The organism is Brevibacterium sp. CCUG 69071, from assembly GCF_021023135.1.
In the GTDB taxonomy this organism is placed as follows: domain Bacteria; phylum Actinomycetota; class Actinomycetes; order Actinomycetales; family Brevibacteriaceae; genus Brevibacterium.
In genome coordinates, this window is sequence record NZ_PGFV01000001.1 from 1,090,622 (window position 1) to 1,147,382 (window position 56,761).

The window sequence follows — 56,761 nt, forward strand, 5'->3', positions numbered from 1 at the left end:
TGACATCGGACAGCTCGGCCTCATAGGCGGCGAGGGTGTCGATGAGGAGCGCGTGGGCCATCGGCCGCGGCGGAGTCAGTCCGCGCTGAGCGATCGACAGCGCGTTCGCCTCGATCGCCCCCACCCAGATCGGCAGATAGTAGGCAGGTTCCGTGGCTTTGAGCAAAAGGATCGGCTGGTTGGCGGGCATTTCGATGCGGACGCCGACAACCTCGACTTCAACGTTTGACATTATCCCCCGGTCAGGAGCGCGGACGCTGCTGGAAGATCATCCGGAACTTGCCGATCTGCACGTCGGCGCCGTTCTGCAGCTCGATCGAATCGATCAGCTGGCGACCCACATAGGTGCCGTTGAGCGATCCGGTGTCGCGCAGGGTGAAACCGCTGGGCGTGCGAATGAATTCGGCATGCTTGCGCGAAACGGTGACGTCGTCGAGGAAGATGTCCGCGTTCGGGCTGCGTCCCACGGTGACCACATCGGTGTCGAGGAGGATCTGCGAACCCGAATCGGGCCCCGAGACGACGACGAGGAGCGCATCGGCATCCTGCAGTCCCTCGAGATCGGGCACCGGATGGATCTCACCGGTGTGCGGGTCCAAGATGCCCTGGAACTGCTGGCTTCCGGAGTCACTGGAGAGCGGTTCCCCTTGACCCTGCTGCTGATTCACGTCGTTCGGTCCCTGACCCTGCTGGTAGTGCTGCTGTCCGTTGTCGCCGCCGTACGGTCCCGGCTGGCCGTAGCCTCCGCCTTGAGACTGATCGCCCTGCGGATAGTTTCCCTGCGGATCCTGCCCGCCGTTCTGCGGCTGGAGCCGATTGTCATTTTGGTTCTGCTGCGGGGGCTGGAATTGGGCCTGCTGGGTTCCCCCGTAGCTCTGGCCGCCCTGATCCTGGTTGCCGTACTGCTGGCCGCCGTAGTTCTGGCCGCCCTGAGGAGTGCCGCCGTACTGCTGCCCACCCTGAGGCGTTCCGCCGTAGTTCTGGCTGGCTTGAGGGGTTCCGCCGTACTGCTGGCCACCCTGCGGCGTGCCGCCGTACTGCTGGCCGTTGCCGTACTGCGGCGCCTGCGGAGCGCCGTTGGCCGGCTGCTGTCCGTAAGGAGGAGTGTTGCCCTGAGGTGTCTGACCGTTCTGATCGACCTGAGGATTCGTCCGTGTCGCGGATTCGGCGTTCTCATCGCCCGCGTTCGCACCGAACGGGAACTTCTTCGACTGCGGCACTTGACCGTTGTCGTACCAGGTCTGCGAGGGATTCGGACGACCTTGATCGTTGTTCTGCGACATTACGCCTCCTCGCTCTGAATGAGCTCTTTGTACTGCTCGCTGTCCAACAGCGATTCCACCTGTGCGGGCTCACTGAGCTCGACGAGGTACATCCATCCGTCTTCGAACGGGGAGGAGTTCACGGTTTCCGGAGAGTCATCGAGGGACTCGTTGATCTCGGTGATCGAACCGGACACCGGTGCGATGAGGTCGGACACGCTCTTCGTGCTTTCGACTTCGCCACAGGACTCACCAGCAGTGATCGAGTCTCCGACGGCAGGCAGATCGACATAGACGACGTCACCCAGCTGTTCCTGGGCGAAATCGGTGATACCCACACGGACAACCGCGTTGTTCTCCGTGGTCGCAACCCACTCGTGGTCGCGCGAATACCGCAAAGACACTGGGTAATCCAGTTCTGGCATGTCGACTCCTCTTAGCTTGTCGGTGTTCCAAGCATAGCCGCCTCGGGCACTTTCATAACAATCACGAAACAGAAATGTTACCGACTCCCGATTCCGACCGAGAACCAGACCCGCCTCTCACGTGACTACCTGGGATGATACTCGCTTTTCGGAGGTCACGAAACGCAATTTTGGCACTTGGTCGGGGATCGGTATAGGCTAGTTCCCGTTGCCCCACGAGGTTGTTCGGTAACGGGCTATGGCGCAGCTTGGTAGCGCGCTTCACTGGGGGTGAAGAGGTCGTGGGTTCAAATCCCGCTAGCCCGACTTTTTGCCTGAGTCGTCACATCCTTGCCAGAGGATAGTGCGGCTCAGGCTTTTTCGTGCGCTCAGACCTTTACGTCCGCTCAGTCCTTTCTCGCGTATGACTCCTTCATGTCTCGCGACATCGCTCCGGTCAGCGGAGCGCTCAGTCATCACAGCGGAGCGCTGGGTCAACGCGAACTGCGAAAATGTCGCCTCCGCTCGGTGCTCGGCTCTGTCGGTCAACAGTTAGCTCGAAAACATCGTCTCCTGCGACGACTATTTCCAGTTAAGTGTTGACCGACGCCGATATCGTCTCTAAGCGACGCAGATTTCGCTCCGGACGACAGCAGAACCGGCCACGATTGCCTTGGCAACAGTCCGTCATCGCGAGCCAACGATCGGTGCCCCATCAGCACTAGTCAGCGATCAGCGGACCGGGATCCGCCGGAGAGGCCGAGCCTGCCGGCGAAGATCATCGTCACTGCTCCGACGACGATCAGCAGCGACAGCCCCCAGCGCAGGCTGGCCCCGGTGGCGAGGACTCCGACCAAGGGGCTCGTGCCGAGGAACCCGATCCGCATGATCCAGTTGACCAGGGTCACTCCCCCGGCCGGACCTGCACCGGGAATGTGTGCCGCCGCGCCGAGTGCTCCCGGGACGAGTGTGGCCGAGCCGTATCCCACTGCGGCCAGACCGATGAGCAGCTGAATCGGTTCGACCGCGGTGACGATCCCGAGTCCCCCGAGGGCGATGAGTCCCCCGCCGAGGCGCGCGATGCGTGAGGGACCGAACCGCTGCACGAGAATGTCCCCGCTGAACCGTCCCAGGCACTGGCTGCCGATGACGACGCTGAAGGCGACCCCGGCAATCCCGACGGCGACCCCGGCGAACTGCACTGCGGCGAGCGCGGCCCAATTGTTCGCGATGTCCTCGACGATCGTTCCGCACACTGCGACGATCGCCAGGGGCAGTGCGAGACGGAGAATCGCCCGCTTCGACCGCGCCCGCCCCGAGGCGGCTTCCCCGGCATCGTCATCCGAGGCGGATCCCTGGGGCGCCTCAGACTCGTCGCCCGAGTCGCGGATCGGCCGGGATGACGCCGTATCAGCGATGAGCCGTCGTCCGACCGCGACGAGCAGCACCGCGGCGACAGCGACCAGCGCGAGGTGGAGGCGCATATCCATTCCCGCCGAGGCGGCCAGGGTGGCGAGCGCCCCGCTGAGCAGACCGCCGAGGCTCCACAGCGCATGCATCGAGGACAGGACCACTCGCGAGAGCCTCTCCTGCACCGCGATGCCGACCACGTTCTGCGCGACGTCGACGATCGCATCGAAGAACCCGACGAGGAAGAGGCAGGCGGCCATCATCCAGCCGTTGACCGACCAGGCGGTGCTCGCCACAGCCAGGCCGAGCAGGATCGTCCCGGCGACGACGACCGCGTTCGCCCCGAACCGCGCAATCAGCTTCGACGGGATCACCGAGGACGCGATCGCCCCGAAGGCGAAGCAGGCGACGACGAGTCCGAATGCCCAGGAACTCAAGTCGAGGCGTTCGACCATGAGGGGATACCAGGGCAGGAGGGCGGCGAACACCAGCCCGTTGCTGCTGAAGTAGATGCCGACCCCGGCGATCGGACGCAGACCCGCCCCTCTCCGGCCGCTCATCCGCAGGCCCCGATGTGATCGATCATCGGGACGGCTCTCCCGTTCCCGTGCCCTGGTCGTTGACCGAACCGGTACCGGTCCTGGACTCTGTCCCGCCCCCTGGATGCCCCACGACCCGCGCCGAGGCGGCCCTGCGGATATCGAGACCGGCGCGAACGAGGATGAGCGCGACGACGAGGATTCCCAGCACCTTCCACCACGGGCCTTCGGTCATGAAGATGAGCACCATCGCGGCAAGGATCGGCACGAGCCGCGTGAACGACCACCCGACGTAGCCGCCGAAGCTCGGCATCACCACGCCCGCGGAGTCCGCAACGGATTTCACCATGAAGTTCGGCCCATTGCCGATGTACGTCACGGCTCCGCCCATCACCGCACCCAAGGACACGGCGATGAGCAGGGTCTCGGGAACCCCTGCCACCTGCGGTTCCCCCGGAATCTGGGCGGCCATCTCGAAGAAGGTCACATAGGTCGGCGCATTGTCGAGCACAGAGGACAGTCCACCGGTGAAGATGAACAGGGTGATCTCACTCAGCGGCAGCTTGTGGGCGACCTGCCCCAGGTACTGCAGAGCAGGCATCATCGTGAGGAAGATGCCGATGAACAGCGCCCCGACTTCGAGGATGGGCGCCCAGGTAAACTTGTTGAGGTTGAATCGGGCGCCGCGGTCCCCGAGCAGGAAGGAGGTGGCCGCCGCAACGATCATCACCACCTCACGCCAAGGAACGAAACCGGCGAAGCCCGCATGCCCGGACTCGATCGCATGGACGTCCACCGAGGGGATGAAGGCCACGGCCACGATGATCACGGCGAGGAAGACGAGGCCGCTGGCTCCCCGCAGCCCGAGCTTCGTGACATATTCGGCGTCCTTCGCCAGCGCCTCGTCGGGTTCCCGCGAATACATCTTCCGGTCGAGGGCGTAGTAGCTGATGAGCAGGATGGCATTGACGAACAGCCAGTACGGCCACAGCCCGAAGGTCCATTCGAAGGGGACCCCGCGCAGCATTCCGAGGAACAGCGGCGGATCGCCCAGAGGTGTGAGCAGCCCACCGCAGTTGGCGACGATGAAGATCGTGAACACGACCGTGTGCATGCGATGCATACGGTCCTGATTGGTGTTGAGGATCGGACGGATGAGCAGCATCGCCGTACCCGTAGTTCCAATGAACGAAGCGAGGAGGCCGCCGATGGCCAGGAACACCGTGTTATTGCGCGGGGTCGCCTTGATGTCGCCGACGAGGAAGATCCCTCCCGAGGCCACGAACAGGCTGCCGACGAGCACGATGAACTGGAAGTACTCGAGCAGAGCATGAGCCACTGTCGCACCCTCCCCGCCGAGCACGAACCACACGGCGATCGGGATCCCGAGCACGAGGGCGACGATGAGCTTGACGAGGTTGCGATCCCAGATCTTCTCAGTCGCCGGAATCAACGGCAGCACCGCAATGCAGCCGAGCAGCAGAACGAATGGGATGATGCTCCACCAGGCAACGGTCATCCGGGTCTCCCCTATCTCTCGTGCAGGACGATCACCCGCCCCTGCGCAGGAAGGTCACTCGTCACGTCGACGTCGACGGTTCTTCACTCTACTGAATGGCAACGACCGGTAGCACAGCGGCCCGCCGAGCGGACGAGCCACCCGTTCCGGTGAGGCGAATCACCAGGAGACCGGCAGACGCACCGAGGTGGCCCCAGCACAGTGCGTGCCCGCTCGCCTACGCTGGGGGCTGTCCACCGACCCGCACCCCGCGCGAGCGCCGACCCGCGCGAGTACCGACCCGCACCCCGCGCGAGCGCCGACCCGCGCGAGTACCGACCCATCTGGAGGCCGCGATGCCCTCGACACGACCCGATCCCGAGCGACTTCACGGCGCCGAGCGGCTGAATTCCCGCATCATCGGCATCTCCGTGGCCGCGGCGCTCGGCGGATTCCTCTTCGGCTTCGACACTGCGGTCATCAACGGTGCCGTCGATGCCCTGGCCGAGGAGTTCGCCCTCGGGGCCGGGCTCAAGGGCTTCGCGGTCTCCTCGGCGCTCATCGCCTGCGCGCTCGGAGCCTGGTTCGCCGGCAACCTGGCCAACCGCTACGGGCGCCTGCCGGTGATGGTCGTGGCAGCGATCCTGTTCTTCGTCTCCGCAATCGGCTCCGGGCTGGCCTTCGGGGTCACCGACCTCATCATCTGGAGGATGGTCGGCGGGTTGGGTGTCGGCGCCGCCTCGGTGATCGCTCCGGCCTATATCGCCGAGGTGTCCCCGGCGCGCGTCCGCGGTCGCCTCGGGTCGCTGCAGCAGCTGGCGATCGTCACCGGAATCTTCGCCGCCCTGCTCTCCAATGCCCTGCTCGCCTCCGTCTCCGGCGGCGCGGGTGCCCAGTTCTGGTTCGGCATCGAGACCTGGCGCTGGATGTTCATGGTCGAGGCGCTCCCGGCCCTCGTCTACGGACTCATGGCCCTCGGGCTGCCGGAATCTCCCCGCTTCCTCGTCGCCAGAGGACGGGAAGACGACGCGGCCAGGGTGCTGCGCGACTTCACCGGTGTGCTCGAGACCGCTCCGCTGATCGAGCGCATCCGGGACTCGATCCGCCGCGAGGATCGCGAATCCTTCCGCGATCTCGTGGGCAAGCGCTTCGGCCTCAAACCGATCGTGTGGATCGGCATCCTGCTCTCGGTGTTCCAGCAGTTCGTCGGCATCAACGTGATCTTCTACTATTCGACGACGCTGTGGAAGTCAGTCGGCTTCGACGAATCCAGTGCCCTGCTGACCTCGGTGATCACCTCGGTGACGAACATCCTCGTGACGATCGTGGCGATCCTCCTCGTCGATCGCCTCGGGCGTCGGAAGATGCTGCTGGCCGGGTCGTTCCTCATGGGACTCTCCCTGGCGATGATGGCCGTGGCCTTCTCCTTCGCCGAGCTCGTCACCGCCGCCGACGGCACCACCGCAGCCCAGCTCGAAGCACCGTGGTCGATCATCGCGCTCATCTCCGCCAATGTCTTCGTCGTCGGCTTCGGCGCGACCTGGGGGCCGCTGGTGTGGGTGCTGTTGGGCGAGATGTTCCCCAACCGGATCCGGGCCGGAGCCCTGGCGGTCGCCGCGGCCGCGCAGTGGGTCGCGAACTTCGCCATCTCGACGACGTTCCCGATCTTCGCCGATATCAGCTTGAGCTTCGCCTACGGCTTCTACGCGCTCTTCGCGGTGCTGTCTTTCTTCTTCGTGTGGTGGAAGGTGCCGGAGACGAAGGGCATCGAACTCGAGGACATGACCGAAGAGGTCTGAGCCTCAGCAGTTCCGAGCCTCAGCAGGTCTGAACCTCAGGAAGTCCGAGACTCGGCAGGTCTCAGTTTCAGGCGGTCTCCGCCTCGGCGTCCGGTGCCTCCGCCGCCGGCGTCCCGTCCTTCTTCCGCAGGCCGATGAACAGCCCGCCGATGGCCAGCACGAAGCACGCACCCACGCCGATCGTCAGGCCCGGCGCCACCTCGTAGGCTCGGGCCAGCGCCTTAAAGCCGATGAGACCGACGGTCGAGTAGATGAGCGCCCACAGGGAGCCGCCCACGACCAGTGCCGGAAGGTAGCGTCGCAGGCGCATCGCACTCGTGCCGGCGGCGAGGTTGAGCACCGTCTGCACGCCGATCATCAGGAAGCTCAGGGCGATGACCGGGGCACCGAAACGGTCGATCATCTCCTCGGCCCTGCGGTACTTCGATCCCGACATGATCTTGTCGACACGATTGATCTTGCGGATGCCCGTGCGCGCCAACCGGCCCAGCAGGTAGGTGCCCCCGGCACGGGCCAGGATGATGCCGAACAGGATGAGCCAGGTGACGGCGATCGGGAACGACCAATCGAGTGGGTTCATCGGGAATCGGTGCCGGCAGGTTCTCTGGTGCTCACCCCTCGATTGTACGACACTGAGGTTAGTCTGCCCTCACACGGACGCACCGCCGAGGTAGACAGCATGCACCCGATCCTCGATTCCTCGCACGGCATCGGTGCGCAGGTCCCCGTCGATGAGGACGAGGTCGGCGAGGCTGCCTTCACCGATCCGACCCACCCGATCCTCACCGAGCAGCGCCGCCGCCACCGAGGTGCCGGCGGCGAGCGCCTCAGTCGTCGACAGACCGGCCCCGGCCAGCAGGCTTATCTCCTCGAGGTTCTCCCCGTGAGGACCCACTCCGGCATCGGTGCCCATGGCGATCTGCACCCCCGCCTCGTGGGCGCGCACGGTCGACTCCTGGTGGGCTTCGACGACGGTGCGGGCCTTCTCGACCACGGCCTCCGGTAGGGCGACTCCCGCCTCGGCGGCCTTGATCACGGCCTGCGGAGCCTGCAGGGTCGGGACCAGGAAGGTGCCGTGCTCGAGCATGAGGTCGATGGCTTCGTCATCGAGGTAGATGCCGTGCTCGATCGAACGGACCCCGGCTCGGACGGCGTTCTTGATTCCGGGAGCGCCCTGGGCATGGGACATCACGTGCGCTCCCTGGGCGGCCGCCTCGGCGACGATGACCGCGATCTCAGTCTCACTGAACTGGGAGTGGCGGGGATCGTCGCGGGGTGAGAGCACTCCCCCGGTGGAGCAGATCTTGATGTGATCGGCCCCGGCCCGCAGGAGCTCCCGAGCCTTGCGCTGGACCCCTTCGAGCCCGTCGGCGACTCCGGAGGGGCGCCCGGGATGAGGTGCCAGGAACGGCGATTCGGCACCCGAGACGAGGTGGAAGTCACCGTGACCGCCGGTCTGGGACATGATGTTGACCGCGATGGACAGCCGAGGTCCGCGGACCACCCCGGTCTCGACGGCGACCTTCGCCCCCAGATCGGTGCCGCCGGCATCCCTGACCGTGGTGACTCCGCCCTTGAGGGTCGCGTCCATGTGGGCGACCGAGTTGTAGAACTGGAGGGAGAAGGGATCGTGGAAGGACGAGGTGTTGCCCGCCCCTGTGCTCGTCAGGTGCACGTGACAGTCGATGACCCCGGGGATGATCGTCTGGCCCGCACAGTCGACGAAGGTGTCGTCGGCATTGTGGGAGCCCTGTCCGGGCTCAGTGATCGCGGTGACCGCGTCCCCGTCGACGACGACATCGCGTCGCCCGGGCAGGAACCGGGTTCCGTCGAAGACTGCGGCGTTGGTGAAGACTGTGACCATGGGTGTGCTCCTCGTCGTCGAAAAGGTCAGTGATTCACATCTATCACGGACGCGGCCGAAGAGCGAGGCTGTTCACCTTTGAGACACCTGAACTGAGTAAGGTCGACAACGATATCCGTCGGCAAAGCCACTGTCGCAGCCCAGCGAGATCGACCCGGAAGTTCAGTGACCGCATCCACTCCGCAGCACCCAGACGCTCAGCGCTCTCCCGCCGATCCGCAGCTCTCCGCAGCTCCTCCGGAGCCGGCGGCGGACCAGTTCCCCGCGACGGGCCAGTCCCCCGCGACTCCGCAGTTTCCGGCGGGACCGCGTCCCCGTGAGGATCGCACGCTCGTCGACATCCTCCTCGAGACAGCGGGCGCCCACGGCGATCAGCCCGCGATCGACGACGGAACCCGAGTGCTCAGCTACTCCGAGATCATCGTCGCCATCCGCGACCTCGCACTCGAGATGTCCGCCCACGGCATCGGCCCCGGTGACAAGGTCGGTGTGCGTGTGCCCTCGGGTTCGGTCTACCTGTACCTGTCGATCCTGGCCACGATGATGCTCGGCGCCGCCTACGTCCCCGTCGACGTCGACGATCCCGATGAGCGGGCCCGCACGGTCTTCGCCGAGGCGGCCGTGACCGGAGTGATCACCGCCGGTCCCAGCATCGAATCCCGCACCGACCGCGCTCCCCTCGACCGTTCGCAGCTGCGCTCCCCGCAGCCCGACGACGACTGCTGGGTGATCTTCACCTCCGGTTCGACCGGCACCCCGAAGGGCGTGGCCGTGACCCATCGCAGCGCCGCGGCCTTCGTCGACGCCGAGGCGGCCATGTTCTGTCAGGCCGAACCGCTGGGTCCAGGTGACCGCGTGCTCGCCGGGCTGTCCGTGGCCTTCGACGCCAGCTGTGAGGAGATGTGGCTGGCCTGGCGGCACGGCGCCTGCCTGGTGCCCGCCCCGCGCACACTCGTCAAATCCGGCATGGACCTGGGACCGTGGCTGTCCTCGCGGCAGATCACCGTGGTCTCAACGGTGCCGACCCTGGCCGCCCTGTGGCCGGCCGAGAGCCTCGACAACGTCCGACTCCTCATCTTCGGCGGCGAGGCCTGTCCCCCGGAGCTGGGTCGCCGGCTCAGCGACGACGACCGCGAAGTGTGGAACACCTACGGACCCACCGAGGCGACCGTCGTCGCCTGCGGTGCGATGCTCGACGGCACGGAGCCGGTGCGCATCGGCCTGCCCCTCGACGGCTGGGCACTGGCCGTCGTCGACACACAGGGTCTGCCCGTCGCCGAGGGCGAGACCGGTGAGCTCATCATCGGCGGGGTCGGCCTCGCCCGGTACCTCGACCCGGCCAAGGACGCAGAGAAGTTCGCGTCCATGCCCAGCCTCGGCTGGGAACGGGCGTACCGCTCCGGAGACCTCGTGGTCAATGACTCGCAGGGACTGATCTTCGTCGGACGCGCCGATGAGCAGATCAAGCTCGGCGGCCGGAGGATCGAACTCGGTGAGATCGATGCCGCCCTCCAGGCCCTGCCCGGGGTTGAAGGAGCCGCCGCCGCGGTGAAGAAGACACCCGCCGGGACGGACATCCTCATCGGCTACCTCGCCGCAAGCGGTCGGGAGGAAGCGGCGAGCGCCGAGGCCCATCCGCGCATCGCCAAATGGGAGGCGCAGCTGCGCCGCGAACTGCCCGCCGCCCTCGTGCCCCGGCTGGCGCTGATCGAAGAGCTGCCGACGAAGACCTCCGGCAAGGTCGACCGCAACACTCTGCCCTGGCCGGTCGGCGATGCTGAGACCGGCGAGGACTCGGATGAGTTCTACGACTCCGACACCGAATGGATCGCCGAACAATGGGCCTCCGTCCTCGGAACCAGACCGGGCAATGCCACGGACTTCTTCACCGCCGGCGGCGGCTCCCTGACCGCCGCCCAACTGGTCTCGCGGCTGCGCACACGGCATACGAGCGTGACCGTCGGCGACATCTACGCTCATCCGCGCTTCGGGGCACTGGCAACGGTCTGCCTCGGCGGGGAGGGCGCGGCCGCCCCCGCCCGACCGCGCCGCACGATCGGCCGGACCTCGAAGGGGATGCAGGCCTTCCAGACGCTGCTGGCGATTCCGGTCCATATCCTCGGCGGGGTCAGGTGGGTCGTCATCGCCATGCTGCTGGCCAACCTCGGCGCCTCACTGGGTGCGGACCTGCCGGTGACGCCCTGGCCGGTCGTCATCGTCCTCTTCCTCGTCTTCGTCACCGCCTGGGGACGGATGCTCATCTCCGCACTCGCGGCGCGGCTGCTCATGCTCGGCATCACCCCCGGGGACTATCCCCGGTCGGGATGGGTGCACAAACGTCTGTGGCTGGCCGAGCACATCAACGACCTCGCCGCCGCGGTCTCCGTGGCCAGCGCCCCCTGGGTCAGCTGGTACGCGAAGCTGCTGGGCAACCGGATCGGTCCCGATGCGGACCTGCACTCGGCTCCCCCGGTCACCGGCTTCCTCACTCTCGGCGAGGGGGCGGCCATCGAACCCGAGGTCGACCTCAAGGGCTGGTGGGTCGACGGCGATCTGCTGCGCATCGGCGACATCGAGGTCGGAGCCCATGCCACGGTCGGCGCCCGCTCCACCCTCATGCCCGGGACCCGAGTCGGCCCCGGGGCACTCGTCGAGGCCGGCTCCGCCGTGACCGGTCGGGTGCGGAAGAACCAGATCTACTCCGGCTCCCCGGCCGTGCGGGTCGGCAAGGCGAAGAAGACCTGGCCGGCGCCCCCTGAGCGCAGACGTCTGCCCTTCCTCTTCTATGCCATCGGTTCGCAGCTGAATGCGGCCCTGCCCTATCTCGCCGCGGTGCCCGGCCTGGCACTCATGCTCGCCGTCTCCGGGATCGAGGTGCTCGAATCCCCGTGGCTGCTGCTCGCCTGGTCACCGGCCGTGGCCTGCATCTGGTTCGTCTGCACGGCCCTGTTCATCCTCGCCTCCGTGCGGATCCTGGCGATCGGAATGGAAGAGGGCGAATTCCCGGTCCGCTCCGCCCGCGGCTACCGGGTGTGGGCGACCGAGCGTCTGCTCGACCTCGCCCGTGACCTCCTCTTCCCTCTCTACGCCTCCATGCTCACCCCCTGGTGGCTGCGCCTCCTCGGGGCGAAGGTGGGACCCGGCACGGAGATCTCGACCGTGGTGTTCGTGCCGAAGATGACGACCATCGCCGCCGGCGCCTTCCTCGCCGATGACACGATGGTCGCCAGCTACGAACTCGGCCACGGCTGGATGCGCGCGGGCCGGGCGAAGGTCGGCAAACGCGCCTTCCTCGGCAACTCCGGCATCGCCTCACCCGGACGCCGGGTGCCGAAGAACTCCCTGGTCGCCGTGCTCTCGGCGGCACCGGCGAAGGCGAAGAAGGGCTCCTCCTGGCTCGGGTCTCCCCCGGTGCAGCTGCGCCGGGCCTCGGTCGATGCGGACGAGACGCTGACCTATGCGCCGAAGCTCGGGGTCAAGATGGCCCGCGGATTCTTCGAGACCCTGCGGATCACCTCGGTGCTGGCCGGTGGGGCACTCATCGCCGCCGTCATCCTCACGATCTGGTCCCTGCTCGCTCTGCCGGGCGGATGGGGCGGATCGGACGGTTCCGGCGCGGCTGAGACAGCCGGTACGGCAGCCGGGGACGGTTCGTTCTTCGGCACCATCGCCCTCGCCCTGCTCACCTCGGGCGTGGTGATGATGGCTGCCGGCGCGGTTGCCGCGGGACTGGCCGTGGCCGCCAAATGGATCTGCGTCGGCCGCATCAAGGACGGGGAGCACCCCCTGTGGTCCTCGTTCATCTGGCGCAACGAGGTTGCCGACTGCTTCGTCGAACTCGTCGCCGCCCCGTGGTTCACCCGCAACGCCGTGGGCACCCCCGCCATCGTCTGGTACCTGCGGGCGATGGGCGCGAAGATCGGGCACGGGGTCTGGTGCGAGTCCTATTGGCTGCCGGAGACGGACCTCGTCCACCTCGGCGACAATTCGACCATCAACCGCGGCTGCGTGGTCCAGACCCACCTGTTCCACGACCGGGTGATGAGCCTCGACGCCGTCGAACTCGAATCCGGTGCGACCTTGGGCCCCAACAGCGTGATCCTGCCCGCCTCAACGCTGGGCACGAATGCGACCGTCGGCGCGACCTCACTGGTCATGCGCGGCGAATTCGTGCCCGCCCATGCGTACTTCAGCGGCAATCCTGTCATACCCTGGGTTGATGCACCAGAACTTCCCGCCCTCGACGAACACGAAGAATCCGACGCCGCAGAAGCAGGACGAGCACATGCTTGATCCCTACACTCCAGGGGTCGGCAGCACCGAGTTGAGGATCGACCACTACGATCTCGATCTCGACTACCGGATCGGTCCGAATCGCCTCTCCGCGAAGGCCGTCCTGACCGGGCGCGTGCTCACGGACACCTCGAGCATCGTCCTCGACCTCACCGGTCTGCGGGTGACCAAGGCCAGCGTCAACGGTTCCAAAGTGCGGTTCTCGACCCGCGGGAAGAAGCTGCGTCTGTCGACGGGAGCACTGCACAAGAACCAGCCGGTGCGCATCGACATCGCCTACGTCGGCAACCCCCGTCCGGCGATCGGAACCTGGGGCGATATCGGCTGGGAGGAGCTCGAGGACGGTGTGCTCGTAGCTGGTCAGCCGGTCGGCGCCTCGACGTGGTTCCCCTGCAACGACCACCCGTCGGAGAAGTCGAAGTACCGGATCAGGTTGCTCACCGAGTCCGAGTACACAGTTGTCTCCAACGGTCGGCTCACCGACAAGGTGCGCAAGGCCGGGCGGACCGCCTGGACCTACGAATCGACGACGCCGCTGGCCAGCTACCTGGCCACGATCCAGATCGGCCGGTACCGGCACTCGCAGATCGCCGCCGAGGATCGGTACCCCGAGGCCCCCGTCCCGCTGGGTCTCTACGCCGGTGAGCACTGGCTGCGGGCGGCCACCCGGCTGCGGATCCAGCATCGGATGATGAACCTGTTCATCGACCGGTTCGGCCCCTACCCCTTCGAGGTCTACGACGTGGTCGTGACCGATGACGAGCTCGAGATCCCCTTGGAGTCCCAGCCGCTGTCGGTGCTCGGACCCAATCATCTCGGCCCCGAGTGGGAGGCCGAACGCCTCGTCGCCCATGAGATGGCCCACCAGTGGTTCGGCAATTCGCTGACCCCGCGCCGCTGGGCCGACATCTGGCTCAACGAGGGATTCGCCTGCTATGCCGAGTGGCTGTGGTCCGAGGAGTCCGGGCGCGGCAGCGCCGATGATTGTGCGGAGTCCTGGAGAGAGGCCTTGGCGGCTCAGCCGCAGGACATCATGCTCGGCGACCCGGGCGGGCCGGATATGTTCGATGACCGCGTGTACAAGCGCGGTGCCCTGTGTCTGCACGCCCTGCGGCTGACGATCGGCGATGAGGCGTTCTTCACCGCGATCGGCGAGTGGACGACGAAGCACCGGCACGGTTCGGTCGAGACCGCTGACTTCATCGAGTGCGTCACCCAGGTGGCGGGCCGTGACGTCGCCGAGGTGGTCCATCCCTGGCTGAATGAGCTGGAGCTGCCCGAGCTGCCGCGCCGCTGAGGCCGCGCCGCTGAGACCATGGCGCTGACGTCGGTCGCTGGTGAGGCGGCTGACTTCCGCTCGGTGGTGAAGCGCCCGGCGTTCAGTCGGTGGTGAGGCGGCGGACGAGGATGTCCGAGTTGCCGTGGCGTCCCACCGAGACGAATCCCAGGTCGTGGTAGAGATGGGCCGCCCCGTTGCCGTCTTCGACGGAGAGGCTCACGGCCGGGAAGCCGCTGATCCGAGCCAGCGTGCAGACGACGTCGAGGAGGGCTCCCCCGATGCCCTGTGACTGGTGATCGGGCAGGACGGCGATCGAGAGTTCGGGGATGTCTGCTGCGACCCAGCCATAGCCGGTGAAGGGTCCGTTGTCTCCCTCGCCGCTGGCACTGTCGCTGTCGTCGGCGCTCTCTTCCGCCGAACTGACGGTGTTGTCGATGAGGTCGCCGTCGGCTTCCGTGTCGTCGTTGTTTCCGGTGTTGTCGTCGGCGCCCGTGTCGTCGGTTCCCGTGTCATTGCCGGCTGCGGTGCCGTCCTTGACGGTCCTGTCGCGCTTGTCGATGACCGCGTCGATATCGGCCAGCCGCAGCCAGGCCAGTCCGATGATCTCGGACTCGGAGTCCTCATCGGCTCGGGCAGCGACGGCGATATCGCCGCGTCGACCCCATCCCTTGTAGTAGAAGGCGGCATCCTCGCGCTGCGCCAGCTCCTCGAGCTCGATCCGCGGTTTATCCATCGACCAGTTGAAGCACAGGTCGAGGAACGGCAGAAAGGTCTCATCGGCGGTCTCGGACGGCAGCGGCCGGATCCGGTTCCGCAACGTTTCGCGGTCCTTCGCCCCCACCTCGGCGGTCTCATCGCTGCGGTTCTGGCCTTCGTTCATGAAATCCCCTTTTCGACGGCGCGGGTGATCCAATCGCGGTTGCGGACCCGCCATCCCAAGGTCACCGCGCGCAGGCCCACGAATCCGATGCTGAAGGCGGCCCACAGTCCGGCTGCCCCGGGCCAGATGTCGACGGTCGGGATCAGCAGGAGAGCGTATCCGCCCACCGCAATCAATTGTGCCAGAGCAAGGTAGCGTGCATCCTCGGCGCCCATGAGGACTCCGTCCAGGACGAACACATACCCGGCGATCGGCATGCTCAGCGCGAGGATCGGCAGGAGTCCCGCGAGGACCGTGATGACGTCCGGGTCGGAGGAGAATCCGCGCGGGATGATCCCGGACCCGGCGAGCAGGATGACGCCGACGATGACGCCGAACACGATCCCCCACAGGCAGAGGCGGCGATTGATGGCCGCGACGGCATCGGTGTTTCCGGCCCCCAGCTGCAGACCGATCATCGCCTGCCCGGCGATGGCCAGCGAATCGAGGGCGAGGGCAAGGGCGAAGAAGATGCTCTGGGCCACCTGGATCGCGGCGAGCTCCGTGGTGCCCATCGAGGTCGCAATGAACACGAGGATGATCAGCGCCGCACGCAGGGAGGCGTTGCGCACGAGCAGCCACCCCGAGGTCTTCGCCGAGGTGAAGACACCGGACCAATCGGGTCGGACGCTGGCGTGGAGGCGATGAGCCGCGCGGATCGAGATGGTCAGGTAGACCGCACACATGCCGGCCTGGGCGATGACCGTGCCCAGCGCGGAACCCGCGACGCCCATGTCGAAGCCGTAGATGAACAGTGCGTTGAGGCCGATATTGGCAACACAGCCGGCCGCCGCCACGATCAGCGGCGTCTTCGTGTCCTGGAGGCCACGCAGCAGTCCGGTCGCCGCGACGACGGTGAGCATGAAAGGCAGTCCCCACCAAGAGATGGCGAGGTAGGAATGTGCGCCGGCGGCGGTCTCGGCGTCGGGGCCGAAGGCGGCGATCACCGGCGAGAGCAGGGGCAGCCCGATCGCCACGAGCAGTACCGAGGTGCACAGCGCGAGCCAGATGCCGTCGAATCCGGCCGTGATCGCCCCGGGCCGGTCTCCCGCACCCATGCGCTTGGCCACCCGTGGGGTCGTCGCATAGGCGAGGAAGACCATCAGCCCGAGAACCGTCTGCAGGATCGTCGAGGCGATCGCCAGCGATCCCAGGGCCCCGGCGCCGAGGTGGCCCACCATGGCCGTATCCGAGAGCAGGAAAACGGGTTCGGCGATCAGGGCTCCGAGAGCCGGAAGGGCCAAACGGAGAATGTCCTTGTCGATCGCTGCCACGGATCGAGTCTAACGAATACGGAGGTGGTGGGCCTGCGGGTGGGCCTGCGACTCAGCAGACTTCGAAGAGTCCCGCAGCTCCCTGCCCGCCGCCGATGCACATGGTGACGACGACAAACTTCACGCCGCGACGTCGACCTTCGATCAGCGCGTGCCCGACGAGTCGGGCACCGGTCATGCCGTAGGGGTGTCCGACCGAGATGCCTCCGCCATCGACGTTGTACTTCTCCGGGTCGATGCCCAGACGGTCTCGGCAGTACAGCGCCTGGACCGCGAAGGCCTCATTGAGTTCCCACAGACCGATGTCGTCGATCGAGAGTCCGTGGGTCTTGAGCAGCTTCGGGATCGCGAAGACCGGACCGATGCCCATCTCGTCGGGATCACAGCCGGCCACGGCCATGCCCCGATAGATGCCCAGCGGCTCGAGGCCGCGACGGCTGGCCTCATCGCCCGACATGAGCACCGAGGCCGACGATCCGTCGGAGAGCTGTGAGGCGTTGCCGGCCGTGATGCTCGGCACCTTCGAGGCGACCCCGGGTTCGAGCACGGGGTTGAGTCCTGCCAGGCTCTCGAGAGTCGTCGAGGGGCGGTTGCCCTCATCGGCGTCGAGCACGACGTCCTGTCGAGAGGTCTCCTTGGTCGCCTTGTCGACGACGACCTCCGTCGTCGGCAGCGCCACGATCTCCGCATCGAACCGACCGGCCTCCTGCGCGGCGGCGGTGCGCTGCTGCGAGGACAGGGAGTACTCGTCCTGGGCTTCCCGGCTCACGCCGTAGCGCTCGGCGACCACTTCGGCGGTGGCGAGCATCGGGTAGTAGAGGCCGGGCACCTTCTCCTCAAGCCACGGATCCTTGGCCCTGAACGTGTTCATCTTGTCGTTCTGCACGAGCGACACCGACTCCACGCCGCCGCCGACGGCGATCTCCTGGCCGTCGACGAGGATCTGCTTCGCGGCCGTGGCGATCGCCATCAGACCCGAGGAGCACTGACGATCGATCGACATGCCGGGCACGGTCGTCGGCAGACCTGCGCGCAGTGCGCCCTGTCGGCCGATGTTCGTCGACTGGCTTCCCTGCTGCAGTGCGGCACCGAGGATGACGTCCTCGACCTCACCGCCTTCCAGTCCGGCCCGTTCGACGGCGTGCTTGATCGCATGACCGGCCAGCTCCTGCGCCTGGGTGTCGTTGAAGGCACCCCGGTAGGCCTTGCCGATCGGCGTCCTGGCGGTCGAGACGATGACTGCTTCTCTCATGGTTCAAACCTTTCACAGCGGTGGAGCATGGGTGGGAGTGGCCGGACCGGGTCAGGCCTTCGGGCCGCCGGCGACGTAGATGACCTGTCCGGAGACGAATCCTGCTCCTTCGGAGGCCAGGAAGGACGCGGTGTGGGCGATGTCCTCCGGCTTGCCGGAACGGGCGACCGGGATCTCCTTGGTCGCAGCGGTGACGAAGTCATCGAAGCTCACACCCACCCGCTCGGCGGTGGCCTTGGTCATATCGGTCTCGATGAAGCCGGGTGCGATAGCGTTGGCCGTGACGCCGAACTTTCCGAGTTCGATCGCCCAGGTCTTCGTCATCCCCTGAATGCCGGCCTTGGCTGCCGAGTAGTTGGTCTGCCCGCGGTTACCCAGCGCCGAGGTCGACGACATCGACACGATGCGACCGAACTTCTCCTCGACCATGTAGGACTGCACCGCCTTGGCCATGTTGAACGCTCCGCCGAGGTGCACGGAGAGGACCTTGTCGAACTCCTCGTACGTCATCTTGAACAGCAGGTTGTCGCGCAGGATGCCGGCGTTGTTGATGAGCACGGTAGGTGCGCCGAGAGTCTGGGCGACCTGGTCGACGGCGGCCTTGACCGATGACTCGTCGGAGACGTCTGCTTCGAGGCCGAGCGCCTCTCCCCCTGCCGCGGTGATGGCTGAGACGGTGTCCTCGGTCGGGCCCATATCGAGCACAGCGACCTTGAGTCCGTCCGAGCTCAGACGCTTGGCGATGGCCGCACCGATGCCGCGTCCGCCGCCGGTGACGATTGCTGTTCGAGTCATGAAGAATCTCCTTTGAATCGCTGGTTTCGTTTCACTCTAGACCATTTTCCGCGACTGAACGATTGATTGCTCAGAGTTCGGGCAACGACAATCTGCCAAGAATTATCGAACGTTCAAAAATCTTCGCCGATATGATTGACATCACATTTTGCATTTGGAAGGGTTCAAGTCAGCCAATATCGATTTCCCGTCGAGATCGGCTCCGGGACCGGTCACCGATGACACCCCGGAACCAACCGGTCTGGGCAGGCTCGTTTGCGAGTCCGTCCGCACCATTCGTGCTTTTCAAAGGAGAAAAGATGATCTCAGTCTCGCGAAACCGTTCACGCCGTCTTCTGGCGGCCGCCGTCGTCGGCACCTTCGCGCTCTCACTCGCCGCCTGTGGCGGCGGCGGTGATTCCGGCAGCGGCGATTCCGTCGTCATCGGGTACACCGGTCCCCTCAGCGGCGGCGGTGCCGCCTATGGTGAGAACGTCAAGATGGGTCTCGAGATGGCGGTCGACGATCTCAATGCCGACGGCGTCGAGATCGATGGGAACCCGGTCACGATCGAACTCAAGTCACTCGATGACAAATACGCGCCCTCGACGGCGGCCAGCAATGCCCAACGGCTGGCCGATCAGGACGAGGCGCCCGTCGTCGTGTCGCCGAACGCGGGGGCGATCAAGGCGATCCAGCAGATCAACTCCGGTCGGTCGAACTTCTTGGTCTCGGCCTATACCTCCGACCCGGCGATCGTGCAGGCCGACAATCCGCTGACGATGATGATCCCGCCCAACTTCGAGTCCTATGCCAAGCCGTTCACGGAACAGGCGATGGAGCACGGCGGGAAGAAGCTCGCCCTCCTCGGCACCCAGAGCGAATACGGTCAGCAGTGGACCAAAGCCATCACCGACGAGTGGAAGGCCTCCGACGGGGAGGTCGGCGCCGACAACAGCGTCGACTACGCCACCGTGTCCGACTTCGCCGGGCCGGTGTCCAAAGCCTTGGCCGAGAAGCCGGATGCCATGTTCGTCGGCGGACCCTCACAGCCGACCGCACTGATCATGGAAGAAGCGCGCAAGCAGGGATTCGAACGCAGCTTCATCGTCATGGACCAGGCCAAACTCAACGAAATGGCCACGGTCACCGACATCGAGAACCTCACCAAATCCGTCGGTGTGCTGCCCGTCGACGAATACGAGGACCCGGGCACAGAGGACTTCCTCACGAAGTTCGCCGACAAGGCCGGCGAAGACAAGGTCGCGACCAGCGAGACAGCCCTCAACTACCAAGGCGTGGCGATCATCGCCAAGGCCATGGAACTGGCCGGGTCGACGGACGACCCGGAGAAGATCCGCGGCTCGATCGGCGACGCCCTGGCCGAGGTCGACGACAAATACAAGGTCACGGGATTCCCGACGGAGATCACTGATCAGGGTCACCTGCTCAACCAGGAGCTCGAGGTTGCCTACCTAGACGAGGACGAGAAGTACAACAAGGTGCCCGTCGAACAGGTCTCGGACACGAAGTGACCCGACGCTCCTGATCGACCCTCAGTGATGCCCACCGTGTGATCTCGCCCTGAGCGCAGGTCGGGCGGAGCATGCCTGCCATGCTCCGCCCACCTGGCTCCATGTCTTTCGAGGACTTCCGCCAATGACTCTCTTCATCCAACAGCTCTTCAACGGGCTCGCGCTCGGGGGCGTGTACTGTCTGGCCGCCATCGGTCTGACGCTCGTCTTCGGTGTGCTGCGCATCCCGAACCTCGCCCACGGCGCTCTCTACATGCTTGGCGCCTACGTCACGTACTTCTTCCTGGCCACGCTCGGAGTGCCCTATCTGGCCGCCATCGGGATCGCCGCACTCGTCCTCTTCGTCGTCGGCGTCGGGCTCGAACGGCTCGTCTTCCACCCCCTGCGGAACTCCCCGCACACCCACCATATGATCGCCGCGGTCGGGGCGATGTTCTTCTTCCAATCACTTGCCCAGGTGATCTGGGGGGCCGACTTCAGGCGCATGGACACCCCGATCACGGGCAGCCTCCACATCCTCGGCGCGGAGATCTCCGCACAGCGGATCGTCATCATCATCACCGCCGTCGTCGTCCTCGCGCTGCTCACCTGGTTCATCAAGCGCTCCATCCACGGTCAGACGATCGAGGCGATCGAACAGGATCGCACCGGTGCGGCCCTCGTCGGGATCAATCCGAGCATGGTCTCGATGCTCACCCTCGGCCTCTCGGCGCTGCTGGCGACCATCGCCGCCGGACTGGTCTCCCCGATCAATCTGCTCTCGCCGACCATGGGCGACGCCCTCAATCTCAAGGTCTTCGCCATCATCATCCTCGGCGGACTCGGCTCACTGCCGGGAGCGATCATCGGCGGCTTCGCCCTGGCGATCGCAGAGACGATGACCTCGACGTACATCTCCTCGGCAGTCGGCGAGGCAGTGGCCTTCATCGTCCTGGTGGCGGTGCTCGCCATCAGACCCACGGGCCTCTTCACCAAGGCGGTGCAGCGATGAGCGCACTGAAGAACCCCCGGAACATCGGAACCCTGGCGCTGCTCGTCATCATCGCGGCGGCACCGCTGGCATTCGGCGATGAGAACTACATCATGCGCGTGATCACCACCGGCCTGTGCGCCGCGATCGCCGTCTACGGCATGAACATCATCCTCGGCTTCACCGGGCAGCTGTCCCTGGCTCAGGGCGGCTTCTTCGGCATCGGCGCCTACACGGTCGGACTGCTCACCACCGACTACGACTGGTCGTTCTGGTCGGCCTTCGCCCTCGCCGTGATCGGCACCGCGGTCGTCGGCTATCTCTCCGGTCTCATCGCGCTGCGGACGCGGGATGAGTACTTCGCGATCTTCACCATGGCCATCGGGTTCATCATCTATCTCACTATCAGCCGCTGGGAAGCGGTGACCCATGCCCATTCCGGGGTCAACAATGTGAAGTTCCCCGAGGCCGGCGACCTCATCGACTTCAGCGACCCGACCGCGATGTTCTACCTCGTCTTCGTCATCCTCCTCGTCTGCGTCTACATCACCTATGCGATTCGCCGCTCCGGGGTCGGACGGACGCTGCTGACCATCCGAACCAGCGAAGACCTCGCCGATGCGATCGGGGTCAAGGTGGGTCTGAGCAAGCAGCTGGCCTTCGCCGCCTCGGCCGTGTTCGGCGGGATCGGAGGCGGCCTCTACGCCTCCGTGGTCGGGTTCATCGGCCCGGATGCCGCCTCTGTGGACAAGACCTTCGAATTCCTCATGTTCATCCTCGTCGGCGGCATGGGCACGGTGGCCGGTCCGCTGATCGGCAGCATGATCGTGACGTTCCTGTTCGAGTTCTTCCAGGACTTCCAGGCCTACCGGTTCATCGTGCTCGGTCCGATCATCATCGCCCTCGTCATCTTCGCCCCGCGCGGGATCGTCGGGTACCTGGGCGGCTTCGTCGACCGACGCAACCGTCGGCGAAGAATCGCCGAGACCCGCAGCACCGACGAGGCCAGGGGCGCCGCAGAACCGATGGAGACCACCACCAGCGAGGAGACGAAATGACTCTGCTCGAAATCCGCGGACTCGGCAAACGCTTCGGCGGGCTCGACGCCGTCAAGGATGTCAGCCTCGATGTCGAGGAAGGACGCATCACCGCAGTCATCGGCCCCAACGGTGCGGGCAAGTCGACGCTGTTCAACCTCGTGCACGGGTTCTATCGCCCGAGCGCAGGAGCGGTGAGCTTCAACGGGCGCGACATCACCCACTCCTCCCCGCATGCGACCGTGGCCGAGGGCATCGCCCGCACCTTCCAGACCACCCACCTCTTCGACGACAGCACTCTGCTGGAGAACGTCCTGGCGGGCAGGATCGTCCGTTCGCGGTCGAACATCTTCGATGCGATCTTCCACACTCCGCGGCACCGGCGTGAGGCTCGGATCAACGAAGACAAGGCCCTCGAGGCGCTCGAGTACTGCGGTGTCGGGGACTACCGGCACGACCTGGCATCGAATGTGCCGCAGGAAGTGCAGAAGCGCACGGCCGTGGCCATGGCACTCGCCACCGAACCCGTGCTGATGCTCCTCGACGAGCCCGCCGGCGGAATCCCGGAGGAGGAGACTGCGGACTTCGGCAACCTCATCCGCTCGCTGCCGCAGCGGGGAGTCTCCGTCCTCCTCGTCGAACACAAGATGTCGATGATCATGGATCTCGCGGACACGATCCTCGTCCTCGACCACGGCCAGAAGCTGGCCCTGGGCACGCCAGCCGAGATCCAGTCGAATCCGGACGTGATCAAGGCCTATCTCGGATCCACGAAGCAGGAGGAGAACTGATGCTCACCCTTGAGAATGTCAGCACCGGCTATGACGCGACAGATGCCCTCCACGGTGTCAGCATCACGGCCAAGCCGGGTGAGCTCACCGTCATCCTCGGGGCCAACGGGTCCGGCAAGACCACGTTGTTCAAGACGATCAGCGGACTGCTGCGAACCCGGTCGGGCACGATCACCTACGCGGACCGGCAGATCGGGCGGGCGCGACCGAACACGATCGTCAAACGCGGAATCGCTCACTGTCCGGAGGGAAGGCACCTGTTCGGCAAGATGTCGGTCGAGAAGAATCTGCGCTTGGGCACCTACCCGCACCGGAATCGCACCCGCACCGAGGAGATCCTCGCCGAGGTGTTCGAGCTGTTCCCGATTCTCAAGGAGAAGGCGAAGCAGCCGGCAGGGTCACTCTCTGGCGGACAGCAGCAGATGGTGGCCATCGGCCGGGCACTCATGTCCGATCCGAGTCTGCTCATCCTCGACGAACCGTCGATGGGCTTGGCGCCTCTTGTGGTCGAACAGGTGCTCGAGTCCGTGGCCCAGATCAACAGCAACGGAATCGGCGTGCTGCTCAGCGAACAGAACGCCAAGGCCTCGCTGGCGATCGCCCACCGCGGCTACGTCCTCGCCGAAGGACGGGTGGTGCTTGCCGATGATGCCGCGAAACTGCTTGATAATCCGCAGGTGCAGGCCGCCTACCTCGGGCTCTGAGCGGGACGTGTCACGCTCACTCGTCGAGGAAGCGTGACACGTCCCCGGCGCCGACCCGGGCGACCTCGGGAAAGCGACCGGTGAAGTCGATGACGGAGGTCGGCACGACTCCTGGGGTGCCGGACTCGATGACGATGTCGACGTCGTTGCCGATGCGGTCGACGACATCCTCGGCGTGAGTGAGCGGATCGTCGTCATCGGGCAGCAGGAGCGTCGAGGACAGGATCGGCTCCCCCATGGCTTCGACGAGCGCCAGGGCGGTGACGTTCTGCGGAATGCGTGCGCCCACCGAGTGCTTCTTCGGGTGCATCATCCTCCGCGGCACCTCCTTCGTCGCTTTCATGATGAAGGTGAAGGGTCCGGGAGTCATCGATTTGATCGCCCGGAAGTCGGAGTTGTCGACGATGACGAACTGGCCCAGCTGGGCGAAGTCGTGGCACATGAGAGTGAAATGGTGCTTCGAGTCGAGGTTGCGGATCCGCGTGATCCGCTCGATGCCGGCCTTGTTGTCGAGCGCACAGCCGAGCGCATAGCACGAGTCGGTCGGATAGGCGATGAGGCCGCCGTCCCTCAGGGACTGCGCCGCCTGTTCGATCAAACGGTTCTGCGGGTTCTCGGGATGGATCTTCAGTAGATTCGCCATACCTCATGCTATCGACTCAGAAGCGAGAGAGCGAGAGCCCGGCCCGGTCGGTTTTCGGACAGATGTCCCTGGTCAGCCTTCGGACAGATGTCCCTGGTCAGGCCTCAGCGGGATGTTCCCGCTCGACTCTCGACAAGGCTCTTCTGGGATTCGACGCGTGCCGTCTCCGGATCCGAGGCGAGCAGGATGTTCACCCATTTCGCCCGTGGGTCCGCATCGACGAGCAGGGCCTTGAGCAGCAGGGTGGCCGGAAGCGCCAAGAGCGCACCCAGCCAGCCGAGGACCCACACCCAGAACAGCAGCGAGAGAAACGAGATCAGCGGGGTCACCCCCACGGACTCACCGGTGAACTTCGGTTGGATGATCGCTTGGATGACGAAGTTGAGCACGCTGTAGGCGATGATGACCCACAGTCCCGACTGCCATCCGCTGTCGACGAGGGCGAGCAGCGCGGGCGGAATCAGTCCGATGACGAAGCCGATGTTGGGGATGTAGTTGGTGAGGAATGCGAGCACGCCCCACACCCACACCAGCGGCACGTCGATGATCGCCAGGGCGATGACGTCGAGGAATGCGACGATGAGGCCGAAGATCGTGGCCACGACCCAGTAGCGGCGCACACCGCTGGCGAAGTCGCCCAATGATGTCGAGAACGCGGGTTTGACGTCGAGGAGCATGCGCATCCGCCGGTCGATGCCCAAGGAGTCCATGGCGACGAAGAACACGGCCATGACCACGGTCGTGAGCAGTCCGGCCACCATCGACACGTTCGTCAGCAGCGGGTAGACGGCGTCGATGATCGAGCGGACGTTGAACTGGCTGAGCTGCTGTTCGATCACCGAGGAGGTCACGCCGATGTCGGAGAGGAACGCGAGCATGTTCTGGTAGGTCGTGACGAGTTCGTTGCTGTAGCTGGGAATGAGGATGACGAGTTCGGCGACCGACCAGGCGGTGAGGCCGAAGAACGCGAGGATCATGCACAGCACCAGCACTACCGAGATGCTGGCGCCGATGGCGCGGGGCACCTTCACCCGGGTGAGGAACTTCTGCAGCGGGTAGACGACTATGTAGAAGTTCAGGGCCAGGAACACGGGGGCGATGATGTCCTGGAGTCCGCGGAAGAACATCAGGGCATATGCGACCCCGGCCAGGGTCAGTGCGATGATGAGTGCCCGCGGCAGCGGCTTCGCATGCCACGCCCGTTCGCCCGTCGGGTGCTGCTCGGCTGAGCCCGCCGAGGCGGCACCGGAGTTCGAGGTGGCACCGGCAGTCGAGTCCGCGCCGATGGTCGAGGCAACACCGACGTTCGAGTCGGCACCGAGCGCCGAATCGTCCGAGGAGAAATCCTCGCTCGAGGCGGCAGCGTCATCCCCCGCCGAGGCTGGGGCATCTGACGCATCGCCGTGCATCTGCGTGGACACTTCCTCCTGCGAGGTCTCCCCCGCTCCCTGCGTGGGATCGTCTTCGGATCCCCGCCTCACGTCCCGAGCATCATCGGTCATTCAGCGTCCTCGCCGCTTCTCCCGGATGCGCATCGACACCTCGATGGGTGTTCCCTTGAACCCGAAGGTCTCACGCAGACGCCTGACGATGTAGCGACGATAGCCGGGATCAAGGAACCCGGTGGTGAAGAGCACGAACTTCGGCGGACGCGACTGCGCCTGGGTGCCGAAGAGGATCCGCGGCTGCTTGCCGCCTCGCACCGGGTGCGGATTGGCGGCGACGAGCTCACCGAGGAAGGCGTTGAGTCGTCCCGTCGGGATGCGCGTGTCCCAGCTGGCCAGCGCCGTCTCCATCGCGGGAACGAGCTTCTCGGCATGCCGACCGGTCTTCGCGGAGATGTTCACTCGCGGAGCCCAGGCCACATGTCCCAGATCGCGTTCGATCTCACGTTCGAGGTAGAAGCGACGTTCATCGTCGAGCAGGTCCCATTTGTTGAAGGCGAGCACGACCGCACGTCCCGCCTCAGCGGCGGTGGTGACGATGCGAACGTCCTGCTCGCTCAGCGGCTCCTGGACCTCGAGGAGGACGAGGGCCACCTCGGCGCGTTCCAGCGCGGTCTGCGTCCGCAGCGCCGCATAGAAATCGGCGCCGCTGGCCTGATGGGCACGCCTGCGGATTCCTGCGGTGTCGACGAACCGCCACTGCTTCCCGCCGAGGTCGATGAGCTCATCGACCGGGTCACGGGTGGTGCCGGCGACATTGTCGACGAGCACGCGGTCGGAGCCGATCAGCTGGTTGAGCAGGGAGGACTTGCCGACGTTCGGACGTCCGACGAGAGCCACGCGACGCGGGCCGCCCTCTTCGATCCGAGTGTCGACGGCGGAGACCTCGGGCAGAACCGTGAGCACCTCGTCGAGGAGATCGGCCACTCCCCGACCGTGCAGGGCCGAGACCGTCCAGGGCTGGCCGAGGCCGAGTCCCCAGAGTTCGGCGGCCATGAGTTCGCCGCGTTCGTCGTCGACCTTGTTCGCTGCGAGGAGGACGGGCTTCTTCTTCCGTCGCAGCATCTTCACGACCATCTCATCGGTCGAGGTCGGTCCGGTCGTCGCGTCGACGACGAGGACCACGGCATCTGCCATGTCCACGGCGATCTCCGACTGGATCGCGATTCGGGAGGCCATACCCTTCGAGTCCTGATCCCAACCGCCGGTGTCGACGAGGGTGAACTCCTTGAGATTCCATTCCGCGCGGTAGCTCACCCGGTCGCGGGTGACGCCGGGAACATCCTCGACGACGGCTTCGCGGCGGCCGAGGATCCTGTTGACCAGGGTCGACTTGCCGACGTTCGGGCGTCCGACGACGGCGAGGACGGGAGCGGCCCCGAGCACCTCTTCGTCTTCGAACTCGAAGCCGCGGGCCTCGAGCAGGGCGCGGTCCTCGTCTTCGAGCTCATAGCTCTCGAGTCCGGCCTCGAGCGCGGTCGCCCGCTGCTCGGCCTCCTCGTCGCTGATGTGTTCGAGACGCTCGGCGAGGTTCTCGTCGGGGTTCTCGTGGAATTCGGGTTCGGTCATTGTGAGTCCTTCACCAGCTGCAGCACCGTCTCGACCACCTGGTCGAAGTCGATGTCGCTGGTATCGAGTGTGTAGACGCCGTCGGCGGCTTCGAGGAAGCTCGTCGTCGCCGAGTCCTTGGCGTCGCGGCCGGTGACCTGGGATTGGGTGGCGGCGATCGCCTCGGCGTCGGCATTGCCGTGCAGCTCCTTGGCCCGGCGGGCCACGCGCACCTCGTCGCGGGCGGTCATGAGGATGCGCACCTGCGCGTCAGGGGCGACGACGGTGGTGATGTCGCGGCCTTCGACGACGATGCCGTCTCCGGCCGCCGCGATGTACTGGCGCTGCATGTCGATGAGCTCTTCACGTGCGTCGACGACCGCGGAGACGGTCTGCACGTTCTCGGAGACCTCGGCTTCGCGGATCTCTTCGCTGACGTCGATGCCGTCGACGGAGACGAAGAACTCATCAGGGTCCGTCGAGATCTCGAGGTCGACCCCGCGGACCTGCTCGAGGACGTCGACGGGGTCAGTGACCCCGCGGTTGAGGCACAGCCAGGCCATCGCCCGGTACATCGCGCCGGTGTCGAGGTACTGGTAGCGAAGCCTGCGGGCCACCTCCTTGGCGGTGCTCGACTTCCCCACTCCGCTGGGCCCGTCAATGGCTACGACGCTCATGCAATTCCTTCTTTCTCGATGGCGGATTCGGGAATCTGCCATCCCTTCGACAGCAATCCGATTTCCAGCTCCTGCTGGGTGGCCGGCACCACGGAGACATCGACGATGCCGAGTCTGCGACCCGGGGCATGGTCCATCCGGAAGTCCTCGACGTTGATGCCCAGGTCGCCGATGTCGTTGAACAGCCTGGCCAGACTCCCGGGCGTGTCCGGGATGAGGATCGTGACAACAGCATAGGCGGTCGGTGCCTGTCCGTGCTTGCCCGGAATCCGATCGTGACCTTCGTTGCCCATGGCGATCGCCTTCGCGATCACCCCGGTGGCGCCCGGTCGCAGATCTCCCGAGTCGTCGCCGATCTCGAGGGCGCCGATGACCTCGTCGAGTTCCGTGCGCAGGTCGAGCAGCACCGTGCGGATCTCCTCGGCGTTGCCGGCGAGGATCTGCGTCCACAGACGCGGATCCGAAGCGGCGATCCGGGTGACATCGCGCAGTCCCTGTCCGGCCAGGGAGATCTCCTCGAGCGGCGCGTGGCGCAGCTGGGAGGCGACGAGGGAGGCGAGCACCTGCGGAACGTGGGAGACCTTCGCGACCGCGGCATCGTGGATCCGCGGATCGAGGTGGATGACGGAGCCGCCGGTGGCCTCGGCCATGGCGATGACCGCGCCGAGGCGGTCGGCCGGAGTGTTCTCATCCGAGCAGATCACCCAGGGTCGGGCGGTGAACAGGTCCGAGCGGGCGGCGATGGCCCCGGAGCGTTCCCGGCCGGCCATCGGGTGGCACCCGATGTAGCGGTCGAGATCGCGTTCGGACACCAGCGCACGCACCGAGTCGAGGAGGCGGGTCTTGATGCTCGCGACATCGGTGACCGTGGCCTCTGGGTAGGTCTCCAGCGCCGAGGCGATGACCCGGGCTGCGACGTCGGGCGGGGTCGCGACGACGACGATGTCCGGATCGGCCGCTCCCCCGGCCGCCAGCACCCCGGCGCCGAGGTCGGCGGCGAGCTGCTGGGCGGTCGGTGAGGTGTCTTCGAGGGTGACCCGGTGCTGCTGCGCGCTGAGCGCGAGCCCGAGGCTGGCACCGAGGAGCCCGGTGCCGATGATGTGGACTCTCACAATCCGACGGCCTCGAAGAGTTCGCCGACCTCGTCGGAGCGCAGCGGGCGGATCTTGCCCTGCCGCTGTTCGTCGAGGACGATCGGGCCGAACCTGGTGCGCACGAGGCGTTCGACGGGGTTGCCGACCTCTTCCATCAGCCGGCGCACGATCCGGTTCTTGCCCGAATGCAGGGTGAGTTCGACGACGGAGTGGCCGGGGGTCGAATCGACGAGCTTGAACTCATCGACCTTGGTGAAGCCGTCCTCGAGGTCCATTCCCGTCTTGAGGCGGGCACCGGCATCCTTGGCCAGCTGTCCCCTGACCTGCGCGAGGTAGGTCTTCGGGATCTCGTAGCGCGGGTGCGCCAGACGGTTGCTCAGCTCCCCGTCGTTGGTGAGCAGGATGAGGCCTTCGGTGTCGGTGTCAAGGCGTCCGACGTGGAAGAGCCGTTCGATGTTGTTGCGCGTGTAATCGGCCAGGCAGGGTCGTCCCTCGGGATCGCTCATGGTCGAGACGACTCCGGCGGGCTTGTTGAGCACGAGGTAGACCTTCTTGGTCTGTGTCGAGATTCTCACCGTGTCCACGTACACGGACTGGGTTTCCGGGTCGATTCGGGTGCCCAGCTCGGTGACGATGCTCCCGTCGACCTCGACACGTCCGTCGAGGATGAGCTGCTCGCAGGCACGACGCGACCCCAGCCCCGCCTCGGCGAGGATCTTCTGCAGGCGCACACCCCCGCTGACATGGGCATCCGATGTCTGGCCGGAGCCCGAACCCGCCTGCTTGGCAGGCTTCGAGGCGGTGCTGGCACGCTGTTTTCGGCTCGGACGGTTCTGGCGGCCGCCGGGTGCGCGGGGATCACGGTATGGACTCATAGGTCCATTCTCTCAAATCAAACGGCAACTCGTGACATCGACATCATTCTCGTGCGAGTGAGGGCTGCCCCGGGCTGCCCGGATCGTCCTCGAGGTCTTCGTCGAGCTCGTCGACGGCGGCGAGCACCTCGGTGTCTTGCGAGCCGAGTTCGGCCACGTCGGCGTCCTCGGGCAGGTAGGGGGCGAGCTCGGGCAGGTCATCGAGGCTCTTCATCCCCAGGGTGTCGAGGAAGGTCGGGGTGGTGGCGTAGAGCAGCGCCGAGGTGGTCGCTTCCTTCCCGGCTTCGACGATGAGTCCGCGCAGCAGCAGGGTCCGGATCACGCCGTCGACGCTGACCCCGCGGATCGCGGCGATGCGGGGCCGGGAGATGGGCTGCCGGTAGGCGATGACGGCGAGCGTCTCGAGGGCGGCCTGGGAGAGCTTCGCGCTCTGCCCGGAGGTGAGGAAGTCCTTGACGACCTCGTGGTAGTCACCGCGGGAGAAGATGCGGAAGCCCCCGGCGACGTGGCGGATCTCGAATCCGCGCTGCCGGTTAGTCTCGTCGCCGTCGTAGTCGGCTTTGAGGGTCGCGATCGCCTCGTCCACGGTGTCCTCGTCGAGGCCGAGGGCGGTGGCGAGCTCCGCGGTGCTCACCGCGGTGTCGGTGATCATCAGCACGGCTTCGATGCCGGCGAGCACTTCATCATCGATCATCATTCGTCCTCGCTCTCGTCCACGACGTCTCCGTCGACCGTTTCGTCCACGATGTCCTTCGCGACCGTTTCGTCCACGACTTGCCCGTCGACCGTCTCGTCCTCCTCGACGCTCCATGCGCCTTCGGTGCGCAGGTCGACTCCGTCCTCGCTGGTCTCCGTGCGGTGGATGAGCAGCGGGCCCAGCGGCTCCTCCTGGTCGAAGTCGCAGAGTCCGACCTTGAAGAGTTCGAGCAGAGCGAGGAACCGGGCGACGACGACGAGGGTGTTCTCCGCGGTCTCGAGCAGCGTCTGGAAGTCCACATCCCCGGCCCGCAGCAGGGACAGGATGTGGCCGCGCTGTTCGGAGACGCTGACCAGCGGCAGGTGGATGTGGTCGACGGCCACGCTCGGCGGGGTGTGGTCGCGTTGGAGCACGGTGGCGAAGATGCCGGCCAGCTCACCGGGGCCGATGTTGAGCTGCAGAGGTGGCAGCACGTCCTGGAACTCGGGTTCGAGGCCGACGTCCCGGGGTGCCCGGATGGAGCCGGCGGCCATCGCCTCGGCAAGGTAGCCGGACACGGACTTGTAGGCCTTGTACTGCAAGAGACGGGCGAAGAGGAGGTCGCGGGCCTCGAGGAGTTCGAGGTCGAGCACTTCCTCCCCCTCTTCGTGCGGGAGGAGTCGGGCGACCTTGAGATCGAGCAGGGTCGCGGCGACGAGGAGGAACTGGGAGATCTCGGCAAGATTCGCCCGGTCCTTGAGCTCGGTGGTGTAGGAGATGAACTCGTCGGTGACCTCGGCCAGGGCGATCTCCGTGACGTCGAGGCGACGCTTCGAGATCAGCCCGAGCAGCAGGTCGAAGGGGCCGGAGAAGTTCTCCAACTCGACCTGGAAGCCCTGCGCAGAGGTCTCGGCCGACTCGCTCGAGTCCGGGGTCTCGCCGACGGCACCGTCGCCGTCGGCCTCCCCGTTCACACTGAGGACAGTCTCGCTCAGGGTGCGCCTCCGCGGGAGATGAGCTCCCTGGCCAGCTTGCGGTAGGCCTCGGAGCCGGGGTGCTTCGGAGCGAAGCTGGTGATCGGTTCGGCCGCGACGGAGGCGTCGGGGAACTTCACGGTGCGGCTGATGACGGTGCTGAAGACCTTGTCGTCGAAGGCCTCGGTGACTCGCGACATGACCTCCTTCGAGTGCAGGGTCCGCGAGTCGAACATCGTCGCGAGGATCCCGTCGATCTCGAGCGAGGGGTTGAGGCGGTCCTGCACCTTCTCGATGGTCTCGACGAGGAGGGCGACTCCGCGGAGGGCGAAGAACTCGGTCTCGAGCGGGATGATCACTCCGTGCGCGGCGGTCAGCGCGTTGACGGTGAGCAGGCCCAGCGAGGGCTGGCAGTCGATGAGCACGACATCGTATTCGTCGGCGACCTTCGCAAGTGCCCGGGCGAGGACCTGTTCGCGGGCGACTTCACCCACGAGCTGGACCTCGGCGGCCGAGAGGTCGATGTTTGCCGGGAGGACGTCGATGTCGTCGAAGTCGGTGTCGACGATGACCTCATGCGGGTCGAGTCGAGGGTTCATCAGCAGGTTGTAGACGCTGATCTCGAGGTCGTTGGGGTTGAGTCCCAGCCCGACCGAGAGCGCCCCCTGCGGGTCGAAATCGACGAGGAGGACCTTGCGTCCGTAGGCGGCCAAAGAGGCGCCGAGGTTGATCGACGAGGTGGTCTTGCCGACCCCGCCCTTCTGGTTGACCATCGCGATGATGCGGGCGGGCCCATGCGAATCCAGCGGTGCCGGTTCGGGAAAGTCCTGTGCCTGTGCTTCAGCGGACTTCGCATTGGGGATGTCCAACGCCTGTTGCGTATTCATCACTCGGATGGCCACCTTTCGTTGCTCTTCGATCCAACCCTACCGCGCCCGAGGGTGCGAGGTCGCGTACACTTCCCGCAATGTCTCCTCGGAGACCTTCGTATAGATCTGCGTCGTCGTCACCGAGGCGTGTCCGAGCAGTTCCTGGACCACGCGGATGTCCGCCCCGCCCTCGAGCAGGTGCGTGGCGAACGAGTGTCGGAAGGTGTGCGGGGACACCTCCACTTCGAGTCCGGCGTGTGCGGCTGCGTCCTTGACGATCTGCCAGGCGCTCTGTCGTGAGAGCCGGGTGCCGCGGGCGTTGAGGAACAGTGCCCCGGCCGGTGAGTTCGCCTTCGCCTTGGCCGCCATGGTCGGACGCACCCTGGTCACCCAGGCCCCCAGGGCGGTCGCCGCATGGGAGCCGAAGGGCACGATGCGTTCCTTCCCGCCCTTGCCGTAGACGCGGACCAGCTGGGTCTCCAAGTCGAGGTCGTCGAGGTCGACGCCCACGGCCTCGGAGATCCTGGCCCCGGTCGCGTAGAGGAGTTCGAGCAGGGCTGCGGCCCGGATCTGAACCGGTTCCTCACCGGCCGTGGTGGCCAGCAGCGCTTCGATGTCATCGAGGGAGAGTGCCTTGGGCAGACGCAGTCCCTCCTGCGGCGGGCTGACCTCGGAAGCCGGGTCGGTGGGCGTGAGGTTCTCCGTGAGCGCGAAACCGTGGAAACGGCGGACCGCGACGAGGGCGCGGGCACGGGTGCGCGCCGCCAGGCCCGAGTCGAGGAGGTGGAGGGCGAAGGCTTCGATGCGCGCTCGGTCGACCTCGCCGAGGCGGCCGATCCCCTGCTCGCCCAGCCAGGTTCCGTAACGGCCGAGGTCACGGGCGTAGGCGTCGATGGAGTTCAGCGACAGGCCGCGTTCGAAGCGCAGGGAGGCCAGATAGGACTCGAAGCCCGGGCGCAGGTCACCGGGGAGGTCGGGAAGGAGTTCGGCGCCGTGCCGGGCCACGGTGGACCCTCAGTCGTCCCGGTCGGCCAAGTCGTCCCGGCCGTCGACCCCGGCACGGCCGGCCAGGTCGTCCCGGCCGTCGACGAGTCGCCGAGGTGACCCGACCTCGCGGGTGCGCGTGGGCTGGCCCGCGGCCTCGGCCTGCAGCACCCTCGAGACCTGGAGGATCGCGAGCTGGGCGATGGAGTTCGTGATCTTCCCGGCTCCGACGGCTTCGAGCGCCTCGTCGATGCTCACCCAGCGGTAGGCGAATCCTGCCTCTTCCTCGCTGCGTTCGTGGCGTTCGGCTTCGGGAACGAAGCTGAAGTCACGGGCGAGGTAGAGGCGGATGGATTCGCTGCTGCCGCCCGGGGTCAGGCAGGAGTCGCTGAGGACTTCCCAGCGGGCGGCGACGAGATCGGCCTCTTCGGCGAGTTCGCGCTGCGCCGCGTCGAAGGGGTCCTCGCCGGGAATGTCGAGCAGTCCGGCGGGCACCTCCCACAGGCGGGCGCGCACGGGATGACGGTACTGCTGAACGAGGAGGATCTCACTCTTCTCGTTCACACAGGCCACGGCCACGGCACCGGAGTGGGCCATGAGGTCGCGGACGAGCCCTTTGGCCTCCGGCAGGTCGAAGGTGTCGCGGACGATGTTCCACACGGCACCCCGGTAGACCACCTCGGAGTCGGTGATCTCCGGTGTGTACGGCTCGTCGTGCAGCTCGCCCACTCCGCTCACTGCCTCTTCAGGGCTGCGGCGACGAGGCCGGCGAAGAGCGGGTGCGGCCGCGTCGGACGGGACTTGAGCTCGGGGTGAGCCTGAGTCGAGACGTAGTACGGGTGGTCGGCGGTCGGAAGTTCGACGAACTCCACCAGCTCACCGTTCGGTGAGGTGCCCGAGAACACGAGTCCCGCCTCGGCGAGCTCATCGCGGTAGGCGTTGTTGACCTCGTAGCGGTGACGGTGGCGTTCCTGGATCTCGGTGGATCCGTAGACTCCGGCGACGACGCTGTCGTCGTCGAGCTTCGCCTCGTAGGTGCCCAGTCGCATGGTGCCGCCCAGGTCGCCTTCGCCGTCGACGATGGAGAGCTGTTCGGCCATGGTCGCGATCACCGGCACCTGCGTGTCGGGGTCGAACTCGGAGGACGAGGCCTCGTCGATGCCGGCGACGTTGCGTGCGTATTCGATGACCATGCACTGCAGGCCCAGGCACAGGCCCAGTGTCGGGATCTGGTGGGTGCGGGTGTATTCGAGCGCACCCAGCTTGCCCTCGATGCCGCGGATGCCGAAACCGCCGGGCACGCAGATCGCGTCGAGTCCGGCCAGGGCCTTCGCCGCACCCTCGGGGGTGTCGCAGTCATCGGACTGGATCCATTCGACCTTGACCCGGGCGTTGTTGGCGAAGCCGCCGTGACGCAGGGCCTCGGTCACTGACAGGTAGGCGTCGGGCAGGTCGATGTATTTGCCGACGATGCCGATGGTGACCTCATGGGCGGGGTTGTGGACGAGTTCGAGGACCCGGTCCCACTTCGTCCAGTCGACATCGCGGAAGGGCAGGTTGAGGCGGCGGATGACGTAGACGTCGAGGCCGCCGTCGTGGAGGACCTTCGGGATGTCGTAGATGCTGCGGGCGTCGACGCAGGACACGACGGCCTCGGTGTCGACATCGCAGGAGGAGGCGATCTTCGCGCGGATCGAGTCCGGCAGCTCGCGGTCGGAGCGGAGCACGATCGCATCGGGCTGGATGCCGATCGAGCGCAGCATCGCCACGGAATGCTGGGTGGGTTTGGTCTTCAGCTCTCCCGAGGGCCCGAGGTAGGGCACGAGGGAGACGTGGATGAAGAACACGTTGTCGCGGCCGACGTCGTGACGGATCTGCCGGGCCGCCTCGAGGAACGGCTGGGATTCGATGTCGCCGACGGTGCCGCCGATCTCGGTGATGATGACATCGGGCCGGTCCGCCTCGGGGCGTTCGGCCTGGGCCCGCATCCGCGACTTGATCTCATCGGTGATGTGCGGGATGACCTGGACGGTATCTCCCAGGTAGGCGCCGCGGCGCTCCTTGGCGATGACCGAGGAGTAGACCTGGCCGGTGGTGACGTTGGCCGCCCCGTCGAGGTCGTTGTCGAGGAAGCGCTCGTAGTGGCCGATGTCGAGATCGGTCTCGGCGCCGTCCTCGGTGACGAAGACCTCACCGTGCTGGAAGGGGTTCATCGTGCCGGGATCGACGTTGAGGTAGGGATCCAGCTTCTGCATGGCCACCGTGAGGCCGCGCTGAGTGAGCAGATGGCCGAGGCTCGAGGCCGTCAGTCCCTTGCCCAACGAGGAGGCGACGCCTCCCGTGACGAAGATGTGCTTTGCCGTGTTTGTGCCGCCTGGGGCAGTTCGATTCACCACGGGATTTGATTCTATCAAAGTCCGGCGGCCGATTCCGGCGTCGCGGCGACCTCGGCGTAGAGATCGAGCAGCGTCGCGGAGATCGCCGCCCCGTCCTGGACGTCGATGACCCGCTTCTTCGCGGCCACGGCCTGCGAGCCGCGACCGGCGGGATCGTCGAGAAGATGATTGATCTCACGCAGCAGCGCCTCGGTGTTGTCCGGGTCGACGCTGCGGGCGGCCTCGCCCCAGATTCCGGCGCGTCGGGCGCTGCCGATGAAGACCGCGGGCTTGGACAGCTGCATGAGGTCTTCGTGGGACAGTCCGGTCATCGACTCGCTGGCGATGACGACATCGGCGGCGGCGACGACGTCGACGAGGTCACCGGCGGCCGCGACGATGACGTCGCGGTCGGAGAACGCTCGTTCGATCGTGGAGCGGTCCTTGCCGGTGCCGGTGAGCACCGTGACGACATTGCGGTCGGGGCGCTTCTGGTTGATCTGGTCGGCGGCGTCGAGGACGGTGGCCAGTGCGGTGTGGTCGCGCAGGGCGATGGGGCTGGCGATCATCCAGGTGCCCTCGCCGATGCCGAGGTCTTTGCGCACCTCGGCACGCGGGGTGCGGACCGTCAGGTCGACGTCGATGTCGGGGTGGACGAGTTCGGCGCGTTCGACAACGGGTACCTTCTCACCGAAGTAGTCGACGACGGGTTCGGTGGTGCCGAGGATGGCGGTGGCGGTGCGGCCGACGATCTCAGCTCCGGTCTTGTCGATGACGTTCGCGGAGTCGAAGGATTCGATCGTGGCGACGACCTTCGGGTGCAGGCGGGCGGGCAGTCCCGTGAAGGCGAGGCCGGCTAGGGTGGCCGCGTGCAGGCCGTGGGCGTGGACGATGTCGACGTGCCGGTAGTGCTTGTGGAGCGTGAACGCGGTTCCGGGGTCGGCCGTCGTGAGTTTGCGCCGGGCGGTGAGTTCGATCTCACGGAAGTTGTCCGCGAGTTCCTCGGGGACTCCGAAGGTGCCCAGCAGCGACCGGTGGGCGGCGACGGCGACCTTGAACCCGGCCCGCAGATGGCCGAGCACAGCGAGTTTCGCCACTTCGACGACCGGGCCTGTGGTGTCGGCGAGCACATGCAGGATCCTGGTGTCTGCGCTCAGTGGGTGGACCTCGCCGGATTCGCTCATTTCCTCATCCTTTTCAATCGTTCGGGTCTGCTTCTACCCTACCTGGGGCGTGGTGAGTTCCGTGTATATGCCCAGCAGTTCTTCGGCCACGTCCCGCTCGGTGGGAAGTGCTGCTCCCACGGTCCGGGCGCGTGCCCCGAGTTCGGTGCGGCGGGCGGGGTCGGCGGCGAGTTCGCCGAGGGCCAATGCCAGTGCCCGGTCGTCATCGGCGGGCACGAGGATGCCGGCATCCCCGATGAGTCCAGGCGTGCCGCCGGTGGCGGTGGCGACGATCGCCTGCCCGGAGATCAGGGCCTCCTGGAGCACGAGGGCTCTGGCCTCCCACACGCTGGTGAGCACGGAGACATCGGCGGCGGCGTTGAGTTCGGCGATGTCGGATCGCGGTCCCAGGAAGTGCAGGGGCACACTCGCCGAGGTGGTTGTCAGTTCCGCGTACTGCGCGCGGACCTCGGTGAGGACCGCATCGTCCGCGGCTCCCGCCACCAGGACGACGAGCGGGCTGGGCGTGGGGTCGGTTCGGCCGGTGCCGGCGTCGGTTCGGTCCGTGCCGGGGTCGGTTCGGTCCCTGCCGGCGTCAGTTCGCCGGGTGCCCGGGCCCGGGTTCGCGTCATTCCCGGCGCCGAGGCGGTCCTGCCCGAGGTGTCCGAGTGCGCGGACGAGCATCGGGTAGTTCTTCTGCGGGGCGACTCGGCCGACGGCGAGGACGATGACGGCACCTTCGTCGAAGCCGTATTCGCTGGCCAGTGCCGCACGGGTGGCGCGGGCCGCCTCGGCGTCGATGGTCGTCACCTGCGGTGCGGCGGCGGGCAGGAAGCGGGCGTCGGCGGCGCCGAGTTTGCGGGCGCGGTCGACGAGGTCCTGGCTGGCGCCGAGGGTGAGGTCGGCCCCGCGGGCGAGCAGGGTTTCGATCCTCGTCTCCACCCGTCCGCGCAGGCCTTGTCCGCTGGCCTGGTTGTGGAGGCTGAGGATGAAGAGAGGGCGTGGGCTCAGCCTGCGCAGGCCGAGGTGGGTGATGAGTCCGGCGCGGAAGCCGTGGGCGTGGACGATCTCGGCGTCGAAGCTGCGCACGAGTGTGGTCAGGCGCCGGACGAGGATCGCGTCCTTGGGCCCGATGCCGGTGCCCATCTCGAGGGAGGCGAAGCGGACCCCGGGCAGGGCGGAGAAGCCGAAGTGGGCGTCGGTGGCGGCGGGGCCGACGACCCCGATCTCATGGCCGGCCGCGCCGAGTTCGCGGGCCAGAGCCCGCACATGGGTGCCGACTCCCCCGGTGGAGGTTCCGATCACATAGACGATTCTCATTACTCATCCTCACTCTCACTGTCGGACGGTCGAGTCTCACGGTTCGAGGTGGGCGTCCCGCTTCCCGCTGCGCTGCCGACCGCACCGGCGCCTGCCGACACGGGATTGTCCGGGCTTGCGCCTCGACGTCCGGCAAGAACACCGCGGACCTCACCGAGGTAGCCGCGGTCGAGGATGAGGACGATGACGGCGAAGATCGCGCAGCCGAGCAGGGCAGAGGCGATGCCGTTGGCCACGGCAGCCAAGGCCCCGGTGTCGAGCATCGAACCCAGCCACCGGGAGGCCAGCACCCCGGCCACCGACCCGAGGACGGCGGCGGCGATCGAGACCGCTGCGCGGCGTCCGACGCGGGCGAGACCTGCGGACCCGAGCACACGACGCATCGAGATGAGCAGGAATATTCCGGCCACGGTCATGCCCAGGGCGTAGCCGATGCAGATGGACACGAGCGTCAGACCGGCATCGCCCTCGGCTCCGGTGAGAAGGATCGCGAGGATCATGCCGACGATGACGAGGACCCAGCCGACCGTCGTCGCGGTCGCCGAATGGCGGGAGCGCTCCATGGCGTAGAACACGCGTGTGCCCCAAGCGACGAAGGACCAGCCGGGCACGGCCAGCGCCATGACGATGATGGCCTGACTCATCGAGGCGAACGGCGCTCCCTGATGCCCCTTGGCTGCGTCGATGGCGGTGAAGAAGGTCTGCAGGGGGCCCGAGGCGGTGATGAGGATGAGTGCCCCGAGGAATCCGATCGTGATGATCAGCGCCGTGGTCGTCGAAGTCATCTGACGCAGCTTCACGCCCGCTGCAGCACGGTCGGCCTCGGTCGCCTCGGGGTCCTTGGCCCGTCCCACCCAGCTCGAGAGCGACGGGAAGGTGACGGTGGCGACGGTCACCGCGAGCACTCCGTAGGGCAGCAGGTAGACGGCGTTGATGTAGCTGAAGAGGACGAAGGTGCCTTCACCGCCGGAGTGGTTCGAGACGAGGATGGTGGCCAGCATGGACCCCTGCTGAGCCAGCAGTGCCGCCATGCCTGCACCGGCCAGGCGCAGGGCCCGGTGGGCAACCCCCGGAGGGAAGGACCAGGTGGGTCGAATCCGCAGGCCGGTCGAGCGCATCGGCAGGGCCAGCGGCAGGGCGAGGGCGGCGACGCCGATCGTCGTGCCCCACCCGAGCCAGCCGATATGGGTCTGCCAGGTCCCGTCTGTGCCGCCCGCCTGCCAATAGGCCACATAGCAGCCGATGACGACGAGGCTCGAAAGCAGTGGGGCGAAGGCGGGCCAGAGGAACTTCCGGTGGGCCTGCAGCACGCCGGTGAGCACGGCGCCGATGCCGTAGAGGACGAGCTGCGGGGAGAACATGAGCAGGAAGACGACGGTCGCCGCGAGCTGTGCCGACTTGTGCGGGTCGGTACCGGTGAGCAGGGCCGCGATCGGATGCGCGAAGACCGCGAGGATGATGCTCAGCGGCAGGGTGACCGACACCGCCCAGGTGAGCAGTCCCGAGGCGATCCGGCCTGCCGTCTCTTTGTCTGACCTGGCCAGCGGAATCGCCAGCAGGGGAATGACCGCCCCGGCCAGGGCACCGCCGGCGACGACCTCGAAGAGGATGTTGGGTACGAGGTTGGCCGACTGGTAGGCCGAGCCCACCGTGCCGGCACCGACAGAGGGTGAGAACACCAGCCACCGCAGGAACCCGACGAGCCGGGTGATCAGAGTGATCACCGATACGAGCAGCGCCGCGGAGGCGAAGACTCGAACGAGCTTGTTCACACGACCTCGCGACCGAAGGCGTCGATCTCGCGCAGTCCGGGTGTGGACTCGATGACGGAGGTGAAGGACACCTTCTCGGACAGCAGGGTGAGACCGACGAGCACGGCGAGGATCGCGGCGCGCTGCTTCGGGCTCGCGGTTTCGGAGAGCACGGTGCCGATGGCAGCGCCCAGGGCGTTGGCACCGGTGTCGCCGAGCATGATCTCCCCGTCGAGGTCCGAGGTCCAGGCGGCCGCAGAGGATCCGGCGATGGCGGCCGACGGCGCCCAGGAGATGGGGCGTTCGTGGTCGGTGAACGCGAGGGTGAGCAGGCCGGCCTTCAGGGCCCGGCCCGGTCGCAGGTCGAGGAGGTTGAACAGGTTCGCGGTGCCCGCAATGACTCCCCCGGTGACGATGATGTCGCCGGCCGTGGACAGCCACGAGTCGTGTTCGGGCTGGTGGCTCAGCCCGAGCAGTCCGTGCTTGCGGGTGCCGGTGCGCAGGATCGCGGCGGCCGCGAGCGAGGCCAGCGGGATTCCGGTGACCTTGATTGCCCCGGTCGTGATCTCACCGCGGGCCAGCGCGGAGAGATGTCCGCGCAGTCCTTTGGAGTCTCCGGATTCGAGGAAGTCGTCGACGCCTCCGAGGCCTCCGGCCACGGCGGTGGCCAGCAGGGTGGCCGCACGCTGGCGGGGGTCTTCGATGAGCACGCTGCCGGCGAGGAGTCCCGCGGTCACGGCGGGGCCTTCGACGAGGGAGACATCGTTGCCGGCGTGGTTGGTGCGCACGACCTTCTCATGCCGGGCCAGCTTCGAGGACAGCACGGCCTTCGTCGCCGCATAGCCGGCGAGGCCCGCGACGGCGGAGCTGACGATCGAGCGGATCATTTCTCGTCTCCCTCATCGGTCTTGTTCGGCATGATCTCCTCGGCGTCGTCGGAGAATCCGTAGTGACCGTGGCTTCCGTTCTCCCCGGCGGCCAGGGCACGGACCGTGATCACGGGGCCGGCGCCGAGGCCGAGTCCGTCGACGGTCGAGGCTCGTGATTTCTCGGTGCGGAGCACGTTGACGAGTCCGTTCTGCGCGGATCCGGCGTCACCGGCCACGACCACTGACTTCGATTCCGAGGTCAGGGTGTTGATGAAGTCGGTGACGAGGGTGCGGGTGGCCTTGTCGTCGGTCGCCTCGGGGCTCGGCTTCGTCTCCTCGGCCAGCGTCGAGTTCTCATCGTCGATGACGGCGAAGAGCTGCGTCGTCTTGTGGTCGGTGTCGGTGCGCAGGCGGCCGGAGTCGATGAATGCGTCGTAGAGTTTCGTGGAGTTCTTCTCCGCGTCCTCACGGTCCTTCTCGTCTTCGAGCATCGAGGCCTTGCCGGTCAGTGCGATGACGAGTGCCGCCCGGATCGCCGTGGAGTCGTCTTCGGGCAGGTTCGGCACGATGTCGCGGAGGGTGGAGAGGAAGTCTGCGGAGTCCTCGAGGTTGAGCGTGTTGTCGACGAAGGCGACGTCGCCGCCGATGGTCGCCCCGGCTTCCTTGATCCGGTTGCTGACTTCTTCGACCTGCTCGGCATCGGCATCGGGGGCGGCGATGATGCCGACCTCTTGGTCCTTGAGGGTGTCGCCGATGAGTTCGGGAGCCGCCGAGGTGATGAAGTCGTTCTGCTTGTCGATGTTGCCGCCCGCGGCATCGAGCTTCGCGCGCAGGTCGTCGCGGTCGGAGCGCAGGGCGTCGACCTGGCTCTGCAGGGACTCCCCGATCGGCTCCTTGAGCGGACCGGCACCGAGGACGATGCCGACGGCCAGGGCGAGGAACACCGAGACGAGGGAGACGAGGTGGTAACGGAAATCAATCACTGGTCAATCCTTGGATGAGGCCGGCGGATTCTGCACTGGCGGCCGGGTCTCCTCCGAAGAGGGACCCGATCCACCCGAAGACGCCGTCGAGTTGGGCTCCGATGAGCCCGAGGAAGGTCTGTCCCGCGGAGGTCGCGAACAGGGCCACGCCGAGGGCGACGAGGCCGGCGATGATGAGCACGCTCAGTTGCAGGCTCGAGATGCGCTGCCGGTAGAGCAGGGACACGCCTTTGGCGTCGATGAGCTTCGAGCCCACGCGCAGGCGGGTGATGAAGGTCGAGGCCATGCCTTTGCGTCCCTTGTCGAGGAACTCCATCACGGTGTCGTGGGTGCCCACGGCCACGATGAGGTCAGCACCTTTGTCGTCGGCGAGGAGCATCGCGATGTCCTCGCTGGTGCCGGAGGCTGCGAAGGCGACGCATTCGACGCCGAGGGAATGGACGCGTTCGGTGCCCGGGGCGTTGCCGTCCCGGTAGGCGTGGACGACGATCTCGGCGCCGGAGGTCAGGGCCGTATCGGACACCGAGTCCATGTCGCCGACGATCATGTCGGGTTTGTACCCGGCTTCGATGATCGCATCGGCTCCGCCGTCGACGCCGATGAGGATCGGGCGGTACTCACGGATGTAGGAGGCGAGGATCGCGAGGTCCTCTTTGTAGTGGTAGCCGCGGACGACGATGAGGACGTGTCGGCCTTCGAACTTCGTGGCCACCTCGGGGACGACGAGTTCGGCTGAGAGCAGATCGGAGTCCTTGCGGATGTACTCGATCGTGTTGTCGACGAAGTCGACGAGCACGGAGTTCATGCCGGCTTCGGCCTCGTGCATGTCTGCGGCGATCGAGTCCTCGGTCTGCCGGATGCCGGTGGCCACGGTCTCTCCGTTAAGGAGGACCGCCTCGCCCTCGACGGTGATCTCCTGGTTCTCCTCGATCAGCTCGAAGATCTCTGCACCGGTGGCGTCGATGAGGGGGATGCCGGCGTCGACGATGATCCCCGGGCCGAGGTTCGGGTACCGGCCGGAGATGGATTTGTCCGCGTTGATGACCGCGACGGGTCGGCAGGCCACGAGGGCTTCGGCGGAGATCCGGTCGATGTCCGCGTGTTTGATGATCGCGATGTCGCCGGCGCTCAGACGCTTGGTGAGGTCCTTGGTTCGCCGATCGAGTTTGGCAGGAGCCGGGCCCGACCGGGTGGGAACAGTGGGGTTCTCCCGAGTTCTACGCACTTTCATGGTTCAGCCATTCTCTCATGCGCGGCTGCCCGACCCGGTCTTGACCTGCCGGGCGGAGTCGAGGAGTTCGGCCGCGTGGGCCTTCGCCGAGGCGGAGTCCTCCATTCCGGCGAGCATCCGGGAGAGTTCGACGACCCGTTCGTCATCGTTCAGTTCCGTGACTCCCGAGCGCACGGTCTCGGCGTCATCGTCCTTGACGATGTGGACGTGCGTGTCCGCCCAGGCGGCGACCTGCGGGAGGTGGGTGACGACGATGACCTGGGCGCCCTGGGCGAGTTTGGCCAGGCGTCGGCCGATCTCCACGGCCGCCTTGCCGCCGACTCCGGCGTCGACCTCGTCGAAGACGTAGGTGGGGATGGATTCGCTTTCGGCGCGGACGACTTCGATGGCGAGCATGACGCGGGAGAGCTCACCGCCGCTGGCGACCTTGCCGATGTCATCGGGGGTCGAGGATTCGTGCGCGGCGAAAGTCAGACGCACATCGTCGCAGCCGTGGGCGGCGGGTTCGCGGTCGGTGATCTCGAAGGTCACGGAGGCCTTGGGCATGGACAGGGCGGCGAGTTCGGTGCTCACGGCTTCCGAGAACGACCGGGCCGTGCTCGTGCGGATCTCGGTCAGCGCCGCCCCGGCGGCTTCCATGGCTTCTCGGGCTTCGCCCAGCTCGGCGTCGAGGCCGTCGAGGTCGCGGTCTTCGGCTTCGAGTTCTGAGAGTTCGGCCGCGGAGCGGGTCTCGAAGTCGAGCACTTCGGCCACGTCCTGACCGTAGGGGGCCAGCGATCCGAGTTCGGCGCGGCGGGCTTCGGTCTCCTCGAGGGAGGTCTCCCCCAGTTCGTCGAAGCCGGAGAGGTAGGAGCTGAGCTCAGCGGCTGAGTCCGAGAGACGCAGGACCGAATCGGAGAGGGTCTCGCGGATGGTGGCCAGTTCCGGGTCGGAGGCTTCGACGTCGGACACGGCGCTGATGGCCTGGTGGACGAGGTCGACAGCGGCTCCGGCGTCGTCGAGTTCCCCGCCGAGGAGGAGGTCGTGGGCGGTGCCGACGGCCCGGGTGATCTCTGCCGCGGCACCGAGTTTCGCAGCCTGCGCGGTCAGGGTCTCGTCCTCGCCGGGTTGCGGGCGGACGGCGTCGATGGCTTCGAGGCAGCCGCGCAGCCACAGGATCCGCTCCCGGCGGGCCGCGGTGGAGTCCTTGATCCGGGAGACTCGGGCCTCGGTCTCCTGCCACGTGTCGTAGGCGGCACGATAACGGCCGGCCACCTCGGCGAGGGCCTGTCCCCCGGCGGCGTCGAGAAGCTGCCGCTGTTGGGCGGCACCTTTGAGCCCGAGCTGTTCGGATTGGCCGTGGAGGGTGATGAGCTCATCGGCGATGTCGGTGAGCACGGAGATCGGCACGGTGCGCCCGCCCGCAGTGGCCCGGGCCCGGCCTTTGGTCGCGACGGTGCGGGAGATGATGGCTTCTTCGTCGACGCTGCCGCCGGCCTCTTCGATGCGGGTGCGCACCGCCTCGGTGACCTCGGAGAAGATGCCTTCGACCTCGGCCTTCTCCGCGCCCTTGCGGACGACCCCGGAGCCGACCTTGCGGCCCATGAGCAGGGACAGGGCGGAGACGAACATGGTCTTGCCGGCACCGGTCTCACCGGTGACGACGGTGAAGCCGGTGGAGAGTTCGACCTCGGCTTCGGCGATCACGCCGAGATGGGAGATGCGCAGCTCAGAGATCATCCGTGCCTCCTCTCCTGCTTCCCGCCTCCTCGATCGGTCCCTTCCAGCCGGAGACAGGCAGGCGGAACTTCGCGACGAGTCGGTCGGTGAAGGGGCCGGTGTGCAGGCGGGCGAGTTTGATCGGCGATTCGGAGCGGCGGGCTTCGATGCGGGCACCGGCGGGCAGTTCCATGGCGCGGCGTCCGTCGCACCACAGGACCGCGGAGAAGTCGGGGTTGGTTTGGGAGATCTCCACGCCGAGGCGGGAGTTCGGGCCGACGACGAGGGGTTCGGCGAACAGGGCGTGGGCGGAGATGGGCACGAGGAGGAGGGCCTCGACCTCGGGCCAGACGATGGGGCCGCCGGCGGAGAAGGAGTAGGCCGTCGACCCGGTGGGGGTGGCGAGGATGACGCCGTCGCAGCCGAAGGAGGACACGGGACGGGAGTCGACGCCGAGCACGACGTCGATCATCCGGGACTTCGTGGTCTTCTCCACGGTCGCCTCGTTGAGCGCCCAAGCATTGAAGATGTTCTCCCCTTCGTGCCACACGGACACGTCGAGGGCGAGACGTTCCTCCACGAGGTAGTCGCGTTGGGATGCCCGGTGGACCGCCTCGGCGAGGTCTTCCCTTTCGCTTTCGGCGAGGAAGCCGACATGGCCGAGGTTGACGCCCATAAGTGGGACGCCGGAGCCGTGGAAGCGTTCAGCCGCGCGAAGGATTGTGCCGTCGCCGCCGAGGACGATGACGAGTTCGCATTCGGACTTCCAGGTGGCCAGCTGGGAGGGGGCGATGACCACGCAGCGGTGCAGCAGGCTCTGCTCGAAGTCGGCTCGCGAGCTGCGGGTGCCGATGTCGACGACCTCTTCGTCGAGGACGACGGGGGTGATTCCGTCGTCGAGGAGAGCCTTGAACACGCTCACCGCGGCGATGGCCGATTCTTCGCGCTGGGGGTGCAGGAGCACCATGATGTGCCGGGTCATGCCTCTCCTCTCATCAGTGTCTCCAGGTGGCCGGGGATGTCCGCTTCGCTGAGCCTATCGGAATCGGTGCCGGTTCTGCCTGGTCGAACACGCAGGAAATACTCCCGGTTCCCACTGGGTCCGGGCAGTGGTGAGGGGGCCAAGTCGGTGACCCGGGCGTCGTGCTCGGCGACGGCGGCGATGACCGAGTCGAGGGCGCGGCGGCGGTTCTTCGCCTCGGCGACGACCCCGTGTTTGTCCAGCGAGGCTCGGGCGAGTTCGAACTGGGGTTTGACCATGAGGAGGAGTTCCCCGGTGGTCGCCGCGAGCAGGGGTTCCAGCAGCAGGCGCAGGGAGATGAACGACACATCAGCGACGACGAGGTCGACCTGCGGGACGTCGGAGGCGCCGAGTTCGCGGAGGTTGAGTCCCTCGCGCACGTGCACGCGCGCATCGGTACGCAGGGAGGGCGCGAGCTGGTCGTGGCCGACGTCGACGGCCCAGACCTCGGTGATTCCTTGATGAAGGAGGACCTGGGTGAAGCCTCCGGTGGAGGCGCCGGCATCGAGCGCGGTGAGACCGGTCAGTGATCCGGTCATCTCGAAGCTCTCAAGCGCGCCAAGGAGTTTGTGGGCGCTGCGAGCGACCCAAGGGTCGGGTTCGGTGACGGTGAGGTCGTCGGTATCGGCGACGTCGTGGGCGGGTTTCGTCACGGTGGTGCCGTTGATGCTCACGCGTCCGGCGGCGATCTCGCGGGCCGCGCGGGAACGGGAGTTGACGAGTCCTCGGTCGACGAGTTCCCGGTCGAGTCTGCTCACAAGGAGCCCACCTGCGAGTCGAGTTCGTCGAGGAGGGCGCTCAGCTGTTCGTGGCGTTCGGCAGCCGGGGCCTCCTTGGCCTCGGCAAGTCCGGCCCGCCAGGATTCGACGGGCACGTCTCCAGCCACCGAGGCGGGGGTCGGTCCGGGAGTCGGTGTCGGCGCGGGAGCCGGCGTCGGCCCAGGAGTCGGTGTCGGTCCGGGCGTGGGCGTGGGGTCAGTCATCGATCCTCCGGGGCAGCGTGACGAGGTCCACGAGGTCGGCGATGTCTGCCTGTTCGTCCGCGTCGATCGCCTCCCACGCCGAGCGCAGTTCGGCTTCGACGCGTGCCGGTTCGTCGCGGTCCCCGCCGGTGATGAGAGGTTCGAGGCCGCGCAGGCTCGGCAGAATGTAGGTCGGACGAAGTTTCGCGGGCGCGCGAAGAGCATCGTGGATGTCGTGGACGCCGGTGAGGACGAGTGCGGTCTCGTAGCCGGCCGCGTTGCCGCCCTCGATGTCGGTTTCGAGCCGATCGCCGACCATCAGCGGTCGCCGGGCGCCGAGGCGGGTGGCCGCGTACTCCATCATGTGGGGTGAGGGTTTGCCGACGATCGTCGGTTCTCGCCCGGTCAGTCGGGAGATCATGTCGATGAATGCGCCGTTGCCGGGGACTTTGCTGCGGCGCCCGATGAGCGAGTAGTCGGGGTTGCTCGCCCACCATTCGAGTCCGGTCTCGATCGCTTCGCACACGGCGACGATTGCCCGGTAGTCGATGTCGGGGTCGAGCCCCTGGGCGATGGCGACGGGATTGTCATCGAGTGAGCGGGTGATCCGGAGGCCGGCCGTTTCGAGTGCGGCGGACAGGCCGGTCGTGCCGACGAGGTAGATGAGGGCTCCGGCCCCGAACTTCTGCAGCAGGGAGTCGGCGAGCACCTGCGCCGAGGTGGTCACCTCGGACTCGTCGGTGCTCACACCCAGCTCGGTGATGTGGGCGGCGACCACCTCGGCGGTGCGGGTGGCGTTGTTCGTCACATAGTTGACGGGGATCGACTGCTCGCGGAGCCAGTTGATGCCCTCGACGGCGCCGGGAATCGGCTCGGGGCCGTGGTAGACGACGCCGTCGAGGTCGAACAGCACACAGTCGATCTGCCCGCCCGGGGTCTCGGGCGTGCTGGTGGCTGCGGGTGCATGCTCGGCGGTGCTGGTCACTGCTCTGCGTCGGCCTCGCTCTCGCCTGTCTCGGCAGCGGCATCGGTGGCTGCGTCGTCGGCGCCTTCGGCCTCGGCGAGGATCTCGTCGAGTTCGGCTTCGATCTCGTCATCGGAGACCTTGACCGACTTGAGTTCCTTTTCGGAGACATGAGTCTTCGACGCTTTCGGAGCCTTTGCTTGCGGTGCTTCGGCCTCCGGAGCTTCGCTCACGGGCTCTTCAGCCGCCGGGGCTTCGGGGTCAGCAGCCTCGGCGGCCGCAGTCTCGGTGGGCGCTGTCTCGTCAGTCGCGTCGACCTCGGCGGCGCTGTCGGCCTCGTCATCGGCGTCTTCGACCTCGTCCGAGCCGTCCTCAATTGCGTCCGAAGGTTCGTCAGCGTCGTCAGAGGCTTCCTCGACCTCGTCGGGGATCTCCTCGACGGTTTCGATCTCGATGCCGAGGTTCGGGTCGGGCTCTTCGTCGCCGAAGAGGGTGCCAGTGGCCTTCGCGGTCCGTCGGGACAGCTCTTCGTACTTGTCGGCCTGCTCGCTTTCGCCGTGGAGGCGCAGCACCTCGGCGTAGGCGGACATCAGACGGACGAGTGCGCCGCTGGGCTTCTGAGTGAAGTCCTCGGCTTCGATGAGTCGGCGTGCTCCGGGCAGATCCTCGAGGTCGGACTTCGCACCGGCAGCGACGATGACGAGCTCGGTGCGGGTGTCGTTGTCGAGGTCGAGCTCGGCCGCCGAGGCGTGGAGTTCGAGAGCCTTCTCCGGCTTGCCGCGTCCACGCTCCGCATCGGCGATGAGGGCGATGTTCTCGTTGGAGCCGGAGATGCGCCGGTGGGTGCGCAGCTCGCGGACGGCCTCATCGTAGTCTTCGACGTAGTAGGCGGCGATGCCGAGTGCCTCACGGACGACGGCAACTCGGCCGGCGCGGGCCATGGCGGCCTTCGCATGTTCATGGGCGCGTTCGGGATCGAGGTCGAGCAGACCGCCGGCGGCGACGAGGTGCTTGGACACCATCGCCGCGTTCTCCTTGTCGATGGAACGCAGCTGACCGCGGATCTCCTTGTCGAGTTCCTGTCCGGTGACGCCTTCGGGAATTTCGGGTTCCTGGATGCGCGGACGACGAGCACGCTGCTCGCGTGCGTAGTCGCCGGTGTCCGTCTTGCGCGATGCGCGACGGTCGTTGTTCCGGTCGGCTCTGCCACGGTCGCGGCCGCCTCGATCTCCGCGGTTGTCATCGCGGTTACGGTCCCCGCGGAATCCCCCGCGGCGATCGTCGTCGTTGCGACGGTTGCCCTGGTAGCCACCACGACGCTCATCGTCGTTCCGGCGATTACCCTGGTAACCGCCTCGGCGGTCGTCATCTCGGTTGCGGTCGCCACGGAACCCACCGCGACGATCGTCATCATTGCGACGGTTCCCCTGGTAACCACCACGGGTGTCATCGCGGTTGCGATCCCCGCGGAAGCCGCCGCGACGATCGTCATCGTTCCGGCGGTTCCCCTGGTAACCGCCTCGGCGGTCGTCATCACGGTTGCGGTCGCCACGGAACCCGCCGCGACGATCGTCATCGTTACGACGGTTGCCCTGGTAGCCACCGCGACGGTCATCATCGTTGCGACGGTTCCCTTGGTACCCGCCGCGACGGTCACCGTCACGGTTGCGGTCTCCGCCGAATCCACCACGGCGATCATCGTCATTCCGACGGTTCCCCTGGTAGCCACCGCGACGGTCATCGTCGTTCCGGCGATTGCCCTGGTACCCACCGCGGTTGTCATCGTCGTTGCGACGGTTCCCTTGGTACCCACCACGGCGATCGTCATCGTTCCGACGGTTCCCCTGGTACCCACCACGACGATCATCATCGTTCCGACGATTCCCCTGGTACCCACCACGACGATCATCATCGTTGCGACGATTGCCCTGGTAGCCACCCCGGCGATCGTCACGGCGATCGGAGTGACGTGGCCCGCGGTCATCCCGCGACTGGCGGGAATCCTGACGGCTGCGATTGTTGTCGCGATCTGAGCGATGACCGCCCTCGGAGCGGCGGTTGTGCTGACTGTCTCGCGAATCCCCTTGGGCCACGATTCTCCCTATAAAGACTTTTCAATGCTTCCGATCCATTCTAGTGCACAGGCACCTTCGATGCCCTGTGGTCGGGACCACGTCGCCGCACCGCCGCAGCACACCGGTCTCAGGCCCCGGAACAGACCGGACCGCCGCTCACCTGCTCTGTTAGAATCAGGGCGAATCGGACGGAACTCTCGACTGTGAATCACATCGGCTCGGCGGCACGGCATCACTCCCCGCCTCAAGCAGCAGAGGACGCATGAACCCTGACGTGGAAGAACCAAGTGCGGCAGATGAAAACCTCCGCATTTCCGCGTGCCTATCTTCATTCCCTTCAACAGCCGATCATATTCACGGCATCGCATCGGCAATAGGACGATTCACAGCAAATCATCTTGCGCCGATTTCCAATTTCTCGAATCCGAATGCGTTCACACCCTTAACACCTACTCCCGAGAAATGTGACCGGATTCATTCGATTGCGCATTCGGCCCCCGGATTCGCCTATCGTGATTCCCGGAACCGAATTCAGCGGCCTCGCACACGGACCCTCTGGCCCGATGCACGCCGTGACGACAGGACCCTCACCCACTAGGAACAGGAGACATCGTGCCCAACACACTCTTCATCGATGGAAAGTGGGTCTCGGCCCAGAATGGTGGGACCAGGGAGATCCGCAACCCCGCCGACAAGAGCTTCGTCGCCGAGGTGGACGAGGCCAGCCCGGCCGACACCGAACTCGCGATCGCCGCCGCCCGTCGTGCCTTCGACTCCGGCGTCTGGTCATCGGTGCCCACCAGCGAACGCGGTGACCTGCTGCTCAAGTTCGCCGCCACCCTGCGTGAGCGCAAGGACGAGTTCGCCCGTGCCGAATCCCTCGACACCGGCAAGCGCTTCGTCGAATCGCAGATCGACATGGACGACATCGCGAACTGCTTCGACTACTTCGGCAAACTCGCCGCCAACAATGCCGGCCGCGTCGTCGACGCCGGCACGGACACCGTGGCTTCGAAGATCGTCCACGAACCCGTCGGCGTGTGCGCGCTCATCACCCCGTGGAACTACCCGCTGCTGCAGGCCGCGTGGAAGATCGCTCCCTGCCTGGCCGCCGGCAATACCTTCATCCTCAAGCCGGCCGAACTCACCCCGCACACCGCGATCCTGACCATGCAGGTCCTCGAGGAGCTCGGACTGCCGGCCGGAGTCGGCAACCTCATCCTCGGCGCGGGTGCCGATGCCGGTGCTCCCCTGTCGACGCACGATGACATCGACATGGTCTCCTTCACCGGCGGCCTGATCACCGGACGACTGCTCGCGAAGAACGCTGCAGCCACCGTCAAGAAGATCGCCCTCGAACTCGGCGGCAAGAACCCCAACGTCGTCTTCGCCGATGCTGACTTCGATGCGGCCGTGGACAATGCGCTCAACGCCGCCTTCGTGCACTCCGGCCAGGTCTGCTCCGCCGGAGCCCGCCTCATCGTCGAAGACTCGATCGCCGAGGAATTCGTCGACCGTCTCGTCGAGCGTGCCCAGCAGATCCGCCTCGGCGGGCCCTTCGATGACAACGCCGAGTCCGGTCCCCTGATCTCCGCGGCCCACCGCGACAAGGTCACCGCCTATGTGGAGAAGGGCATCGCCGAAGGCGCACGCCTGCGCTGCGGCGGCACGTGGGGCGAGGGCGAACTCGAAGCCGGCTACTACTACCTGCCGACCGTGCTCGACCAGGTCAATCGGGGAATGTCCGTGGTCGTCGACGAGGCCTTCGGTCCCGTCGTCACCGTCGAGACCTTCTCCACCGTCGATGAGGCCGTCGAGACCGCCAACGACACCTTCTACGGACTCGCCGGTGCCGTGTGGACCCAGGACGCGGGCAAATCGCAGCTCGTCGCTCAGCGCCTGCGCCACGGCACCATCTGGATCAACGACTTCCACCCCTACCTGCCGCAGGCCGAGTGGGGCGGGTACAAGCAGTCCGGTTTCGGCCGTGAGCTCGGGCCGACCGGTCTTGAGGAGTACCAGGAGTCCAAGCACATCTACCACAACCTCGAACCCGCCGTCACCGGTTGGTTCCCGGATCACACCAAGTAAGGAGACTTGAACCGTGAAGACTACCCACAGCTTTGACTACGTCGTCGTGGGCGGTGGTTCCGCAGGTGCCGCCGTTGCCGCCCGACTCAGCGAAGATCCCGAGGTCAGCGTCGGTCTCCTCGAGGCCGGTCCGACCGACGTCGACGAAGATGTCATCCTGCGTCTCAACCGCTGGATGGAACTCCTCGAGTCCGGCTTCGACTGGGACTACCCCATCGAAGAGCAGGAGCACGGCAACTCACACATGCGCCATGCCCGGGCCAAGGTCCTCGGCGGCTGCTCCTCCCACAACTCGTGCATCGCATTCTGGGCGCCGAAGGAGGACCTCGACGATTGGGAGACCAAGCACGGGGCCGCCGGATGGGGTTCGAAGGACACCTTCGGTCTGTACAAGAAGCTCGAGAACAACGAGCTGCCCGGTGACCACCACGGCCACGGAGGACCCGTGAGCCTGATGAACGTGCCCCCGGTCGATCCCTGCGGCATCGCGCTCCTCGACGCCTGCGAGCAGGCCGGGATCCCGCGCGTGCAGTTCAACGAAGGTCAGACCGTCATCAACGGTGCGAACTTCTTCCAGGTCAACCGCAAGGCCGACGGCACCCGCTCGTCGTCCTCGGTGTCCTACCTGCACCCGATCCTCGACCGTGAGAACCTCACGATCCTCACCGACACTCAGGCCAAGGAGCTCGAGTTCGACGAGAACGACAACTGCACCGGTGTGCACGTGGTCAACAACGCCTTCGGCAGGACCAACCGCATCGAGGCGAAGAAGGAAGTCATCGTCTCCGCCGGTGCGATCAACACCCCGCAGCTGCTCATGCTCTCGGGCATCGGCCCGAAGGACCACCTCGCCGAGGTGGGGCTCGAGGTCCGCGTGGATTCGCCGGGAGTCGGCGAGCACCTGGCCGACCACCCCGAGGGTGTCATCTCCTGGGAAGCCAAGCAGCCGATGGTCGAGGATTCGACCCAGTGGTGGGAGATCGGGATCTTCTCCCCCACCGAGGAGGGACTGGACCGTCCCGATCTCATGTTCCACTACGGTTCGGTGCCCTTCGACATGCACACCCTGCGCCAGGGCTACCCGACGGCGGAGAACACGTTCTGCCTGACTCCGAACGTCACGCATGCGAAGTCGCGCGGCACCGTGCGTCTGCGCTCGAAGGACTTCCGCGACAAGCCGAAGGTCGATCCCCGCTACTTCACCGATCCCGAAGGCCACGACATGCGCGTCATGGTCGCCGGCATCAAGAAGGCACGCGAGATCGTGTCCCAGGATGCGATGCAGGAGTGGGCCGGCCAGGAGCTGTTCCCCGGTGCCGATGTGCAGACCGATGAGCAGATCGCCGACTACATCGAGCGCACCCACAACACTGTCTACCACCCGGTGGGCACGACCCGGATGGGTGCCGCCGATGATGCGTCCTCGCCGCTGGATCCGCAGCTGCGGGTCAAGGGCGTCAACCGTCTGCGCGTCGTCGACGCCTCGGCAATGCCGGAGATCACCACCGTCAACCCGAACATCACCGTGATGATGATGGGCGAGAAGTGTGCGGAGATGATCAAGTCCGGGCAGTGATGTCGCATCGAACAGCTGTGAGGCATCAGCGAACAGCTGAGTGATTCGAGGGGCCGATGCGTGTACGCATCGGCCCCTCTGTCTGTCGGATTTCGCTGGTCGTGACCGAAAGTCCTTGACTCTGCCCCTAGGGCAACGTTTGTGATCGAAATAGACCCCGAGAAACGGACGAAAGGATCAGTCATGACAGGCACCAGCGTTTCACCCGGCAACAGCTCTCCGGCAGTCACATCCCGTCCCTTTGGAACTCACCTGAAGATGCGGTGGTGGGTGCCCGTGCTTCTGACGGTCATTATCATCGTCGGAACCTACTTGTTCCAGACGGTGCTTCTCTCTGCCGCGGCGATGGTCGAAGTGGGAGTCTTCGACAAGGATCCGAATGATCCCTCGCTCACTCCTCTCACCTACCTTGGGCTCAATCTCTCGATCATCCTCATCGCTCCCCTAGCGGTCTTTGCCCTGCGGGCTCTCACCGGTGCCGGCTGGGGTGCTGTGATGGCACCTGGACGACGATTCTCGATGCGCAGGCTCTTTGCCTACACGGGTGTGTTCGCGATTCTCATGATCGCGCTCAACATCGTGGTCAACGCCGTTCACCCGGCGTCGGCAGATACCTTCGCGGTCACCGGAACGACGGTGGCGCTGCTGGCGATCATCGTCATCACGACTCCGCTCCAGTCGGCTGCCGAGGAGATCACGTTCCGCGGTGTCCTGATGACCTCGTACGGATCATGGGCCCGATCGGCCAAGCTCGCGATGGTCATCGGTGTCAGTCTTTCGTCGGTGCTCTTCGCGACCCTGCATACCAGTGCCGACCCGTGGATGATCGTCAACTACCTCGGCCTCGGTACGAGCACCGCCATCATCGCAGTGATCAGCCGTGGCCTTGAGGCGTCGATCGCCTACCATGCGATGAACAATGTGTTCGCCATGGTGATCGGGTCGCTGTTCGCCTCGGGCGGCGGGATCCCTCAGGACCGTTCAGCCGGGGCGGCCGGACCGTATATGCTCCTGTTCGTCCTCGCCGAAGCGGTCGCGATCGTCATCGTCTGGCAGGTCGAGAAGCGACGGTCCGCGCGTGCCGTAGCAGTCGTCCCGGATGCCGGCGCCGACCAGAGCTCAGTTTAGAACCGTTCGTACCGCCAAGAGCGTGAGAGCTTGAAGAGGGCAACCCCCAACCAGGGGGCGGCCCTCTCCGACGCGGTTTCTCACACGACTTCAGCCGGCGTCGTCATCCTTGCCGCGACTGCCGGTCCGCCCGGCCAGAGTCCCCCGTTTTGCCGGGTTTTTGTGGCGCGGTGCATCGACATAGGGATCACGGAACTTCGGCGCCGGTTCGACCGCCTCGGGCTTGGACACGAACTCTTCATCGTCGTCGTATTCGTGGCCGAATTCGTCGTCATCGTCTTCACGACGTTCGACCTCTTCAGGCGGAAGCACCTTCTTCCAACGGCGCATCCGGACCCGAGGCAACTCGCCGGCGTCCTCACGAAGGGCACGAATGAGCGCATAGATTTGGAAGTAGGCGATGATGAAGAACGGCAGTCCGACGAGGATGATCGTCGACTGCAGTGCCTCGAGCCCGCCTGAGCCGGAGAAGACAAGGAGTGCGGCGGTGACGACGGCGATCGCCAGTGCCCAGAAGATCCTCTGCGGCAGCGGGTTGAAGTCTTCGTGTCCGTTGTTCATCGTGTCGACGACGAGCGCGGCCGAGTCGACCGAGGTGACGAAGAAGATGACGACGAGGATGATCGCGATGATCGAGACCGGCACCGCGAGCGGGTAGTGATCGAGGAAGGCGAAGAGTGCGCCTGGCACATCGCCCTGCTCGACGACCCGATCGACGAGTCCCCCGCCCTGATTGAACTCGATGTCGAAGGAGGCGTAGCCGAACACGCCGAACCACAGGATCGAGAAGGCCGAGGGGATCGCGAGCACACCGATGACGAACTGACGGATCGTACGTCCCCGTGAGATGCGGGCGATGAAGATGCCGACGAAGGGCGACCAGGTGATCGTCCACGCCCAGTAGAAGACGGTCCATGTGTTCTGCCAGCCGGTATCGGCGAAGGTGTCATTCCAGAGGGCAAGTTCGGGCAGGGACTGGATGTAGGTGCCCAGGGATTCGAAGACGCCCTTGGCCATGAACAGCGTCGGGCCGAGCACGACGATGAAGATGAGCAGCAGCACGGCCATGACGATGTTGATGTTCGAGAGCACCTTGATGCCCTTGTCGAGGCCCAGTGAGACCGAGATCGTGGCGAGTCCGCAGACGACGCCGATGATGATGAGCTGCCACAGCGCGTTCTCCGGGATCCCGATGACCTGAGCGAGCCCGCCGTTGATCTGCAGGGTGCCGAGGCCGATCGATACGGCGATGCCGAAGACGGTGCCGATGATGGCGACGACGTCGATGAACTTGCCGATGGGACCGTGGATCTTCTCGCCGAGGATGGGCTGGAAGATCGAGCTCACGCGCGGTGGCAGGTTGCGCTTGTGGATGAAGTAGGCGAAGCACAGCGCCGGCAGCGTGAAGATCGTCCACGTGTGCAGGGTGAAGTGGTAGTAGGTGAAGTTCATGGCGTCCGTCGCGGCGGCGACCGTACCCGGTTCGATGCCGAGGGACGCACGCGGAGGATCGCCGAAGTGGCTGACCGGCTCTGCCACTCCCCAGAACATGAGGATCGAGCCGATGCCGGCGGCGAAAAGCATCGCGAACCAGGCTCCGTTGGAGTGCTCGGGTGCCTCATTGTCGGGGCCGAGCTTGGCTCGCCCGTAGCGAGAGGCGGCGATGTAGATGAGGAAGACGAGGAAGACGGTGACACCGAGGATGTAGAACCATCCGAGGTTCGTCAGCAGCCAGTCGGAGGCTGCGGAGACGCCGGAGTCCAATTGATCGGTGAAGAAGATCGTCCCGAGGACGAAGAGGACGATGACGGCGGCAGATGAGAAGAAGATCGCGGGGTTCGTGCGCAGTCTCAGCGCATCGTGCAGTCGATCAAGCATGTGCGGAACCTTCCGTAGTGATGTGCGGCCAACACTACAGAAGGTGCGCGTCCATGGGGCAAACGCGGTTGTTACGAAGCGATAAAAATCGGGAAGCGTGCGGATGCGCATGGTCCGTGAATACACGAAGAGGGCCACCCCCAACAGGGGGTGACCCACTCCAAAAAATATTGCGGCAGTCACCTACTCTCCCACAACCACCAAGTTGCAGTACCATCAGCATGAAATGGGCTTAGCTACCGGGATCGGAACGGTTAACCGGGCGTTTCCCCACCACTATCACCACCG

At 66.2% G+C, this 56,761-nt stretch carries 48 protein-coding genes, 1 tRNA gene and 1 rRNA gene (1 of these 50 only partly in view); 13 read left to right on the forward strand and 37 right to left on the reverse strand.

Annotated elements, in window-relative coordinates; genetic code table 11:
• The 3 genes in view from CV023_RS04970 to gcvH are tightly spaced (at most 10 nt apart) and all read right to left on the reverse strand, a layout consistent with a single transcriptional unit that may run on beyond the window.
• Positions 1-232 carry the start of a bifunctional nuclease family protein gene (locus CV023_RS04970; RefSeq protein ID WP_230744320.1) on the reverse strand. 254 nt of this gene lie to the left of the window's left edge, so the window shows 232 of its 486 coding nt (coding positions 1-232); its start codon is at positions 230-232; its stop codon lies beyond the left edge, outside the window.
• A gap of 10 nt (positions 233-242) precedes the next feature.
• On the reverse strand, positions 243-1,283 hold the full coding sequence (locus CV023_RS19095) for an FHA domain-containing protein (RefSeq protein ID WP_442859920.1): 1,041 nt from the start codon (positions 1,281-1,283) through the stop codon (positions 243-245).
• A complete protein-coding gene (gcvH, locus tag CV023_RS04980; RefSeq protein ID WP_230744321.1) occupies positions 1,283-1,687 on the reverse strand; it encodes a glycine cleavage system protein GcvH in 405 nt (134 codons plus the stop codon). The genes CV023_RS19095 and gcvH overlap by 1 nt, the downstream gene beginning before the upstream one ends.
• Positions 1,688-1,919: 232 nt before the next feature.
• Here gcvH and CV023_RS04985 point away from each other — a divergent pair.
• Positions 1,920-1,993: transfer RNA gene (locus tag CV023_RS04985), tRNA-Pro, on the forward strand.
• A 398-nt stretch (positions 1,994-2,391) separates the two neighbouring features.
• Here CV023_RS04985 and CV023_RS04990 read toward each other — a convergent pair.
• Both CV023_RS04990 and CV023_RS04995 read right to left on the reverse strand, forming a co-directional pair.
• Positions 2,392-3,636, reverse strand: coding sequence for an MFS transporter (locus tag CV023_RS04990; protein ID WP_230744322.1), 1,245 nt, complete (start codon positions 3,634-3,636; stop codon positions 2,392-2,394).
• 22 nt (positions 3,637-3,658) lie between these two features.
• Positions 3,659-5,134 carry a sodium:proton antiporter gene (locus CV023_RS04995; protein ID WP_230744323.1) on the reverse strand — a complete coding sequence of 492 codons (1,476 nt, stop codon included), beginning with the start codon at positions 5,132-5,134 and terminating at the stop codon, positions 3,659-3,661.
• A 335-nt stretch (positions 5,135-5,469) separates the two neighbouring features.
• On the opposite strand from CV023_RS04995, the gene CV023_RS05000 reads away from it, so the two are divergent.
• Positions 5,470-6,912: a sugar porter family MFS transporter gene (locus CV023_RS05000; RefSeq protein ID WP_230744324.1), complete on the forward strand. Its 1,443-nt coding sequence runs from the start codon at positions 5,470-5,472 to the stop codon at positions 6,910-6,912.
• 67 nt (positions 6,913-6,979) lie between these two features.
• Here the strand turns inward: CV023_RS05000 and CV023_RS05005 are convergent, their stop codons facing one another.
• Both CV023_RS05005 and CV023_RS05010 read right to left on the reverse strand, forming a co-directional pair.
• A complete protein-coding gene (locus CV023_RS05005; protein WP_230744325.1) occupies positions 6,980-7,492 on the reverse strand; it encodes a DedA family protein in 513 nt (170 codons plus the stop codon).
• A gap of 69 nt (positions 7,493-7,561) precedes the next feature.
• On the reverse strand, positions 7,562-8,776 hold the full coding sequence (locus CV023_RS05010; protein WP_230744326.1) for a metal-dependent hydrolase family protein: 1,215 nt from the start codon (positions 8,774-8,776) through the stop codon (positions 7,562-7,564).
• Between the two features lie 165 nt (positions 8,777-8,941).
• Between CV023_RS05010 and CV023_RS05015 the strand changes: the two genes are divergently transcribed.
• Complete coding sequence (locus CV023_RS05015; RefSeq protein WP_230744327.1) at positions 8,942-13,069, forward strand: non-ribosomal peptide synthetase; 4,128 nt, start codon at positions 8,942-8,944, stop codon at positions 13,067-13,069.
• Positions 12,996-14,366: a M1 family metallopeptidase gene (locus CV023_RS05020; protein WP_330166647.1), complete on the forward strand. Its 1,371-nt coding sequence runs from the start codon at positions 12,996-12,998 to the stop codon at positions 14,364-14,366. The genes CV023_RS05015 and CV023_RS05020 overlap by 74 nt, the downstream gene beginning before the upstream one ends.
• Positions 14,367-14,448: 82 nt before the next feature.
• Here the strand turns inward: CV023_RS05020 and CV023_RS05025 are convergent, their stop codons facing one another.
• From CV023_RS05025 to CV023_RS05040, 4 genes are read right to left on the reverse strand one after another with little or no spacing between them, the layout of a single operon-like run.
• The gene (locus CV023_RS05025; RefSeq protein WP_230744328.1) at positions 14,449-15,228 is read right to left on the reverse strand and encodes a GNAT family N-acetyltransferase; all 780 of its coding nucleotides are present in this window, start codon (positions 15,226-15,228) and stop codon (positions 14,449-14,451) included.
• A complete protein-coding gene (locus CV023_RS05030) occupies positions 15,225-16,541 on the reverse strand; it encodes an MATE family efflux transporter (RefSeq protein ID WP_230744329.1) in 1,317 nt (438 codons plus the stop codon). Before CV023_RS05030 ends, CV023_RS05025 begins: the two co-directional genes overlap by 4 nt.
• Positions 16,542-16,593: 52 nt before the next feature.
• The gene (locus CV023_RS05035; RefSeq protein ID WP_230744330.1) at positions 16,594-17,793 is read right to left on the reverse strand and encodes an acetyl-CoA C-acyltransferase; all 1,200 of its coding nucleotides are present in this window, start codon (positions 17,791-17,793) and stop codon (positions 16,594-16,596) included.
• 51 nt (positions 17,794-17,844) lie between these two features.
• Positions 17,845-18,588, reverse strand: a complete 744-nt coding sequence (locus tag CV023_RS05040) for an SDR family oxidoreductase (protein WP_230744331.1) — start codon at positions 18,586-18,588, stop codon at positions 17,845-17,847.
• A gap of 299 nt (positions 18,589-18,887) precedes the next feature.
• Between CV023_RS05040 and CV023_RS05045 the strand changes: the two genes are divergently transcribed.
• From CV023_RS05045 to CV023_RS05065, 5 genes are all read left to right on the forward strand, one after another.
• The gene (locus CV023_RS05045; protein WP_230744332.1) at positions 18,888-20,102 is read left to right on the forward strand and encodes an ABC transporter substrate-binding protein; all 1,215 of its coding nucleotides are present in this window, start codon (positions 18,888-18,890) and stop codon (positions 20,100-20,102) included.
• Positions 20,103-20,226: 124 nt separating this feature from the next.
• Positions 20,227-21,093 (forward strand): branched-chain amino acid ABC transporter permease, encoded by an 867-nt coding sequence (locus CV023_RS05050; protein ID WP_230744333.1) that lies wholly within the window; start codon positions 20,227-20,229, stop codon positions 21,091-21,093.
• Positions 21,090-22,130, forward strand: a complete 1,041-nt coding sequence (locus CV023_RS05055) for a branched-chain amino acid ABC transporter permease (RefSeq protein ID WP_230744334.1) — start codon at positions 21,090-21,092, stop codon at positions 22,128-22,130. Before CV023_RS05050 ends, CV023_RS05055 begins: the two co-directional genes overlap by 4 nt.
• A complete protein-coding gene (locus CV023_RS05060) occupies positions 22,127-22,900 on the forward strand; it encodes an ABC transporter ATP-binding protein (protein ID WP_230744335.1) in 774 nt (257 codons plus the stop codon). The genes CV023_RS05055 and CV023_RS05060 overlap by 4 nt, the downstream gene beginning before the upstream one ends.
• Entirely contained in the window at positions 22,900-23,604 is a 705-nt protein-coding gene (locus tag CV023_RS05065) for an ABC transporter ATP-binding protein (protein WP_230744336.1), read from the forward strand. The genes CV023_RS05060 and CV023_RS05065 overlap by 1 nt, the downstream gene beginning before the upstream one ends.
• 16 nt (positions 23,605-23,620) lie before the next feature.
• On the opposite strand, the gene CV023_RS05070 is transcribed toward CV023_RS05065, so the two are convergent.
• The 24 genes from CV023_RS05070 to CV023_RS05185 all read right to left on the reverse strand — a co-directional run bounded on the left by CV023_RS05070 (position 23,621) and on the right by CV023_RS05185 (position 48,747).
• Positions 23,621-24,247 carry an L-threonylcarbamoyladenylate synthase gene (locus CV023_RS05070; protein ID WP_230744337.1) on the reverse strand — a complete coding sequence of 209 codons (627 nt, stop codon included), beginning with the start codon at positions 24,245-24,247 and terminating at the stop codon, positions 23,621-23,623.
• Between the two features lie 104 nt (positions 24,248-24,351).
• Positions 24,352-25,749 (reverse strand): AI-2E family transporter, encoded by a 1,398-nt coding sequence (locus CV023_RS05075; RefSeq protein WP_230744338.1) that lies wholly within the window; start codon positions 25,747-25,749, stop codon positions 24,352-24,354.
• The gene (gene der, locus CV023_RS05080) at positions 25,750-27,261 is read right to left on the reverse strand and encodes a ribosome biogenesis GTPase Der (protein ID WP_230744339.1); all 1,512 of its coding nucleotides are present in this window, start codon (positions 27,259-27,261) and stop codon (positions 25,750-25,752) included. It lies immediately after the preceding gene.
• Entirely contained in the window at positions 27,258-27,917 is a 660-nt protein-coding gene (cmk, locus tag CV023_RS05085; protein WP_230744340.1) for a (d)CMP kinase, read from the reverse strand. Before cmk ends, der begins: the two co-directional genes overlap by 4 nt.
• A complete protein-coding gene (locus tag CV023_RS05090; RefSeq protein ID WP_230744341.1) occupies positions 27,914-29,029 on the reverse strand; it encodes a prephenate dehydrogenase in 1,116 nt (371 codons plus the stop codon). The genes cmk and CV023_RS05090 overlap by 4 nt, the downstream gene beginning before the upstream one ends.
• Positions 29,026-29,886 carry a pseudouridine synthase gene (locus CV023_RS05095; RefSeq protein WP_230744342.1) on the reverse strand — a complete coding sequence of 287 codons (861 nt, stop codon included), beginning with the start codon at positions 29,884-29,886 and terminating at the stop codon, positions 29,026-29,028. The genes CV023_RS05090 and CV023_RS05095 overlap by 4 nt, the downstream gene beginning before the upstream one ends.
• A 43-nt stretch (positions 29,887-29,929) precedes the next feature.
• Entirely contained in the window at positions 29,930-30,583 is a 654-nt protein-coding gene (gene scpB, locus CV023_RS05100) for an SMC-Scp complex subunit ScpB (RefSeq protein ID WP_230744343.1), read from the reverse strand.
• Positions 30,580-31,536 carry a segregation and condensation protein A gene (locus CV023_RS05105; protein ID WP_230744344.1) on the reverse strand — a complete coding sequence of 319 codons (957 nt, stop codon included), beginning with the start codon at positions 31,534-31,536 and terminating at the stop codon, positions 30,580-30,582. Before CV023_RS05105 ends, scpB begins: the two co-directional genes overlap by 4 nt.
• 17 nt (positions 31,537-31,553) lie before the next feature.
• Positions 31,554-32,423, reverse strand: coding sequence for a ParA family protein (locus CV023_RS05110; RefSeq protein WP_230744345.1), 870 nt, complete (start codon positions 32,421-32,423; stop codon positions 31,554-31,556).
• Between the two features lie 39 nt (positions 32,424-32,462).
• The gene (gene xerD / locus CV023_RS05115; protein ID WP_230744346.1) at positions 32,463-33,410 is read right to left on the reverse strand and encodes a site-specific tyrosine recombinase XerD; all 948 of its coding nucleotides are present in this window, start codon (positions 33,408-33,410) and stop codon (positions 32,463-32,465) included.
• 9 nt (positions 33,411-33,419) lie between these two features.
• Positions 33,420-34,118 (reverse strand): NUDIX domain-containing protein, encoded by a 699-nt coding sequence (locus CV023_RS05120; RefSeq protein ID WP_230744347.1) that lies wholly within the window; start codon positions 34,116-34,118, stop codon positions 33,420-33,422.
• A 5-nt stretch (positions 34,119-34,123) separates the two neighbouring features.
• The gene (locus tag CV023_RS05125; protein WP_269067044.1) at positions 34,124-35,803 is read right to left on the reverse strand and encodes a CTP synthase; all 1,680 of its coding nucleotides are present in this window, start codon (positions 35,801-35,803) and stop codon (positions 34,124-34,126) included.
• The gene (locus CV023_RS18770) at positions 35,800-36,948 is read right to left on the reverse strand and encodes a glycosyltransferase (RefSeq protein ID WP_269067045.1); all 1,149 of its coding nucleotides are present in this window, start codon (positions 36,946-36,948) and stop codon (positions 35,800-35,802) included. Before CV023_RS18770 ends, CV023_RS05125 begins: the two co-directional genes overlap by 4 nt.
• A gap of 33 nt (positions 36,949-36,981) precedes the next feature.
• Positions 36,982-38,247, reverse strand: a complete 1,266-nt coding sequence (locus CV023_RS05135; protein ID WP_230744349.1) for a glycosyltransferase family 4 protein — start codon at positions 38,245-38,247, stop codon at positions 36,982-36,984.
• Positions 38,247-40,019, reverse strand: a complete 1,773-nt coding sequence (gene murJ / locus CV023_RS05140) for a murein biosynthesis integral membrane protein MurJ (RefSeq protein WP_230744350.1) — start codon at positions 40,017-40,019, stop codon at positions 38,247-38,249. Before murJ ends, CV023_RS05135 begins: the two co-directional genes overlap by 1 nt.
• Positions 40,016-40,885 (reverse strand): hypothetical protein, encoded by an 870-nt coding sequence (locus tag CV023_RS05145; RefSeq protein WP_230744351.1) that lies wholly within the window; start codon positions 40,883-40,885, stop codon positions 40,016-40,018. The genes murJ and CV023_RS05145 overlap by 4 nt, the downstream gene beginning before the upstream one ends.
• The gene (locus CV023_RS05150) at positions 40,882-41,850 is read right to left on the reverse strand and encodes a copper transporter (protein WP_230744352.1); all 969 of its coding nucleotides are present in this window, start codon (positions 41,848-41,850) and stop codon (positions 40,882-40,884) included. The genes CV023_RS05145 and CV023_RS05150 overlap by 4 nt, the downstream gene beginning before the upstream one ends.
• Positions 41,843-43,081 carry a putative cytokinetic ring protein SteA gene (gene steA / locus CV023_RS05155; protein WP_230744353.1) on the reverse strand — a complete coding sequence of 413 codons (1,239 nt, stop codon included), beginning with the start codon at positions 43,079-43,081 and terminating at the stop codon, positions 41,843-41,845. The genes CV023_RS05150 and steA overlap by 8 nt, the downstream gene beginning before the upstream one ends.
• 15 nt (positions 43,082-43,096) lie before the next feature.
• Positions 43,097-44,800 carry a DNA repair protein RecN gene (recN, locus tag CV023_RS05160; protein ID WP_230744354.1) on the reverse strand — a complete coding sequence of 568 codons (1,704 nt, stop codon included), beginning with the start codon at positions 44,798-44,800 and terminating at the stop codon, positions 43,097-43,099.
• Complete coding sequence (locus CV023_RS05165) at positions 44,790-45,761, reverse strand: NAD kinase (RefSeq protein WP_230744355.1); 972 nt, start codon at positions 45,759-45,761, stop codon at positions 44,790-44,792. The genes recN and CV023_RS05165 overlap by 11 nt, the downstream gene beginning before the upstream one ends.
• Complete coding sequence (locus CV023_RS05170; RefSeq protein ID WP_230744356.1) at positions 45,758-46,558, reverse strand: TlyA family RNA methyltransferase; 801 nt, start codon at positions 46,556-46,558, stop codon at positions 45,758-45,760. The genes CV023_RS05165 and CV023_RS05170 overlap by 4 nt, the downstream gene beginning before the upstream one ends.
• Entirely contained in the window at positions 46,555-46,782 is a 228-nt protein-coding gene (locus CV023_RS05175) for a hypothetical protein (RefSeq protein ID WP_230744357.1), read from the reverse strand. Before CV023_RS05175 ends, CV023_RS05170 begins: the two co-directional genes overlap by 4 nt.
• Complete coding sequence (locus tag CV023_RS05180; RefSeq protein ID WP_230744358.1) at positions 46,775-47,746, reverse strand: HAD-IIA family hydrolase; 972 nt, start codon at positions 47,744-47,746, stop codon at positions 46,775-46,777. The genes CV023_RS05175 and CV023_RS05180 overlap by 8 nt, the downstream gene beginning before the upstream one ends.
• Positions 47,743-48,747: a hypothetical protein gene (locus tag CV023_RS05185; protein WP_230744359.1), complete on the reverse strand. Its 1,005-nt coding sequence runs from the start codon at positions 48,745-48,747 to the stop codon at positions 47,743-47,745. Before CV023_RS05185 ends, CV023_RS05180 begins: the two co-directional genes overlap by 4 nt.
• On the opposite strand from CV023_RS05185, the gene CV023_RS05190 reads away from it, so the two are divergent.
• From CV023_RS05190 to CV023_RS05205, 4 genes are all read left to right on the forward strand, one after another.
• Positions 48,679-49,758 (forward strand): hypothetical protein, encoded by a 1,080-nt coding sequence (locus CV023_RS05190; RefSeq protein WP_230744360.1) that lies wholly within the window; start codon positions 48,679-48,681, stop codon positions 49,756-49,758. The two genes, CV023_RS05185 and CV023_RS05190, sit on opposite strands and share 69 nt — an antisense overlap.
• A 654-nt stretch (positions 49,759-50,412) precedes the next feature.
• Positions 50,413-51,891, forward strand: coding sequence for an aldehyde dehydrogenase family protein (locus CV023_RS05195; RefSeq protein WP_230744361.1), 1,479 nt, complete (start codon positions 50,413-50,415; stop codon positions 51,889-51,891).
• Between the two features lie 13 nt (positions 51,892-51,904).
• Positions 51,905-53,467, forward strand: a complete 1,563-nt coding sequence (locus tag CV023_RS05200; protein ID WP_230744362.1) for a GMC family oxidoreductase — start codon at positions 51,905-51,907, stop codon at positions 53,465-53,467.
• 270 nt (positions 53,468-53,737) lie between these two features.
• Positions 53,738-54,595 (forward strand): CPBP family intramembrane glutamic endopeptidase, encoded by an 858-nt coding sequence (locus tag CV023_RS05205; RefSeq protein ID WP_230744363.1) that lies wholly within the window; start codon positions 53,738-53,740, stop codon positions 54,593-54,595.
• Between the two features lie 90 nt (positions 54,596-54,685).
• Here the strand turns inward: CV023_RS05205 and CV023_RS05210 are convergent, their stop codons facing one another.
• Positions 54,686-56,473, reverse strand: coding sequence for a BCCT family transporter (locus CV023_RS05210; protein ID WP_230744364.1), 1,788 nt, complete (start codon positions 56,471-56,473; stop codon positions 54,686-54,688).
• 170 nt (positions 56,474-56,643) lie between these two features.
• Positions 56,644-56,761, reverse strand: a 5S ribosomal RNA gene (gene rrf, locus CV023_RS05215); the annotation flags it as partial.

Coding starts and splice junctions, on each gene's coding strand:
- CV023_RS05055 (WP_230744334.1), top strand. CDS start 21,090: ATGAGCGCACTGAAGAACCCCCGGAACATCGGAACCCTGGCGCTGCTC.
- CV023_RS05135 (WP_230744349.1), bottom strand. CDS start 38,247: ATGAGAATCGTCTATGTGATCGGAACCTCCACCGGGGGAGTCGGCACC.
- CV023_RS05010 (WP_230744326.1), bottom strand. CDS start 8,776: ATGGTCACAGTCTTCACCAACGCCGCAGTCTTCGACGGAACCCGGTTC.
- CV023_RS05165 (WP_230744355.1), bottom strand. CDS start 45,761: ATGACCCGGCACATCATGGTGCTCCTGCACCCCCAGCGCGAAGAATCG.
- CV023_RS05145 (WP_230744351.1), bottom strand. CDS start 40,885: ATGATCCGCTCGATCGTCAGCTCCGCCGTCGCGGGCCTCGCCGGCTAT.
- CV023_RS05005 (WP_230744325.1), bottom strand. CDS start 7,492: ATGAACCCACTCGATTGGTCGTTCCCGATCGCCGTCACCTGGCTCATC.
- cmk (WP_230744340.1), bottom strand. CDS start 27,917: ATGAGCGTCGTAGCCATTGACGGGCCCAGCGGAGTGGGGAAGTCGAGC.
- CV023_RS05060 (WP_230744335.1), top strand. CDS start 22,127: ATGACTCTGCTCGAAATCCGCGGACTCGGCAAACGCTTCGGCGGGCTC.
- gcvH (WP_230744321.1), bottom strand. CDS start 1,687: ATGCCAGAACTGGATTACCCAGTGTCTTTGCGGTATTCGCGCGACCAC.
- CV023_RS05210 (WP_230744364.1), bottom strand. CDS start 56,473: ATGCTTGATCGACTGCACGATGCGCTGAGACTGCGCACGAACCCCGCG.
- steA (WP_230744353.1), bottom strand. CDS start 43,081: ATGAAAGTGCGTAGAACTCGGGAGAACCCCACTGTTCCCACCCGGTCG.
- CV023_RS05020 (WP_330166647.1), top strand. CDS start 12,996: ATGCACCAGAACTTCCCGCCCTCGACGAACACGAAGAATCCGACGCCG.
- CV023_RS05095 (WP_230744342.1), bottom strand. CDS start 29,886: ATGAGTCCATACCGTGATCCCCGCGCACCCGGCGGCCGCCAGAACCGT.
- CV023_RS05025 (WP_230744328.1), bottom strand. CDS start 15,228: ATGAACGAAGGCCAGAACCGCAGCGATGAGACCGCCGAGGTGGGGGCG.
- scpB (WP_230744343.1), bottom strand. CDS start 30,583: ATGATGATCGATGATGAAGTGCTCGCCGGCATCGAAGCCGTGCTGATG.
- der (WP_230744339.1), bottom strand. CDS start 27,261: ATGACCGAACCCGAATTCCACGAGAACCCCGACGAGAACCTCGCCGAG.
- CV023_RS05110 (WP_230744345.1), bottom strand. CDS start 32,423: ATGAATACGCAACAGGCGTTGGACATCCCCAATGCGAAGTCCGCTGAA.
- CV023_RS19095 (WP_442859920.1), bottom strand. CDS start 1,283: ATGTCGCAGAACAACGATCAAGGTCGTCCGAATCCCTCGCAGACCTGG.
- CV023_RS05185 (WP_230744359.1), bottom strand. CDS start 48,747: ATGGTGTCCAAGCACCTCGTCGCCGCCGGCGGTCTGCTCGACCTCGAT.
- recN (WP_230744354.1), bottom strand. CDS start 44,800: ATGATCTCTGAGCTGCGCATCTCCCATCTCGGCGTGATCGCCGAAGCC.
- CV023_RS05050 (WP_230744333.1), top strand. CDS start 20,227: ATGACTCTCTTCATCCAACAGCTCTTCAACGGGCTCGCGCTCGGGGGC.
- CV023_RS05065 (WP_230744336.1), top strand. CDS start 22,900: ATGCTCACCCTTGAGAATGTCAGCACCGGCTATGACGCGACAGATGCC.
- CV023_RS05175 (WP_230744357.1), bottom strand. CDS start 46,782: ATGACTGACCCCACGCCCACGCCCGGACCGACACCGACTCCTGGGCCG.
- CV023_RS18770 (WP_269067045.1), bottom strand. CDS start 36,948: ATGAGCGAATCCGGCGAGGTCCACCCACTGAGCGCAGACACCAGGATC.
- CV023_RS04990 (WP_230744322.1), bottom strand. CDS start 3,636: ATGAGCGGCCGGAGAGGGGCGGGTCTGCGTCCGATCGCCGGGGTCGGC.
- CV023_RS05190 (WP_230744360.1), top strand. CDS start 48,679: ATGTTCATGGGCGCGTTCGGGATCGAGGTCGAGCAGACCGCCGGCGGC.
- CV023_RS04995 (WP_230744323.1), bottom strand. CDS start 5,134: ATGACCGTTGCCTGGTGGAGCATCATCCCATTCGTTCTGCTGCTCGGC.
- CV023_RS05040 (WP_230744331.1), bottom strand. CDS start 18,588: ATGACTCGAACAGCAATCGTCACCGGCGGCGGACGCGGCATCGGTGCG.
- CV023_RS05000 (WP_230744324.1), top strand. CDS start 5,470: ATGCCCTCGACACGACCCGATCCCGAGCGACTTCACGGCGCCGAGCGG.
- CV023_RS05045 (WP_230744332.1), top strand. CDS start 18,888: ATGATCTCAGTCTCGCGAAACCGTTCACGCCGTCTTCTGGCGGCCGCC.
- CV023_RS05035 (WP_230744330.1), bottom strand. CDS start 17,793: ATGAGAGAAGCAGTCATCGTCTCGACCGCCAGGACGCCGATCGGCAAG.
- CV023_RS05075 (WP_230744338.1), bottom strand. CDS start 25,749: ATGACCGATGATGCTCGGGACGTGAGGCGGGGATCCGAAGACGATCCC.
- CV023_RS05070 (WP_230744337.1), bottom strand. CDS start 24,247: ATGGCGAATCTACTGAAGATCCATCCCGAGAACCCGCAGAACCGTTTG.